We start from the raw sequence: 57,671 nt of genomic DNA on the forward strand, positions 1-57,671 counted from the left end.
GGTGGTGCTCGGGGAGGCGGTGCCCCCGGAGGTGGGCGGCGGGGAGGTGGCCGTGGACCCGGAGGTCGGGGTCGAGGTCGGGCCGGTGCCGTCACCGGACGGCACGAGGGCCAGGTAGTCGAGGTCGGCGTCGTCCACGGCGTTGGAGGAGGTCAGGCGGACCCGGACGGAGCCGTTCGAGGAGACGAACCGCGCGGCGGTACCCGGCACCGCGAACTCCAGCCGCCGCCAGGCTCCCCAGCCCGGCACCCCGGCGTTGCTGGCGACCTGCACCCAGGACCGGTCGTTCCTGTCCTCCAGGGACCAGGTCCAGCGCTGCTGCTCGGCGGCGGGGCCGCGGTACCCGACCACGAGGGTCAGCCTCGCCGAGGGATCGACGGTCCCGCTCTCGGGACGCAGGTCGAGGTACCCGTCGTAGGCGGTGCCGGCGGAGTGCCCGCCGTACTCCTGGTACCGCGCCCAGTCGTCCGCGCTGCCGGACTGGTCGAGCACCCGCAGCGCCGTGACGGAGCGCCGTGAGGACGTCCCGCTCAGGGTCACGCCGGAGACCGGCAGCAGCCGCGCGCCGGTGGTCGTGACCACGGCCGGGGCCGCGGCGCGCCCTGGTGCGGCGTCGGCGAGGGTCGAGGTCGTCCAGACGAGCGCGGCCGCGACCGCTGCCGTCGTCGCCCCGGCCGCGACCCGGGTGCGCCTGCTCCGGGACCGAGCCGGTCCCCGCTGCTGCCTGTCTGCTGTGGTGGTGTCCACCGGTCCGAGCCTCGTTCCGTCGTCGTCCGTCGCCTGGTCCAGGCCTTCCGTGGACACCCTGGCGACAGTCGCATGACGATCTGATGACGCGGGGGCTCAGCCGGTCGTGACGATCCGGAACGCCTCGGCGAGCCGGCCCGCGGGCAGTCCCGCGGCCTCGGCCGTGAAGGCCCCCCAGCTGCGGAGCATCGCCTCGAGGTCGTCGTGGTGGCTCGTCTGGCTCTTGTGCGCGTCGAGCGCCTCCAGCTTGCGGCCGAAGGTGTCGGTGATGTCGACGAAGTGGTCCGGCGACGGGTCGGCCATGAGCCAGACCTCCTTGACCGTCCACGGCTCCAGGCCCTCGTCGTCGAGGAGCTCGGGGTAGGCGAACGGGTTGCGGGCCGCCGGGTAGATGGCGCGGATCGACGCCTCGCCGGCGGCGAGGTGGTCCGGGTGGCTGGCCCCGATCCGGGCCCAGTTGCGCTCGGGGGACTGGATGAGCATCCGCTCGGGCCGGACCTGCCGGATCACCCGGACGATGTCGCGCTGCAGCTCGTGCGTCGGGTCGAGCCAGCCGTCCCGGTAGCCGTCGAGGAAGCGGACGTCCTCGACGCCGACCGCCGCGGCGGCCGCGCGCTGCTCGGCCTCGCGGATGCGCGGCATCTCCTCGCGCGGGGTGTCGTCGAACCCGCCCTGGTCGCCACGGGTGCACAGCAGGTAGGTCACGGCGAGGCCGGACGACGTCCAGCCGGCCGAGGTGCCCGCGGCACCGAAGTCGAGGTCGTCCGGGTGGGCGGCGACGCAGAGGATGCGGGAGACGTCGGAGTCGCTGAGAGGCACGAGGGCACTGTATGCGGCGACGGCCCGGGGACGCCGGTCCGGCGCCACCGCCGGGCGTGGCCGGCTACCGGGGCACTACCGGGGCACTACCGGGGCAGCTTGTCCGGGGCGAGGACGAGGTCGACCCGGGTCACCCGGCCGCCCCCGACGGTGAGCGCGGCCACGAGGAAGGTGACGCCGTCCCGGGTCGCGACGAAGCCCGGCCCGCCGTTGACGGTCGCGGGGCGCACGACGTCCCCCGCCCGGGCCTTGCGGCCGATCCCCAGCACGAACCGGGCCACGTCGTCGGCACCGCGCACCGGGCGCCGGGCCGCGCTGACGACCCCGCCGCCGTCGCTCGTGAGGACGGCGTCCGGGTCGAGGACGGCGACGAGCGCGGCGAGGTCGCCGCCGCCCGCCGCGGCGAGGAACGCCTCGGCGACCCGGCGCTGCTCCCGGCGGTCCACCTCGACCCGGGCCGCGCCCGACGCCACGTGCGCACGGGCCCGGACGGCGAGCTGGCGGACGGCGGCCGGCGTCCGCCCGACCGCCTGGGCGACGGCAGGGAAGGGCAGCCCGAACAGGTCGTGGAGCACCCACGCCGTGCGCTCGGCGGGGGTCAGCGCCTCCAGGACGACCATGAGCGCGTAGCTGACCCGCTCGTCGAGCGTGACCCGGTCGGCCGGGTCGGGCGCGGCGGCCGCCGGGTCGCCGCCGACGATCGGCTCGGGCAGCCACGGCCCGACGTAGGCCTCCCGCCGGACCCGGGCCGAGCGCAGGACGTCGAGCGCGCGCCGGGCGACGGCGACCGTGGCCCACGCCTCGACGTCCCGGACCGGGTCGCGGGCGTCGGCCGCGACGAGCGAGAGCCAGCAGTCGGCGACGACGTCCTCGGCCTCGGCGCGGCTGCCGAGGACGGCGTACGCGACCCCGGCGAGCCGGCCGCGCTGCGCGGCCCAGGCCCGGGCGAGCTCCTCGGTGCGCGGCTCGGACGTCATCGCGCCGCCCGCAGCCGCTGCGTCTCCCCGAGCGCCGCCAGGTACTCCTCGAACGTGCGCGTCCCGGCGTCGAAGGGTGCGGCCGGCACGAGCGCACCGCGGGCCGCGGCCCGCCCCGCGGCCCCCGGCAGCCGCACCGGCATGACGAGCGCGCGCCGTCCGGTCGCACGCAGGTAGCCGCGCACCATGTCGGCCAGGTGCATCGTCCGCGGGCCGGCGAACGGGGGCGCGTCGCCGCCGGGACCGGCAGCGACGAGGTCGGCGAGGCGGGCCGCGACCTCCTGCGCCGCAACGGGTCTGCTGAGCATCGACGGGACGGCGAGGACGGGTCCGCGGACGCCGCCGGCGTACTGCCCGGCGAACTCGTGGAACTGGGTGGCCCGCAGGACGGTCCACGGCACGGCGCCGGCGCGGACGACCTGCTCCTGCCGGCGCTTGCCCGCGTAGTAGCCGAGGTCGACGTCGTCGATGCCGACGATCGAGAGGACGACGAGGTGACCGGCACCGGCCCGGCGCGCCGCGGCCACGAGGTGCGTCGTCGCGGCGTCGAAGAACCCCTCCGCGACGGCGCGCCGCGTCGTCGTGACGTTCGAGACGTCGACGACCGCGGTGCACCCGTCGAGCGCGGCGCCCAGGCCGGCCCCGGTCGTCAGGTCGACGCCGGTCGAGCGGGCGAGCACGACCGGCTCGTCCCCGCGCTCGCGCAGTGCCGCCACGACGAGCCGCCCGACGAGGCCGGTGCCGCCGGCGACCGCGATCTTCCCCGGAGATGTCATGGCACCAGGACGATCCGGCGGCGTCGGGTGTGACATCGGGCCGGGCGACCGCTCAGAGCCAGTGGTTGTCGTGCCGCAGGAAGAAGTCGAGCCGCTCGTCGTCCGTCATCGCCTCGCGCCGGGCGGCGTCCGCGAGCACCTCGAAGTACTCCTCGCGCGGTGCCCCCGGCGTGAAGAGCAGGAGCATCGACGCGGGCTCGCCGGACTCGTTGCGGAACGCGTGGACGCCGCCGATCGGCACGTGCAGGAAGTCGCCCGGGACCGCGTCGAGCCAGCGCCCGCCGTCGAAGAGCCGGACCGTGCCGGCGAGCACGTAGAAGGACTCGGTGAGCGACCGGTGGAAGTGCGGGCCGGGGCCGCTGGGCCCCGGGCCCATGTCCCAGCGGTAGAGACCGAACGCGCCGCCGGTGGCGGCGGCCGTCGCGAGGTAGGCCGCGCCGCCGCCGGCGGCGTTGTCGACGTCGCGCGGCGCGTCGTGCGGGCGCAGCCACGCGGTCGTCTCGCCGCGGACGCCCTGGTAGCGCACGGGTGGGTAGGACATGCCGGCAGCCTGCGTCAGCCCTCGTCCGCCGCACCCTCGGCCGCGCCGTCGGCGCGCGCGGCGCGCAGCCGGCGCACGCCCGGGGACGACGAGAAGGCGAGAAGGTCCTGCGGCCGCCGCGGCCAGCGGATGTCGAGGTCGACCCACTCGGCGAACCGGTACGGCTTGTGGTCGAGCACGCCGCCGAGGTTTCGGCGCAGCCGGGAGAGCTCGGCGCGCACCGTGACGGTCCGCGCGGAGTCGGCGAAGAGGTCGTGCGCGAGCTCGCTCGCCGTCCGGCCCTCGGGGTGGGCCGCGAGCAGCAGGAGCAGCTCGGCGTGCCGGGGGCTCAGCGATTGCTCCCACGCGCCGCTCGGGCCGTCGATGACCAGGCGCCACTGCCGCGTGCCGCGGACGTCGAGGACCACGGTCGTCGTGGCGGGCGCGCCGGCCGGTGCGCCGTCCTCGATCCGGACCAGCCAGCCGCCCGGGACCGGCTCGAGCCGGCAGGGGCCGAACGACGGCAGCCAGGTGCGCTCGTCGTCGACCTTGTCGGGGAGCAGCACCCGGTCGACCGGGGCGACGCCCGCCGCGGCGGCGAGCCAGCCGTGCCGGTCGGTGACGAGGGCCCGGCCCTCGATCCGGGCGAGCATCGGCGCGGCGACCGCGCGCAGCCGCACCAGCTCGGCCTGGTGCTCGGTGTGCAGGCGCTGCTCGGCGAGCCGGGCCACGGCGTCGACCAGCGCGAGGGTGCTCGCGTGCACGGTGGCGGCCGGCCCGCTCACGTCGACGACGCCGAGCAGCCGTCCGGTCCGCGGGTCGTGGACAGGGGCCGCCGCGCACGTCCACGAGTGGTGGGACCGCACGTAGTGCTCCGCCGAGTAGACCTGGACCGGACGCCGCGCGACGAGCGCGGTCCCGATCGCGTTCGTGCCGACGGCGCCCTCGTCCCACGCCGCGCCCTCGACGAACCCGAGGCCGTCGGCCCGGCGGCGGACGGCGCTGCTGCCGTCCCGCCAGAGGATCCGGCCGCCCGCGTCGACGACGACCATGATGTGCAGCGCCTCGTCGGCGATGCTCACGAGCCCGCCGCGCAGGGTCTGCAGCGCAGGCAGGAACCCGCTCGCCTCGCGGCGGGCCTCGAGGTCCTCGCGGCCCAGCGGCTCCGGCGCGCTGCCGTGACCGTCCGGGTCGAGGCCGCTCGTCTGCACCCGGCGCCACGAGTCCTCGATGACCGGTCGCGGCGCGCCCGGCACCCGTCGGCCGGGGGTGCGGGCGCCCGCGACGGCGGCGTCGTGCAGGCGCGACAGCGTGCGCGCGTGCGCCCGCGGGTCGGTGCCCACGGGCACGGCGCTCTCCAGCCGCGCGGCCTGCACCGGGCGTCACCTCCACCTCGAGGGGAGCACCAGTGTGACCCGGGACACGACGCGACGTAACCCCCGGGGACCGACCAACCCCGGGCTGCCACCCCACCCTGCCGACCGGCCCGCCGGACGACGAGGGTTGCCGGAGGTTGCAGCCGCCCGTACCCCCGGTCGTCACAAGAGCGCTCCCATGACCGACACGCCGCGCTCGGCGGGCGTTCAGGTGTTCTGCGGTACGCCACAAGATCGCGGGCCGTCGGACGGTCGCGGCAGACTGCTCCCGTGACCGTCGCCTCGCTCCTGCTCCTCGCGGCCGTGTCCGCGCTGGCGCTCGGCCTGTACCGCGAGCTGCCGCCCGTGCGCCGCAAGCGGGCCCGGGCGCTCATCGCCCTCGTCGTCGCCGTCGTGCTCCTCGGAACGGCCGGCGCGCTCGCCTGGGTCGCACCGGCGGTCACCGGGTGGGTCGCGGAGGCTGCCGTCGCGCTCGCCGTCCTCGCCGGCGCGACCGCGGGCGGGCCGGTCGCCACGGCGCTGCTCCGCCTGGCGACCAACCCCGGCGCGGCCCCCGGCACCCCGAGCCCGGCCGACCCGACGCTGCTGCACGGCGGGGCGTGGATCGGCGTCCTCGAGCGGCTCGCCGTGACGTCGTCCGTGCTCCTCGGCTGGCCCGAGGGGGTCGCGGTCGTGCTCGCCGTCAAGGGCCTGGGCCGCTACCCCGAGCTGCGGGCACCGGCCGCCGCCGAGCGCTTCATCATCGGCACCTTCGGCAGCGTCCTGTGGGCGGTCGCCTGCGCGGGCGCGGGCTGGGCACTGCTGCACTGACGGCACCTGCCGGGTGCATGTCGCGGGGTCAGCCCCGGGCGGCCTCGTCGAGCAGCCGCGCGGCGGCCGGCCGGGCGGCCCGCTCCTGCGGCCACAGCCCGGCCGCGAGCCGCTGGCCGACGGCCTGCCGGGACACCTCGAGCTTGGCCGCCGCCTCGCTGACCGTGAGCCCGCCGCTCACGAGGTCGACCGCCTCCCAGGCGGGCCCGCTGCGCCGCGCGACCGCTGCGGCGAGCAGCCCGAGGACGCCGTCCGCGTCGTGTGCGACGTCCTCGCGCACCCCGCGGACGGCGACGTGGTCGGGGCTGCGCTTGGCGGCGTCGACGGCCGCCCGGGCGAGTGTGAACGCCGTTCCGTGGGCGGCCCGGGTCGAGCGCGGCAGCGGCTCGTCGACGGGGCCGGCCCCGATCCCGACATGCCAGACGCCCTGCCGGACGAGGTCGAGGACGACCGCGACGACCGACGACGCGTCGTCGAGGACGCCCTGGAACTCGTCCCCCGCCGTGCGCTCGAAAGTGAGGACGGGCGGGCGGACGCCAGGCGTCCCGGCGAGGTGCTCGAGCCGTGCCAGCGCGGCGTCGACCCGGTCGACGGTACGCCGGCTGTGTCGCTGGTCCACGGTGAGGACGAACATGCGTCAAGTCTGAACCCTTGCATCGCCCGACGCAAGCCTGATGACTTTCCACTGACCATCCCCTGCAGTTACTAGCGCGTACGACCCAGTAAGTGGGTCATACGCGCTAGTAACTTGGGGATGGGTGGGTGGTCAGAGGCTGGGCAGCAGCTCGTCGAGGACCTCGCCGACCTTGCCGACGGCGATCGACAGGTGGCCCTCGTCGGGGAGCAGGTGCGCCCGGGCGGCGGGGATCCGCTGCGCGAGCCAGGCGCCGTGCGCGGCGGGGACCATGAGGTCGACCCCGCCCTGCCAGACCGAGACCGGGCAGCGCAGGTCGTCGAGCGAGAAGCCCCAGTCGGTGCAGAAGGCGAGGTCGTCCTCCAGCCAGCCCTGGATGCCGGGGGCGAGCGCGTGCTCGATGCTCTCGACGAGCTCGCCCGCGAGCGCGGAGCCGGTGACGATCGCGACATCGACGGGCGGCAGCAGGGACGACCAGCTCTGCGCGAGCAGCTCGGGCGTGAGGTCGGCGAGCCCGGCGCGCTGCTCCTCGAGATAGGACCGCAGCGCACCCTCGCCGGTGAGCGCGGCGCCGAACTCGTCGATGTTGTCCTGGCCCATGCCGGCGAGGAAGTCGAGACCGTCCGCGCCGTACGGGCCGACGCCGGCGATCGAGGCCACCGCGGCGACCCGGTCGCCGAGCAGCGCGGCCGTCGCGAGCGCGTGCGGGCCGCCGCCGGAGGTGCCCATGACGACGACCCGGCCCACCCCGAGCGCGTCGAGGACGGCGGCGACGTCCGCGGCGACGGCGGCGACGTCCCGGCCGGGGGCGGGGGACGACGTGCTGTAGCCGGCGCGGGTCGGCGCGACGAGCCGGACGCCGCGCGCAGCTGCGGCCGCCCGCGTGGTCCCGGCCGGTCGGCCCCACGACGGCGTCCCGTGCAGGTCGACGGCGACCGGCGCGTCGTCCGGGGTCGTCGACCAGTTCACGAGGTGCACCTCGAGGACGCCGCCGTCCTCGAGCTCGACCATCCGCTGGGTCACGTCGTCCGTCATGCGGCAGACCGTATCCCTCGCCGGGGGCCCGGGGGTGCGTCTCGGGCGGGCTGTGGACGACGCGTCGACCGACCTGTGGACGATCCGAACACCTGTCCGGTCGGCGCCGTAGGGTGGAACCGGTGAGCACGCTCTTCGACGACCTGCCTCTGCCCGGCCTCGGCGACTCCGCGCCCTCGGTCCGTGGCGGCTCCGGCGCGCCCGTCGCCGCGGTGCGCGGGGCGCACCCGCTGCCGGGGCTCGTGCCGGTCGAGCCGGGGGACGACGGCGGGCCGTCCGCGCCGTCCCCGGGGGCCAAGCGCGCCGAGGAGCTGCTCGACGGGCTCAACCCGCAGCAGCGCGAGGCCGTCCTGCACGCCGGGTCGCCGCTGCTCATCGTCGCCGGTGCCGGCTCGGGCAAGACCCGCGTGCTCACCCACCGGATCGCCTACCTGCTCGCGGCGCGCGGCGTCCGGCCGGGCCAGGTGCTCGCGATCACGTTCACGAACAAGGCCGCGGCCGAGATGCGCGAGCGGGTCGCTGCGCTCGTCGGCCCGCGCGCGGCGACGATGTGGGTGTCGACGTTCCACTCGGCGTGCGTGCGGATCCTGCGCCGGGAGGCGACCCGGGTCGGCCTGCGGAGCAACTTCTCGATCTACGACGCGGCGGACAGCCAGCGGCTCATGTCCCTCGTGTGCCGCGAGCTCGACCTCGACCCCAAGCGGTTCCCGCCGCGCTCGTTCAGCCACCAGGTGAGCAACCTCAAGAACGAGCTCGTCGACGAGGAGACCTACGCGGCGACGGCGTCCGACGGGCCCGGCACCGAGAAGGTCCTCGCCCAGGCGTACACGGCGTACCAGCAGCGGCTGCGCCAGGCGAACGCCATGGACTTCGACGACCTCATCATGACGACGGTCAACATCCTCCAGGCCTTCCCGGACGTCGCCGCCTACTACCGGCGGAGGTTCCGGCACGTGCTCGTCGACGAGTACCAGGACACCAACCACGCCCAGTACGTGCTCGTCCGCGAGCTCGTCGGCGGGTCGTTGTCCCAGGTCATGCGCGAGAGCGAGCGGGCCGAGCGGTTCACCGCGGACGGCGAGCCGGTCCGGCCCGACGGCTCGAGGGCGGCGTCCGAGCTGCCCCCGGAGGACGTCCCGCCGGCCGAGCTCACGGTCGTCGGCGACGCCGACCAGTCGATCTACGCCTTCCGCGGCGCGACGATCCGCAACATCGCCGAGTTCGAGAACGACTACCCGAGCGCCCGCACGATCATGCTCGAGCAGAACTACCGCTCGACCCAGACGATCCTCACGGCCGCCAACGCCGTCATCGAGCGCAACCCGGACCGCAAGCCGAAGCGGCTGTGGACCAGCGCCGGCGCCGGGGCGAAGATCATCGGCTACGTCGCCGACCACGAGCACGACGAGGCGTCGTTCATCGCCGAGGAGATCGACCGGCTCACCGACACCGAGGGCGTCCGGCCCGGGGACGTCGCCGTCTTCTACCGGACGAACGCGCAGTCCCGCGCGCTCGAGGAGGTGTTCGTCCGGGTCGGCCTGCCGTACAAGGTCGTCGGCGGCACCCGGTTCTACGAGCGCCGCGAGGTCAAGGACGCTCTCGCCTACCTGCGGGTGCTCGCGAACCCGGACGACGCCGTCAACCTGCGGCGGATCCTCAACGTGCCCAAGCGGGGCATCGGCGACCGCGCCGAGGCCTGCGTCGCGGCGCTCGCCGACCGGGAGCGGATCTCCTTCAACGCCGCGCTCGTGCGTGCCGACGAGGCGCCGGGCATCGCGACCCGGTCGCTCACGTGCATCCAGGGCTTCAACGCCCTCGTCGAGGAGCTGCGCACCCTCGTCGAGGCCGGCTCCGGGCCGGCGACGGTGCTCGAGGCCGTGCTCGAGCAGACCGGCTACCTCGCGGAGCTGCGCGCGAGCCACGACCCGCAGGACGAGTCGCGGATCGAGAACCTCGCCGAGCTCGTCGCCGTCGCGCAGGAGTACGAGGCCGCGAACCCGCAGGGCTCGCTGACGGACTTCCTCGAGCAGGTCTCGCTCGTCGCCGACTCCGACGAGGTGCCGGACGAGGCCGTCGCGGACGGCGCGGAGCGGCAGGACGGCGCCCCCCAGGTCGACCAGGGCGTCGTCACGCTCATGACCCTGCACACCGCGAAGGGCCTGGAGTTCCCGGTCGTCTTCCTCACCGGCCTCGAGGACGGCACGTTCCCGCACATGCGTTCGCTCGGCGACCCCGCCGAGCTCGCCGAGGAGCGGCGCCTCGCGTACGTCGGGATCACCCGGGCCCGGGAGCGGCTCTACGTGTCGCGCGCCGCCGTCCGCAGCGCCTGGGGCCAGCCGAGCTACAACCCGGCGAGCCGCTTCCTCGAGGAGGTGCCGCGCGACCTGCTCGACTGGCGCCGCTCCGACTCGACGATGATGCGGCCGTCGTCCACGCCCGCGGTCGCCCGGCTCGCCGAGCGGCCCGGGGTCCGGTCGCCGGGCAACCGGGAGATCGTCCACCTCGAGCCGGGGGACCGGGTCACCCACGACACGTTCGGCATGGGGACGGTCGTCGAGGTCGAGGGCACGGGGGACAAGACCGTCGCGAAGGTCGACTTCCGCGACCAGGGCGTCAAGCGGCTGCTCCTGAGGTACGCACCCGTCGAGAAGCTCTGACTCCTACGCGGCGTGAAATGCACCCGCGATTCGTCACGCCGCGTAGTCATCCGGCCGACCCGTTGGCTCTCTGGCATGCCATCGACTTGACATTCCCTTGACGTGAGGGCGTTCCGCAGGCCGTGGATACAGCCCGATTTACCGTGACATCACGTCATCATTCATCGGCGAGATCCACCGTTCCCCGGATCCGCGACCCCCTCAATTTAGGGGTCTCTTATCCTCCGTCCGGAGGTGCCTGACCGGCACTGTCGGTGACCACCCTGGATGCAGGGGGTCGAGCGAAGGCGACTCTCCGTCGTTGTGGCAGGGGCTGCGAAGTGTCCGGCCTTCGCGTGATCCACTCGGGGAGCTACTGACATGCGCAACGCTGACCTGCGCGCGCGCCTGACGCGCGCCGTCCACGACCGGCGGCACCGCCGCCTCCTGCTGTCCGCCGTCCGGGCTCCCGGTGCGTCGCCGGCCGGCCGCCGGCGCACCACGGCTGCCCTCGCGGTGGCCGCGCTCGTCGGCTCCGGGATGGCCGCGGCCGGTGCCCTCGCGCCGCCGCCCGCGCACGACGGGGGGACGAAGGGGCTGGCGAAGGTCGGCCCGATCGACCCGGCCAACGGGTTCCCCATCTGGTACAAGGACACGAACGGCGTCCGGCTCGAGCTGTGCACGGACCCCGACGACCAGTTCTGCATCATGGGCGACCTGCCGAACCCGGGTGACCCGGTGGTCTTCCCGACGAACTTCCCCGACGAGGCGTTCTGGTCCGTCGGCGACTCGGCGATCGACCTCGGCAACGGCAACGACGCCCTGCTCGTCACGGCTGTCGAGGCCGCCTTCGGCAGCGCGGACGGCCTTCCCGCCCCGAAGCAGCAGATGAGCTTCGGCCGGGTCCGCACGCGTATCGAGGGCCTGACGGCGGGCGCCACGTACACGGTCACGCACCCGTACGGCGTGGACACCCACGTCGCCGAGGACGCCGTGCGCGGCGTCAACGTCACCGAGGATGTCGGCAACCTCGTCTGGGACGGCGTCTTCGACCAGACGCTCGCCAGCCGGCCGGCGCCGTTCCTGAAGTGGACGGACGACGCCCCGGCAGCTCCCGAGGGCTACCTCGGCGACCCGGCCGTCCCGCACAAGGTCACCGGCAGCCCGTACGGCACCAACGTCTTCCGCATCGAGGGCCCGGCCGGCTCGTTCCCGGCGTCGCCCGACCAGTGCGCCGACATCGCGCTCGGCGCCAGCGACCAGACCCGGGACGACTGCGTCGAGACCGACCTGTTCACCGTGCAGGGCAAGATCGCGACGAAGATCGGCGCCCAGATCACCAAGGCGTCGTACACCGAGTCCGGCGGCGACCTCTACCTCGACGTCTTCGCGACGTCGGAGCCCGGTCAGACCCTGACGGTCGGCGGCAGTGGCCTGGTGACGACGACGATGCGCGGCTCGTCGGGCGGCGAGTACTTCGCGCGGGTCAAGGTCGGCGCCGGCGGCGTCCCCGCCATCACCCTGACCAACGTGTCCGACACCCCGGACACGACGAGCTCGCTGAACGCCGACCAGATCGGGGACTCCGTCCACGTCTCGAGCGCGGTGTACGACGCGACGGCCCAGACCCTGACGGTGGTGGCGGCGTCCGGCGGGCCCGGGGCGAACCTCAGCCTCGTCGGGCAGCCGGGCGCGACCCTGGCCGTCGCCGGCGACAACGTCCACACGTTCACCGTCGACGCGCTGCCGGCGCCGCCGGCCGAGGTCGTCGTCCGGTCCGACAAGGGCGGTCTCGACACGGACGACGTCCTCGTCGTCGGCGGGGTCAACGTCCCGACCGCGGTCGACGCGGTGATCACCGCACTGAAGACGTCGCTGCGGCTCGGCGAGGGCGTCGTGGTCGACAGCAGCGCCTCGACCGGTGACGTCGTCACCGCGGAGTGGAAGGCCCTGAAGAACTCCGGCAACGTCGACGTCTCCGCGCTGCTCACCGGCGCCGGCCCGACCCGGACGTTCACCCCGACCGAGACCGGCACGTTCACGGTGTCCCTGACCCTCACCGGCCCGGGCAGCGGGAACTCCGACACGGCGTCGATCACCTTCCAGGTGACCGATCCGCAGGTCGTGCCGATCGCGAGGGCCGGCGCGGACCGCACGCTCGTCGAACCCCTGTCGACCGTCACGCTCGACGGTGGGGCGTCCACCCCGGCCGGCGCGACCTACCTGTGGGCGATCGACACGGTCGCCCCGCAGGGGACCCCCGTCCCGGCGCTCACCGGCGCGACGACGGCGACCCCGTCGTTCGTCCTGCCGCTCGCGCCGGACCCGGCGGCCCCGGTGACGGTCGTGCTCAGCCTCGTCGTCGCCGACAACGGGGTCGCGTCGGCACCGGACGGCGTCACGGTGACGAGCGCCCCCGACGGGCTCACGCTGGGCTCTGCGCAGTGGCGGACGAGCTCGAACGAGTGGCGGGTGCGCGGGGACTCGACGTACTGCGGCCAGAAGAACCTCGTGACCGTCTACTACAACCCGCCGAACGGTCCGCAGGTGGAGCTCGGCAGCGTCGTCCCGGTGGCGGCGGCCGGTGTCTGCGGCTGGGACTTCCGGCTCCGGAACGCCCCGGCCGGCAAGCGGGCGGTCAACGGCGGCGACGGGACGATCACCGTCCGGTCGCGGCTCGGCGGTCTGCTCGACCGGCAGGTGTTCTCGGCGCGCTGAGCCACCCGCCGGTCGGACGACGGCCCGGTGCCCCGGTCGGGGTGCCGGGCCGTCGTGCGGCGATGCCCGCCGGACCGATCGCCACGCAACGTGCCCGCGTGGCGCCGAACGCGTTAGTTCGCTCGCGCGAAATCACGCAGAGTGCGGGAATGTATCCCCCCGATGGGTCCACCGCACGATGGGCCACATGGAGTAGTCGCAGGTCCCATGCCCTATCGGAGGCCCGTTTCTCCACCGTTCGGCGGGTCCGTGACCCCGCCGGAGGTCGCAGGGTGGATCACGGCCGGGGCGACGGCCGCCGGTCGGGATGCGTTGTCCCGCCGGCCAGACCGCCACCTCGGAACGGGGACCACCTCCATGACCATGCTGCCCACCTTCTCGCTGCGGCGCGTACCCGCCGATGCCCGGCGCCGGTCGCTCGTGGCGGCCGGCGCGGTGCTCGCGCTCGCCGGCTCGGGCGTCGTCGCGGCCTACGCCGTGACCCCGCCGCCGGCCCACAACGCCAACACCGTCGGCCTCAAGGAGGTCGGCCCGATCGACGAGGACAACGGCTTCCCGCTCTGGTACAAGGACACGAACAACGTCCGGCTCGAGCTGTGCCTGGACCCGAGCGACACCAACTGCATCATGGGTGACGTCCCGGACCCGCAGTCGCCGGTGAGCTTCCCCGACAACTTCCCCGACGAGGCCTTCTGGTCCGCGGCCGAGGCCTCCCTCGACGCCGGTGGTGGCGAGAAGGCGCTGCTCGTCACGGCGGTCGAGGCCGCCTTCGGCTCCGCCGACGGCCTGCCCGCCGACAAGCAGCAGATCAGCTTCGGTCGCATCCGGGTCCGCGCCGCGGGCCTCGTCGACGACGCGACGTACACGGTCACCCACCCGTACGGCAAGGACACCGCGGTCGCCGAGGCCGGCGCCGTCAAGGGCATCAACGTCACCGAGGACGTCGGCAGCCTCGTCTGGGACGGCGTCTTCGACACCACCCTCGGCAGCCGCCCCGGTCCGTTCCTCAAGTGGGACCCGGACATCGCCCCGGCCGCGCCGGCGGGCTACCTCGGCGACGTCACCGTCGGGCACGAGGTCGTCGGCAGCCCCTTCAACACCAACGTCTTCCGGATCGAGGGGCCGCCCGGCTCCTTCACCGGCTCCGCCGACCTCTGCGCGGACGCGACGCTCGGCGCCGACAACACGGCGACCGACGACTGCATCGAGACCGACCAGTTCTTCGTGCAGGGCAAGATCGCGACCCGGGCCGGGATCCAGGTGACCCAGGCCAGCTACCGCGACACCGGGAGCTCCGGCGACAAGTACATCGACATCTTCGCGAAGTCCGAGTCGGGCCAGACGCTCGTCGTCTCCGGCAGCGGCGTCTCGCAGACGGTCATGCGTGCGACCGGCGGCAAGTACTTCGCCCGGGTCAAGGTCAGCGGCACGCCACCGACCGACCTCGCCGTGACGAACACGACCGACACGCCGGACACCGTCGACCACGTCGAGCCCGCGCAGTTCGGCGACAAGGTCCACATCGAGAGCGCGATCTACGACGTCGACGCCAAGCGCATCACGGTGAAGGCGGACAGCGGGGACGGCGGCGCGACGCTCAAGCTCTCCGCGTACCCGGACGTCGTGGCGACGATCGGTGGCTCGAACAACGCCAGGACGTTCACGGTGAACAACGTCGACGCGCCCCCGTCCGAGGTCGTCGTCACCTCCGACAAGGGTGGCTTCGACACCGACGACGTCATCATCAACGGCAACGACCTGCCGTCGGCTCAGGTGGTCGCCGACCTCACGGCGACGACGACGGACATCCCGATCAACCAGGCCCTCAACCTCGACGCCACGGCGACCCAGGGCACGGTGACCTCGTCGACCTGGACGGTCACCCGCAACGGCGACCCGGTGGCCGGGGTGCTGAGCCCGTCGGGCCTGCTGTCGCGGACGTTCACCGCATCGCAGGACGGCGTCTACGAGGTGACCCTCACCGTCGTCGGGCCCGGCAACGGCAACACGGACACCGAGACGCTGACCATCCACGTGGCCGCCGGTCAGACCCTGCCGCAGGCCAATGCGGGCGACGACCAGATCGGGATCGTGCCGACGTCGGTCGTCACGCTCAACGGGTCGCAGTCGGCGTTCGCGTCGTCGTACCTGTGGACCGTGTTCAGCGGGACGGGCATCACGTTGAACTCCCCGACGACGGCGAACGCGACGTTCACCGTGCCGGCGTCGACGACCCCGTCCACCTGGGTGCTCCGGCTCACGGTGACCAACACGGCCGGGACGTCGACGGACGACGTGACGGTGACCAGCAACCCCGACGACCTCACAGGCATCACCGCCACGTACAAGGCGGGCGGGGCCGAGTGGCGGGTCCGCGGCGGTGCCGAGCACTGCTCGGCGAACAACACCGTCACGGTGAAGTGGAACAAGCCGGGTGCCGCGCCGATCACGCTCGGCTCGGCGACCCCGGCCGCGGATCTCGGGGTGTGCAGCTGGGACTTCCGGCTGAAGAACACCCCGTCGGGGATGCGCCCGTCGGCGAACTCCCTCGGCACCGTCACGGTGACGTCGGTGCTCGGCGGCCAGGTGCTCAACCAGACGTTCCAGCTGCTGTGACCGTCTGACCACCGGTTCCACCCGGCAGGCCCGGTCCCCGCGAGGGGACCGGGCCTGCCGGCTTTTGCCGACCGCCCTCGGACTGAACATTGCCTGGTACTAGACAAAGCCAGGTACTAGGCATAATCTCAAGACATGTCCGGTCACGATGCGCAGATGCTCAAAGGGGTGCTCTCGCTGCTCCTGCTCGAGCTGTGCGCCCAGCAGGAGGACTACGGGTACGCGCTCGTCGTCCGGCTCCAGGGCCTCGGCTTCCCCGAGCTCGCGGAGGGCACGGTCTACCCGGCGCTCTCCCGGCTCGAGTCGCAGGGCCTGCTCGAGGCCCGCCTCGTCCGGTCGGCCTCGGGGCCGGCCCGCAAGTACTACACGCCGACGGCCGCGGGGGCCGCCGAGCGGGTACGGGCACGCCAGGCCTGGGACGCGCTCGTCGTCGCCGTGGCCGCCGTCCGTACCGATTCCGTGCGCACCCAGGAGGTTCCGACATGAGCACCGCTCTCAGCACTCTCGCCGCCACCGCGGCGCAGGCGGCGTCCGGCAGCGTCGAGATCGGCGGCATCTTCTCGGACGTCGTCTTCGTGGTCTTCGTCCTCACTGCCATCGCCGGCACCGTGCTGGCGATCGCCCGGCCCTGGGAGCTGCTCGGCGGCCGGTTCGTCGACAAGATCCGGGTCGGCGAGGCGGTGAGCAGCTACGACTTCTGGCTCGGCCTGCGCGGCGTCACCTCGCGGCGCCGCCGCGAGCTGCGCGCGGAGCTGCGCGCGAACCTCTGGGATGCGACCCAGCGGGTCGGTGCCAAGGAGGCGATCGCCGCCGTCGGGCCGCTGCGCACGCTCGCGTACGACAGCGTCCCCGAGCGCACGGGCCCGCGCTGGGGCTACGGCGTGGCCGCGGGGTTCGTGGCGCTCCAGTTCTTCCTCATGGGGCAGGTCCTGCTGACCACCGTCGTCGTCGACACGGCGGAGGCCGCCCATGCGTCCCGCTTGGACGTCGCCGTCACGCTCGTCCCGGGGATGACCGTGCAGTACGAGGACACTGTGGCCGGCGGGTTCTCCTTCGGCGCCAGCTTCGGGCCGGCCTGCCTCGTCGTGGGTCTCGTGACGTTCGTCCTGGTCTCGCAGCCGTGGCGGCTCCTGCACCGCCGGTCCGCCGTCCCCGCCTGAGACCAGGGGATCGCCTGGGACCAGCGGATCAGCGGCCAGCGGCGATCGGCGTGACCCCGGCGTGCAGCGTCGTCCCGTCGGGGTCGAGCTGGCCGAGCAGCGTCGAGATGCCGTGGACGACGTCCCCGTCGATGGGGATCGACATGTGGCCCCGGCCCCGGACGAGGACGTTGCGGACGGCGAGGTCCGGGTGCTCGAGGCGGCCGTTCTCGTGGGGCAGGACCATCTGGTCGAGGTCGGACCAGTAGGCGACGAAGCGGGTGCGGCAGCCGGGGGCCGGCTCGGCGAGCTCGGCGTAGAAGTCGCTGCCGGGGGAGAGCTGGCGGCACAGCTCCACCGGCACGAGGCGGGCGGGCAGGGTGCCCTCGTGCGGCGTCCCGAGGGTCACGAGGGTGTGGACCCGCTCGTCGCCGCCGAGCCGCTGCACGTAGTAGCGCGCGATGAGCCCGCCGAGGCTGTGGCCGACGACGTGGATCCGCTCGTAGCCGGTCCGTGCGACGAGCTCCTCGACGGCGCCGGAGAGGTCGCGCGCCGCGAGCCGGACGTCGTTCGTCATCGGCGAGTAGTTCAGGGAGACCACCCGGCGGAAGCCGCGGCGGCGCAGCCGGCGCCGCAGCACGGTGAAGATCGCCCGGTTGTCGACCATCCCGTGGATGAGCAGGATCGGCGTCCCGGCCGCCTCGACGTCCCCGACGACCATGCCGCGGGCCGCCGGGTCGAGACCGCCCAGGTGGTAGCGGTCGTGGTCGCGCGGCCGCTCCCGGAGCAGGCCCCACGGGTACATCGCGAGGTGGGCGGCGCCCCAGGACGCCTCCAGGGCCACGCCGCGCAGGCCGTGCGGGGTGAGCAGGGCCCCGAGGTCGCCCGCGAGGGCGCGCACGGTGTGCCGGACGGAGGCCTGCGGGCCGGACGCCGGCCGCTCGGGGCCGGTCAGGTCCGGGACGGCGGCGAGCGCGGCGGAGCCGGTGGTGCCGGGGCCACGCCCGCGTCGTGCCGCCATCGGACCTCCTCGTCCGTCGCCCGGTGCCCGCAGCGCCTGCGCGACACCGGTTTTCGCAGTGTGCGGTGTGAGGTCGGCCACGCGCCAGACCCCACGCTGGCGAACCGCCGTCCGGGCACCCGTGACGCCGGGTGACCGGGCCTCCCACCCCGGGCAGGATCACCCGGTTTGGCCGACTTCATCGGGTGAGACGACCCGATCCTGAGGTGAACGGCGCCGCGTGACCCGTTCGGGCCGCCCGGGGGACGCCGTCCGGCCCGCCGCCGGGAGCCGCACCGGGCCGTCCAGGCGGCCCCGGAGGGCGGCGGCGGGGACCGCCGTCCCGGGGGCGCCTCCGCAGGGCTGGTCTACCCTGCGACCACGCCCGCACGTCACTCAGGAGGAAGCCATGGCGCCCGTCCGGATCGTCGTCGCCAAGCCCGGCCTCGACGGGCACGACCGCGGTGCGAAGGTCGTCGCCCGGGCGCTGCGCGACGCCGGCATGGAGGTCGTCTACACCGGCCTCCACCAGACCCCCGAGCAGATCGTCGACGCGGCCGTCCAGGAGGACGCCGACGCCGTGGGCCTGTCCGTGCTCTCCGGCGCGCACCTCACGCTCTTCCAGCGGGTCGTCGAGCTGCTGCGCGAGCGCGACGCGGCCGACATCGTCGTCTTCGGCGGCGGAATCATCCCCGAGGCCGACATCCCCGAGCTCGAGCGGATCGGCGTCGCGAAGGTCTTCACCCCCGGCGCGTCGATGCGCGACATCGTCGAGTGGGTGCGGGCGAACGTCGGTCAGACCGTCTGACGGGTCCGTACCGTCCGACGCGTCCGGCCCGCCGTTCGTCCCGCCGTCCGGCGCCGATCGGCGCCACGTGATCGGGCACACGCCGACCGCGCGAAGATCGTCCCTTGTGTGGGGCTAGGGTTTCCTCGACCCTCCCGGCCCCGACGTTGAGGACGGCACGTGGACCTGTTCGAGTACCAGGCGCGCGACATGTTCGCCGCGCACGGCGTCCCGGTGCTTGACGCCGTGGTCGCCACCACCCCCGAAGAAGCGCGCGCAGGCGCCGAGGCGATCGGCGGCGGCACCGTCGTCGTCAAGGCCCAGGTGAAGACCGGCGGCCGCGGCAAGGCCGGCGGCGTCAAGCTCGCGCACAGCCCCGAGGAGGCCGCCGCCAAGGCCGGCGAGATCCTCGGCATGGACATCAAGGGCCACACGGTCCACCGCGTCATGGTGGCCCAGGGCGCGAAGATCGCCGAGGAGTACTACTTCTCGGTGCTCCTCGACCGGGCCAACCGCACGTACCTCGCCATGGCGTCCAAGGAGGGCGGCATGGAGATCGAGCAGCTCGCCGTCGAGCGCCCGGACGCCCTCGCGAAGATCCCGGTCGACGCGATCACCGGCATCGACGCGGCGAAGGCCGCAGAGATCGTCGACGCGGCGGGCTTCGCGGACGACGTCAAGGCCGCGGTCGCGGACGTGATCGTCAAGCTCTGGGGCGTCTTCCAGGCCGAGGACGCGACGCTCGTCGAGGTCAACCCGCTCGTGAAGACCGAGGACGGCGCGATCATCGCGCTCGACGGCAAGGTCACGCTCGACGGGAACGCCGGCTTCCGGCACCCCGACCACGCGGCCCTCGAGGACGTCGCGGCGGCGGACCCGCTGGAGCAGGCGGCCAAGGAGAAGGGCCTCAACTACGTCAAGCTCGACGGCGAGGTCGGCATCATCGGCAACGGCGCGGGGCTCGTCATGAGCACGCTCGACGTCGTCGCCTACGCCGGTGAGGAGTTCGGCGGCGTCAAGCCCGCGAACTTCCTCGACATCGGCGGCGGCGCGAGCGCCGAGGTCATGGCGAACGGGCTCGAGATCATCCTCGGCGACGTGCAGGTCAAGAGCGTGTTCGTCAACGTCTTCGGTGGCATCACCGCGTGCGACGCGGTGGCCAACGGCATCCTCCAGGCCTTCAAGATCCTCGAGGAGAACGGCACCCCGGTGACCAAGCCGCTCGTCGTCCGGCTCGACGGCAACAACGCCGAGCTCGGCCAGGAGATCCTCGACGACTTCGCGAAGACCCTGCCCGCGGGCGCCATCACCCGCGAGGACACCATGGACGGTGCTGCCCGCGCGGCGGCCGAGCTGGCCGCCGGCGGCCAGGGACAGGGGGCCTGAGCATGTCGATCTGGCTCAACCACGACAGCAAGGTCATCGTCCAGGGCATGACCGGCTCCGAGGGCCGCAAGCACACCCAGCGGATGATCAACTCGGGCACGAACATCGTCGCCGGCGTCACGCCCGGCAAGGGCGGCAAGGGCCAGGAGTTCAACGACCGGGTCGTCAAGCCGGTCTTCAACTCCGTGCAGGAGGCCGTGGCGCAGACCGGTGCCGACGTCTCGGTCATCTTCGTGCCGGCCAAGGGCACGAAGTCGGCCGTCTACGAGGCCGTCGACGCGGGCGTGCCGCTCGTCGTCGTCATCACCGAGGGCGTCCCGGTGCACGACACCGCGAACTTCTTCCAGTACGCCAAGAACAAGGGCACGACGCGCATCATCGGCCCGAACTGCCCCGGCCTCATCACGCCCGGCCGCTCGAACGTCGGCATCATCCCGGCGAACATCACCAAGCACGGCCCGATCGGCCTGGTGAGCAAGTCCGGCACGCTGACCTACCAGCTCATGTACGAGCTGCGGGACATCGGCTTCTCGACGAACGTCGGCATCGGCGGCGACCCGGTCATCGGGACGACGCACATCGACTGCCTCGAGGCGTTCGAGAAGGACGACGAGACCAAGGCGATCGTCATGATCGGCGAGATCGGCGGCGACGCCGAGGAGCGCGCGGCGGCGTACATCAAGGAGCACGTGACGAAGCCGGTCGTCGGCTACGTCGCGGGCTTCACGGCCCCCGAGGGCAAGACGATGGGCCACGCCGGCGCCATCGTCTCCGGCTCCTCGGGCACCGCGCAGGCGAAGAAGGAGGCCCTCGAGGCCGCGGGCGTCAAGGTCGGCAAGACGCCGTCCGAGACCGCCCGCCTCATGCGCGAGATCATGGCCCAGCTCGGCTGATCCGCACGACCCGCACCACCCCGCTCATGCTCGCGGCGGGTACCGGTCACGGCCCCTCCCGGGGCTCGGAACGGTATCCGCCGTGAGCATGACGGGTTTTGTGGCTAGCTCAGCGGGGCGCTGCCGGCGGTGCCGACCAGCTGCTCGCGGAACTCCGGGCTCGCCAGACGTGCCGCCTCCGCGCGGGCCGCCTCGACCCGGGCCGGCATGTCGAGGCGGGCCGTCGGCTCCTCGTTGCCCGGGGTGGAGACGAACTTCTCGATCGCCGCGAGACCCGCGCCCGCGCGGGCCGCGGCCGCGGCCTGCTTGGCGTCCAGCCGCTGCGCGTACCAGTCCGAGGCGAGGACCGACTCGCGGGTGAACAGGGCGCGGAACTCCGGCGACTCCAGTCCCCAGCCCTGCGCGCTGTGCCCGTCGGCCATGATCTCCAGCAGGGCGCGCAGGGGCGGGACGGCGAGGTCGACGGTGCCGTCCTTGAAGTACGACCGCGCGACCCGCTCGTGCGTCATGACGATCGTCGCGACGGACTCGGCGAAGACACCGACGTCCTGGAGTTCGGGGCGGAGCATCTCCGGGGTGAAGATGACCTCCGGGTGCAGGAAGATCCGGCCGAAGTACTTCGTGGCGAGCCGGTCGGTCATCCGGTAGCCGAGCCGGCTCGCGGCGACGTGGACGCCCTCGTGCTCGAAGTCCGTGAGCTTCTCCAGCGCGCCGTCCTCGAGGAGCCGGCGCGCGTCCCGCTCGGCCGGGGTCATCCGGGAGAACAGCTCCGGCACGAGCAGCGAGAAGTCGTGGTCGACGCGCACGTGCGGCCCGACGTACCCGGCCGCGGACACCCAGCCGTCGTGCCCGGTGAGCACGTAGGACAGCAACGACGCGTTGAGGTCGATGACGGCCGGCATCGCGTTGAACGGGCCCTTGGTGAGCGCGCCCTCGGAGCCGGCGCCCGTCGTCGACGGCGACTTGCCCGTCATCGACGAGATGAACTCCATGAAGAGCTCGGGGAGCTCCATCCAGTGCAGCGGGCCGTACGCGCACAGCGGCGGCACCCCGGCGTCCGGCGGGTTGTTCCGCCGCCCGGCCGCGACGACGTCGACCGGCTGCAGCAGCGGCGCGCCCGACGGCACCCGGCGCACGAGTCGCGCGGACAGGTCCGCGACGGCAGTGGCCCGGGCGTTCGTCCGGTCCGGGCGCTGCTGGAGGTAGCGCGGGTTCTTCGACGGCTTGCCGTCGACGATCCGCGGGTTCGCCGACGTGACGAAGAACGTCGGGCCGGTGCCCTCGGGGGCGTCGGCGAAGCCGCTGATCATCGCGGCCATCGGCTCGGTGAAGGCGCTGAACGCCACGGCGTCGTCCCGCATGACGACCGCGTCGTCCCGGGTCAGCGGCGCGAAGTTCGACAGGAACGTGCCGCCGCCGGCGATGTCGCGCTCGGCCTGCTTGTCGTAGCCGCGGTGGATCGCGTCGTCCGGGCGCTGGAAGAGCAGGTCCTCGCAGTTCTCGACGAGCTTGTACGACCGCGCCGGGTCCATGCCGAGCATGCTGCCCGGGACCACCGTCGAGGCGGTGATGTCGTCCTGGGTCTGCACCTTCACCGCGGGCGCGAAGTCGTGCCGCAGGCTGAACAGCCGCCACGACCCGTCGGTGTTGTAGCCGACCCGCAGCATGTTCACGGTGACCTTGGCGCCGTCCAGCCGCAGCGAGTTGCCCGGTCGCCCGTCGAGTGCCGCGACGCTGAAGTGGCTGCGCCAGTCGTCGCCCCACTCGGGGCGGTAGGAGCGCTTGACGACGTAGACGAGCTCCTTGACGTACGGCGGGACCCGCTCGAGCCAGGCGTTGTAGTCGGGCCGGTACTCCGACCGGGACGGCGTGAGCAGCTTGATGACGGAGCCGATCGAGCGCTCCTGCGACAGGACCGACCGGGTGTCGACGTCGTTGCGGGCCGGGTCCAGGAACCGCTTGGAGAAGTCGCGCTCGAGGATCGCCGCGACCGAGTCCATGTCCGCCTCGAAGTTCGCGACGAACGCCGAGCCGGGGATGAACGCGTCGGTGATCGCCTTGGAGATCTCCGACTTGCCGCCGCCGGAGACCGTCGCCGGCTTGTGGCAGGACGTCGCGGTCGGGACGGTGCCGGTGAGGCTCCAGACCGTGCGGTCGTGCGGCTCCTGGGAGACCTCGACGCGGTAGCCGTTCGGGCTGAGGTAGGCCTTGTCGGCACGCAGCGGGATCGACCGGCGCTCGCCGTCGGGGTGGGCGTCGGGGTCGGTCCACGTCACCGTCATCGTGCCGAGCGAGTAGTGCGCACCGCCCGGCACGAGGACGATGTGCGGCTGCTGCAGGTCGAGCGCGTGACCCTCCGGCTGCGCGACGAAGCGCTCCGGGTCGCGGGCCACCACGTCGGCGAGCAGGTAGTCCTGCCCGCACGCGGTCTCGGTGTGGTCCTGGCCGAGGTTGTAGCTGGCGAACACCAGCGCACCGCCCGCGTGCTCCTCCTCGGCGTTGCCGAACAGGTTGGCGGAGTAGGAGATCTGGGTCTTGATCTCCTTCTTGCAGTAACCGAAGTAGGTGTCGGCGATGACCGTGACGATGACGCCGCGGGCGTCCCGGGCGCAGATCTTGAAGGCCTTGCCGCCGTTGTAGAGCTCTTCGTCCTGCTCCCAGCACATGCCGTCGCGCTGCTGCCGGTCGGTCGCGTCGGCGGCGTGCGGCAGGCCGAGCTCCTTCTTCGTGACCCGGGTCAGGTGCGGGGCGAGGATGACGCAGCCGGTGTGGCCGGTCCACGTCTCGGGGGCGAGCGAGGCGTCGTTCTCGGGCAGGTACGGGTCGCCGCCGTTGCCGAAGATGCCCTCGACGAAGTCGAGGTTGGCGACGAGGCCGCCGGGCACGATGAACCGGGTCTCCATCCGCTTCTCGCGCACCGAGCCGGGGACCTCCGGCGAGACGAGCGGGCGCAGGTGCAGCGAGACGAAGCACGCCGCGGGCTCGGGCTGGTTCGCGGTGTACGGCAGGACCTTGTCGACCTCGGGCGCCTCGAACGCGCGCGCCAGGAGCCGGGCGTACGCGAGCTTGGGCACGGCGATCTTGTCGTCGGGGATGGGCAGGCCGCCCTCGGCGACGTGGAAGACGCCGGCCGTCGTCCGCCGGTCGTTGACCGGGTTGTGCAGCACGCCGTTGACGAGGCGGTAGCTGCTGAGCAGGGGCGAGATGAAGCTGTCGCCGTCGAACGGCAGGGACAGGTCGCGGGCCAGGCCCGCCTCGTCCAGGACGAGCGTGCGGCGTGGCAGCCGGGGCTGCTCCCCGGTGTCGGCGAGGTAGTCGTCGAGGAAGGCCTGGATCCGGCCGTCGGCGGCGCACAGCCGGTCGGCGAGCCGGCGGCTGAGCTCGCGCTGGCGGGCGAGGATCGGGCGGGAGAGGCGCGCGGCCTCGGTGCTCTCGAAGCCCTCGGGAAGGGGCAGGCCGAGCTGGGCCAGACGGATGTTGATGGCGGCGTTCTGACTCTGGGGCACACATCATTGTCGGCGCGGGCAGTGCCCGGGGCCGGGACCTCCGCCGGAGTTGACACGTTGTTCATATGGTCCACGTGCTCCGCGCTCCTCCGCGCATGCCGCACCCCTAGCCGCTCATGCTCGCGGTGGGTACCGTTCGAGGCCTCGTGACGGCCTGTTCCCGGTACCCGGCGCGAGCACGAGCGGAGGGGTGCCGATGAGCGGAGCGCGGGTGCCGAGGGCTCCCGCGCTGACCGGGGCGGCGCCGGCGCACGTCGAGATCGAGCGGTGGCTCGTCGCGGCGATCGGACGGCGCGAGCTCGGCGCCGGGGACCGGCTGCCGCCCGAGGCCGAGCTCGCGGCGCGGATCGGCGTGAGCCGGATGACGCTGCGCCAGGCGCTCGGCCGGCTCGAGGCACGCGGGGTCATCACCCGCCGCCCCGGCCGGCAGGGCGGCACGTTCGTCGCCGAGCCACGGATCGACGTCGAGCTCACCGGCTGGGCGGGCTTCACCGCCGAGCTGCGCAGGGCGCACGTGCGCGCCGGGGCCCGGGTCGTCGTCGCCCGCACCGTGCCCGCGCCGCCGGACGTCGCCGCGGCGCTCTCGCTGGCGCGCGGGGAGACGGTGCACGAGGTGGCCCGGGTGCGGTCGGCGCAGCGCCGCCCGGTCGCCCTCGAGCGCTCCTGGTTCCCGGCCGGGGTGCTGCCCGGGCTGCTCGACCACCGGCTCACCGGCTCGCTCTACGCTCTGCTGCACAAGGAGTTCGGCCACGCCCCGGCCACCGCGGAGGAGTTCGTCGACCCGGTCGCGGCGGACGCCGAGGCAGCTGTGCTGCTCGACGTCGCCGAGGGGCGCCCGCTCCTGCGGGTCGAGCGGACGGCCTTCACCGCCGCCGGGCTGGCCGTCGAGCACGCGCACGACCTGTTCCGGACCGACCGGGTGCGGCTCCACGTGCGCAGCGAGGTCGCCCCGGGATGAGCGACCGCGACGACCGGGTGGCCGGCGCCCTGCTCGGCGTCCACGCGGGGGACAGCCTCGGCGCCACCCTGGAGTTCATGGACTGGCAGGCGGTCCGGGAGCGCTACCCGGACGGCCTGCGCGAGATCGTCGGCGGCGGGGCCTTCGACTGGCCCGCCGGCGCGCCCACGGACGACACGGACCTGACCCGCGCCGTCCTCCTGGCGTACCTCGACACGGCGCGGGACCCGTCGGCCGTCGTCGTCCGCTGCGCCGCCGAGCACATGCTCGACTGGTTCGAGGGGCGCTGGCCCGGCCGCGTCGAGGGCACGACGCCCCGCGACGTCGGGGGCGCGACGGAGCGCGGGCTGTCGCGCTACCGCGAGTCCGGCGACCCGCTGCAGGCCGGCGCCGGCCGGGGCCAGGCCGGCAACGGCTCGCTCATGCGGTGCATCCCGACGGCCCTCTTCCAGCCGGACGTCGGCCTGCGCGCCCGGGAGGCGATGCTCGTCTCGGCGATCACGCACGACGACGCCCGCTGCACCGTCGCCTGCGCCGCCTACGTCGAGGTCGCCGCAGCGCTCGTCGACGGCGCGGCACCCGGTGCCGCGCTCGCCGCCGGGGAGGGCGTCGTCCGCGCGGTGGGCCCGACCGCGCAGGGGACGCCGCCGCAGCACGACGCGCGGGCCACCGACGAGGTGCTCGCGGCGATCGCCGCCGGGCGCGGTCTGCGGCTGCCGGACCTCGTCGCCCTCGGCCCGGACCAGGCCTTCCCCCGGTTCGGCGGGTACGTCCTCACCGCCCTGACGCTCGCCGTCGTCGCGCTGCTCGACCCGCGGCCGTTCGCCGAGGTGCTCGCGGACGTCGTCCGGCTCGGCGGGGACGCGGACACCAACGGTGCGATCGCGGGCGGTCTCCTCGGGGCCAGGGACGGCCTGGGGGCGCTGCCGGGGGCGTGGCTCGAGCGGCTCCACCTGCGGGACGAGTTCCTCGCCGCGGCCCGGACGCTGCAGGAGCCGCCCGCAGGCCCGTGACCCGACCGGGCCGGCGACCTTCGCCCCGGCCCGGCGCCCCGTGGCCGGAGCATCGTGGAGGGATGACCGACGTCCGTTTCGTCGACCTCGTCGAGCAGCCCACCGCGGTGGTGCGCGACCGGGTCCGGATGACCGAGCTCACGTCCTTCTTCGGTGCGGCGTTCGACGCCGTGGCCGGGACGCTTGCCGCCCGGGGCGCCGCCCCGGCCGGGCCGCCGTTCGCGTACTACCACGGGATGCCCACCGAGTGGGTCGACGTCGAGGCCGGGTTCCCCGTCCGGACGCCGATCGAGCCGTCGGGCACGGTGGTCCCGAGCGTCCTGCCGGCCGGGCACGCGGCCGAGGCGACCCACGTCGGCCCGTACGACACGCTCGGGGACACCTACGACGACGTCCTCGGGGCGGTCCGGGCCGGCGGTCACCAGCCCGCGTCCGGGATGTGGGAGTACTACCTCAGCGACCCCGCGGCCGAGCCCGACCCCGCGACGTGGCGCACGACGGTGGTGTGGCCGGTCTCCTGACCGCCCGGCCGTCTGCTCAGCCGTCCGCACGCACCCGGGCCGACGTCGGGTCGTGCAGCACGCCGTCCGCGACCGTGCCGCCGACCCACTCGCCGAACAGGTCCACCTCGACCCGGGTGCCGGGCACGGCGGCCGCGACCGGCAGGTACGAGTAGAGGATCGACGCGGCGACCGTCCAGCCGTAGCCGGCCGAGGTGACCCGGCCGGCGACCTCGCCGGCGTGCGGGCCGTCGACGACCCGGACCGGTTCGCTCCCGACGGCGACGGCCCGGGGGTCGTCGAGGGTCACGCAGGCGAGCGAGCGCGCCGGGCCGCCCGCGACGCGGGCGGCGCGCAGCGCGTCGGCGCCGACGAAGCCGCCGGGCTTGTCGAGCTTCACGGCGAAGGAGAGGCCCGCCTCGTCCGGCGTCGTCTCCGGGGTCAGGTCGCCGGCCCAGACCCGGTAGCCCTTCTCCAGACGCAGCGAGTCGATGGCCCGGTAGCCGGCGGCGACGAGGCCGTGCGGCCGGCCCGCCTCCCACAGGGTGCGCCACAGTGCCGCGCCGTACTCGCTCGAGGCGTAGACCTCCCAGCCGAGCTCGCCGACGAACGTCACCCGGACGAGCCGCACCGGCACGTCGCCGACCGTCGTCGCGCGCGACGACAGGAACGGGAAGTCCTTGTTGGACAACGACTGCGGGGTCAACGGGCCGAGCACGTCGCGCGCCTTCGGGCCCCAGAGGCCGTAGCAGACGTACTGCCCTGTGACGTCCTCGATCCGGGCGTCCAGCCGGCCGTCGTGACCGGTCCCGACCCCCTGCGCCGTGAGGTCGTCGGCCCGGCGGCGCAGCCACGACAGGTCGTGCAGGCCGAACGCCGTCCCGGTGACGACGACGAACGCGTCGTCCGCGGTACGCGTCACGGTGACGTCGGCCTCGATGCCGCCGCGGTGGTTGAGCCACTGGGTGTACGTCACCGACCCGACGGCCCGGTCGACCCGGCCGGCGCTGACCCGCTCGAGGAGCAGGGCGGCGTCCGGCCCGGTGACCGCGAGCTTCGCGAACGACGTCTCGTCGAAGAGCGCGGCCGCCGTCCGGGCGCCGTGGTGCTCGGCGGCGATCGCGGGGGACCACGAGCGGCCGGCCCAGGTGCGCGGCCGGACGGCGTCGACGCCGCCCGCCGCGGCGAGCAGGGCCTCGCCGGCCGCGGCGTTCGCCTCGTACCAGTCGACCCGCTCCCAGCCGGCCTTCTCGCCGAGGTGCGCGCCGTGGGCGGTGTGCCACTCGAACGCCGGCGAGGTGCGCAGCGGCCGCCCCGCGGTGCGGTCCCGGTGCGGGTAGGCGATGTCGTAGTACGTCGCGTAGGTCTCGACGGTGCGGGCCAGGGTGTACGACGGCGAGTCGTACGCCGGCCCGAAGCGGCGGATGTCCATGTGCCACACGTCGAGCGACGGTGAGCCCTCGAGCACCCACTCCGCCATGACCTGGCCGATGCCGCCGGCACCGGCGATCCCGTGCGCGCAGAACCCGGCCGCGACGAAGAACCCGCCGACCTCGCTCTCCCCGAGGCAGAACTCGTTGTCGGGCGTGAACGCCTCGGGCCCGTTGATGAGCTTGCGGACGCCGACGTCGTCCATCGCCGGCACCCGGACCCGGCTGTTCTCGGCGATCTGCTCGAAGCGGTCCCAGTCCTCCGGGAGCAGCCGGCCGTTGAAGTCGGCGGGCACGTCGTCGAAGGAGGTCGTGGACGCCGTCCACGGAGCCGGGTCGCGCTCGTAGCCGCCCATGAGCAGGCCGTCGACCTCCTGCCGCCAGTACACGAGCCAGTCCGGGTCGCGCAGCGTCGGCAGCGGCTTCTCCCGCGGGCCGAGCCGGTCGGTGAGCAGCGGCTCGGTGACGATGTACTGGTGCGCCATCGGCACGAGCGGCACCCGGACGCCGACCATCCGCGCGATCTGCGCCGCGAACATGCCGCCGCAGTCGACGACCACCTCGCACTCGACGTCCCCGCGGTCGGTGCGCACCCGGGACACCCGGCGCCGCCCGCCCGGCAGCGTCACGGTGTCGATCCCCGTCACCCGGGTCCGGGTGCGGACCTCGACCCCGCCGGCCCGCGCGCCCGCGACGAGCGACAGGCACAGGGACGACGGGTCGACCCAGCCGTCCTCGGGCAGCCAGGCGGCGCCCACGACCCCCGTGGGATCCATGAGCGGGAACAGGTCGACGGCCTCCGCGACCGAGATCTCCTCCAGGCCGAGGCCGTAGGTCTTCGCCCAGCTCACCTGCCGGCGGATCTCCTCGAGCCGTTCGGGCGACGACGCGAGCTTCAGGCCGCCGCTCGGCACCCAGCCCGGCGGGTGCTCGCCGCCCTGGAGCTCGGCGTACAGCGCTGCGGAGTGCATGTTCATCCGCGTGAGCGTCGGGTCGGCCCGGAGCACGCCGACGAGGCCGGCGGAGTGGAACGTCGAGCCGCTCGTGAGGTCGGCCCGCTCCAGGAGCAGGACGTCGCGCTCGCCGGCCTGCGCGAGGTGGTACGCGACGCTCGCACCGCCCACCCCGCCGCCGATGACGACGACGCGTGCGGACGAGGGCAGGGCGGCCGGATCGCTCATGCGCCAACGGTAGCCAGCCGCCGCGGTTCAGGTATAGACCGAATACGGGCGGGCCCACCTGTCACGAGACCGTCACCGGCCCGCAGCGCCCCCGACATCTGAGGTCTAGACCCTAAGGGGCGCCAGCCCCTAGCATCCGCCCACAGGCTCCCGGCGAGGCAGGCGTCCGGGTGCCCGGGCCCGCGCGCCGGGCCGCACCTCCAGGGAGTCCGGGTGGCATCGGCAGACCGTGACGTACGGGCGGGACGCTCTGCGAGCACGCTCGCGGACGACGCCGTCGTCGAACGCGTGCTCGACGCCGTCGAGTGCCTGCACAGCCGGACCGGCTGGGAACGGGTCTCCGGCGGCCTGACGAACGTCAACGTGCGGGTGCACCTGCCGGACGGCGACGCCATCGCACGGATCGCCACCCAGGACAGCGCGCTGCTCGCCATCGACCGCACCGCCGAGCACCTCAACAGCGTCGCCGCGGCCGCGAGCGGTGCGGCGCCGGCAGTGCTCGGCTACGAGCCGGCGGCCGGGGTGCTCGTCGTGCGCTGGGTCGTCGGCCGCACCTACTCGCCCGCGGACGTCGCGGCGAACCTCCCGCGGATCGCCGCCGCCTGCCGGCTGCTGCACTCCGGGCCGCGGTTCAGCGGCGACTTCGACATGTTCGCCGTCCAGCGCGGCTACCTCGACGTCGTGCGCGAGAAGGGGTTCCGGCTACCGCCGCGCTACCTGGACTTCCTGCCGGCCTTCGACGACATGCGCCGCGCGCTCGCCGTCCGGGCGACCGGAACAGTGCCGTGCAACAACGACCTGCTCGCGGAGAACTTCGTCGACGACGGCCGGCAGGTCTGGATCATCGACTACGAGTACGGCGGCAACAACGACGCCTGCTTCGAGCTCGGCAACATCTGGAGCGAGTCGACGCTGCCGGTCGAGGCGCTCGACGAGCTCGTCACCGCCTACTACGGCCGGGCCTCCGCGGCGCTCGTCGCCCGGGCCCGGCTGCTCGGTCTCGCCTCGAAGTACGGCTGGACGCTCTGGGCCTCGATCCAGGACGGCGCCAGCACGCTGGACTTCGACTTCTGGTCATGGGGGATGGAGAAGTACGAGCGAGCCGTCGCGGAGTTCGACGGCCCCGACTTCGCCCGACTGCTCGAGGAGGCCGCCGCACCCGACTGACGCGTCCAGCACGAACCCTGTCGTCCCCCATGGAGGAGCACTCGTGGCAGACCAGAAGAACCTGAGCGAGGACGAGCAGCTGCTCGCCCAGCTCGGCTACAAGCAGGAGCTGAGCCGGACCTGGTCCGGCTTCTCGAACTTCGCGATCTCGTTCTCGATCATCTCGATCCTCGCCGGCTGCTTCACGACGTACGGCGTCGCCTGGAACAACGGCGGCCCGATCGCCATCTCGTGGGGCTGGCCGCTCATCTCGGCCTTCATCCTCGTCATCGGGTTCTGCATGTCCGAGCTCGTCTCGGCGTACCCGACGTCGGGCGGGATCTACTGGTGGGCCGCCAAGCTCGGCGGTGCCAAGGCCGGCTACTACACCGGCTGGCTCAACCTCATCGGCCTCATCGCGGTCATCGCGTCGGTGGCCTACGGCTGCGCGACGTTCATCGACCTCGCGCTCGGCACGGTGAGCTCGTCGTGGGCCGAGGGCTACTCGCTGGCCCGGGTGTTCTGGATGTTCCTCGTGGTGCTCGTCGCGGTGGCCGCGGTGAACATCTTCTCCAGCCACCTGCTCGCGGTGCTCAACAACATCTCCGTGTGGTGGCACGTCGCCGGCGCGGCCGTCGTCATCCTCATCCTCATCTTCCTGCCCGACTCGCACCTGTCGATCGGCGAGGTGTTCACGACCCGGGTCAACAACACCGGCGGCCTCAACGGCGGCGACACGAACGGCCTCGGGTTCTGGTTCCACGTGCTGCCGCTCGGCTTCCTGCTGACGCAGTACACGATCACCGGGTTCGACGCCTCCGCGCACCTGTCGGAGGAGACCCAGGGCGCGGCCAACGCGGCGGCCAAGGGCATCTGGCAGTCGATCTTCTACTCGGCGGTCGGCGGCTACGTCCTGCTGCTCGCGTTCACGTTCGCCGTGCAGGACATCGACGGCGTGACGGCCGGCGGCGGCGGCGTCGCGGTGATCTTCAGCCAGGCGCTCAGCACCGGCTGGGCGGGCACGGTCCTGTTCATCGCGGCGATCGGCCAGTTCTTCTGCTCGATGGCCTGCATGACGTCCTGCTCGCGGATGCTCTTCGCGTTCAGCCGTGACGGTGCCGTGCCCGGGGCGCAGTACTGGTCGAAGCTGTCCGCGACCAAGGTGCCGGTCAACGCCGTCATCATCTCCTCGGTCGTCGCGGTCCTCATCACGATCCCCGCGCTTATCGAGGTGAACATCGGGACGGCCGAGGCGCCGATCATCGTGCCGACCGCCTTCTACGCCGTCGTCTCGGTCGCCGTCATCGGCCTGTACGTGGCCTTCGCGATCCCGATCTGGCTGCGGCTGCGGGCCGGGGACCGGTTCGTCCCCGGGTCGTGGACGCTCGGGTCGAAGTACAAGTGGATGTGCTGGACCGCGGTCGTCGAGATCGTCGTCATCTCGGTGTACTTCATCCTGCCGGTGACGCCGGCCGGTACCCCGGGCAACGCGGACTTCGCCTGGAAGTTCGTCAACTACGCGCCGATCCTCCTGGGTGCCTCGCTGCTCGCGCTGTGGGCGGGCTGGCACCTCTCGGCGAAGAAGTGGTTCACCGGTCCGAAGACGACCATCGACCTCCCGGCGGGCGTCACCTCCGCCGACGAGATCAAGCTCGAGCACGAGCACAAGGGCTACCTCACCGGCGAGCACGACGCCTGAGGTCGTCCGGCAGGTCCCGGCACCACGCGGACGGCGCCGCTCCCCGGCAGGGGAGCGGCGCCGTCCGTCGTTCTCCGGGCGTCGCCGGGAGTGCGTGCCGTCAGGGCGTGAACTGCTCGGCCACGTAGTAGACCGGGCCGTCCGGCGCCTGCGTGTGCCGCAGCCACAGCAGCAGGCTGTCGCCGGTCGAGACGATGCCGACCGCCTTCTCGTAGAACTGGTCCGCGGTGATCGGCTGGGTCTTCACCCCGTCACCGTCGCCGAGCGCGAACTGGGCGTAGATCACGGCGTCCTTCGTCAGCGTGAAGGTCCGCAGCTTGGGGTTGGTGTTGACGACCGCGTAGTCGAGCGGCTCCTCGTCGGGGTGCTGCGCGTAGTACTCCTGCGCCTTGGCGCCGGTGACGAACGACGCGCGGTCCACCGTGACCGTGTAGCCGTCCGCGGTCTGCTCGACCTCCTTGAGGAGGCCGAAGTCCATCCCCGCGGTCGTCGTCGGGTCGTCGACGTAGGCGGTCTCCCGGGGCGTCGGGGTGGCCGTCTTCGTCGGCGCCTTCGTGGTCTTCGTGGCCTTCGGGGTGGCGGCCGGGTCCGCGGACGTCGCCGGGGCGGCCGACGACGAACCGGAGGCCGTCGGCGTCGTCGTCACCGTCTTCGACGGGCGCAGCAGCCCGTAGACACCGCCCGCGAGGACGGCGAGCAGCACGGTGACGACCATCGTCGTGACGACGACCTTGCGGCTCGGACCGCCGCCGCCGCGGGGCGGCTCGGGGGCGCCGCCACGGCCGCCGAGGTCCCATGCCGGCTCGCCCGGCGGCCGCCCGAGCAGGCCGCGCCCGGGGTCGGGGAAGCCGCCCTGGTCCGGGTAGCCGCCCTGCTGGGGGTAGCCGCCCTGCTGGGGGTAGCCGCCCTGCTGGGGGTAGCCCTGGTCCGGGTAGCCGCCCTGCTGGGGGTACGCCTGCGTCGGGAACCCACCCGGCTGCTGAGGCCCGGGGTAGCCGCCCTGCGGGGGGTAGCCCGGGGCCTGGCCGCCGAAACGGTCGTCGTCCATCGTCCGCCTCTCATGGTCGACTCGCGGTCGACGTGCGGCGCACATCGTCCACCGTCGGTGGGGGAGGGCGTCAACTCGGCCTGCGTGCCTCCCGGCGCGTCTGCGGCCCGCCCCGGGCCGGGTGGCTGACGATGGGCGGGATGACGATCCTCGACCGCGCCGCGGGGGCGCTGCGGCCGCCCCCCTCAGACGTCCGCCCCGCCACCCCGACGGCCGCCGCGCTCGCAGCCGTGCAGGCCGCGGGCGGCTCCCTGCTGGTCGTGCTCGTGCCCGTGGTCCTCACCTGGCTGTCGGCCACCGCCGACCGGGTGCCGTGGACCGCGGTGCTGCGGCTCGGCGCCGACCTCTGGCTGCTCGGGCAGCACGTCCCGCTCGTCGTCCCCGGCGGGCAGGTGTCCTTCGCCCCGCTCGGGCTGCTCGCCGTCACCTGCGCGGCCCTCGTCAGCGCGTCCCGCCGGATGGCCCGCGTCCTCGACCCGCTCGCCGACCGGATCGCCGCCGGCGCGACCCGGTCGGGGCCGGCCCGGCCCCCGCTGCTCGCCGGGGCGATGTTCGTCGCCGTGTACGCCGCGCTCTCGGCCCTGGTCGCCGTCGCGGCGGGGCAGCCGGCCGCCCGGCCCGACCCGGCCCGGGCCGCACTCACCGGTGCGGTGCTCGCTGCCGTCTGCGGGCTCGTCGGCAGCGCCGCCTACGTCGCCGGCGGGCTCCGCGCCGTCCCGGCGCTCCTCGCCGCCCGGGTGCCCGAGCCGCTGCGCGGTGCGCTGCGCCCGGCGGCGGCCGCGCTCGCCGTCCAGGTCGGGGCCGGGGCCCTGCTCGTCGTCGCGGCGCTCGTCGCGCAGCGCGGCGGCGTGGCCTCGCTCTACGGCGTGCTCGAGACCGGCGTCGTCGGCGGTGCCGTCCTCACGCTGGCCCAGCTCACCGCCCTGCCCAACCTCGCGGTCTGGGGCGGCGCCTTCCTCACCGGGACCGGCTTCTCCGTCGGTCGCGGTACGTCGGTCGCGCCGGCCGCGGTCTCCCTCGGCGACCTGCCCGCCGTCCCCGTGCTCGGTGCGCTCCCGTCCCCCGGGCCGATGCCGGGCGCCGCGCTCCTGTTCCTCCTCGTGCCGCTGCTCGCCGGCGGGGCCGCCGGGCTGCTCGTCGTCCGGCGGCGGGGCGGCGACTCCGGCCGCTGGACGGCGGTCCTCGACACCGTGCTCACCGGGCTGCTCGCCGGCGCCGGGTTCGGGGTGCTCGCGTGGCTCTCGGGCGGCGGGATCGGGCCGGGCCGGCTCGGGGTCGCCGGGCCGGCGCCGCTGGTGACCGGTCTCGTGCTCGCCGTCGAGGTGACCGTCGGTGCGCTGCTCGTCGTCGGCGCCCGGGCCGCGATGCCGGGCTCCGGCGCCCGCCCGGCCCGGGACTGACGGGACCGAAGCACCGACGGATCGGCAGGACCGGTCGTCAGCCGACGGTCGACGCCGCCGGGCCGAGCCGCGGGCGCAGCTCGTCGGCGCAACGCTCCCGCGCGGAGATCGTCGACGCCGTGGACAGGCACCGCTGGTAGTCGCTGAAGGCCGGGTAGAGCGCGGCCTGCAGGAGGGTGACGACGACGAGCACCGCGGCGACCCCGAGCCCGACGCTCACCCCGAGGAACCCCCGGGCCTCGCCGCCCGCCCGGCGCGACGCCGCGAGCGCGAAGATCACCTGGAACCCGACGACGACGCACGCGATCCCGAACGCGAGCGTGCTGAGCTTCCACGGCAGCGGCAGGAAGGCCGTGAGGACGGACGCGACGAGCAGGACCCCGAACAGCCGGGTCCGGGCGCGGAGCCGTTCCTCGAGCTCCTCGCGGTTGCGCGGCCAGGTCGTCGTCACCTTGCCATTGTCACCTGCCGGGGCCGCCGGTTCGCGCCGACTACTGTGGCGCCGTGCCGACGAGCCTGCCGACGACCCCGCCGACGACCGACCGGCCGCGGGTCGTCGTCCTCGTGTCCGGTTCGGGCACCCTGCTCCAGGCGCTGCTCGACGCCGCCGCCGCACCTGACGCGCCGTTCCGGGTCGCGGGGGTCGTCAGCGACCGGGACGGTGTCGCGGCCCTCGACCGGGCGCGCGCCGCCGGGGTACCGACCGCCGTCGTCGCGCTGCGCGACTTCCCCGACCGGGCCGGCTTCGACGCCGGGGTGACGCGGGCCGTCGAGGTGTTCTCGCCCGACCTCGTCGTCCTCGCCGGCTTCATGAAGATCCTCGGGACGGCGTACCTCGTCCGCTTCGGGGCCCGCACCGTGAACACGCACCCGGCGCTGCTGCCGGCCTTCCCGGGCGCGCACGGCGTCCGGGACGCCCTCGCGCACGGCGTCAAGGTCACCGGGAGCACGGTGATCCTCGTCGACGACGGGGTGGACTCCGGGCCGATCGTCGCCCAGCGCGCCGTCGACGTCCTCGACGGGGACGACGAGGCGACGCTCCACGAGCGGATCAAGGGCGTCGAGCGCGAGCTCCTCGTCGACGTCGTGACCCGGATGGTCACCGCGGGCTGGACGACACAGGGCCGGCACGTGCGCCTGCGCTGACCCGCTCCGGCGCTCCCCGCGGGCCGGTGCCCGCCCCGGGGCCGATATCGTCGGCCGTCGTGACGCACGCGCCGCAGCAGACCGCCCTGACCCCGACGACCGGCGAGGAGCGGGTCCCGGTCCGCCGGGCCCTCGTGTCGGTCTACGACAAGACGGGCCTGGAGGACCTCGCGCGCGGGCTGGCCGGCGCCGGCGTCGAGCTCGTCTCGACCGGCTCGACGGCCGGCCGGATCGCCGCGCTGGGCCTGCCGGTGACCCCGGTCGAGGAGCTCACGGGCTTCCCCGAGTGCCTCGACGGCCGGGTCAAGACCCTGCACCCGCGGGTGCACGCCGGGATCCTCGCGGACCGGCGCCTCGAGGACCACGTCCGCCAGCTCGACGAGCTCGGGGTCGCGCCGTTCGACCTCGTCGTCGTCAACCTCTACCCGTTCCTCGAGACCGTCGCCTCCGGTGCGACGCCCGACGAGTGCGTCGAGCAGATCGACATCGGCGGCCCGTCGATGGTCCGGGCGGCTGCGAAGAACCACCCGAGCGTCGCGGTCGTCACCGACCCCTCGCGCTACGCCGACGTGCTCACGGCCGTCGGCGAGGGCGGATTCACCCTGGCGGCCCGCCGCCGGCTCGCCGCCGAGGCGTTCGTGCACACCGCGTCGTACGACGTCGCCGTCGCCTCGTGGATGGGCTCGGTGCTCGCCCCGACGGACGACGGCACCGGCTTCCCCGCGTGGACCGGCGCCACCTGGGAGCGCGCCGCGGTCCTGCGCTACGGCGAGAACCCGCACCAGCGGGCCGCGCTCTACCGCAGCCACCGCCCCGGCCTCGCGCACGCCGAGCAGCTGCACGGCAAGGAGATGTCGTACAACAACTACGTCGACACCGACGCCGCCTGGCGGGCCGCGCACGACCACGGCGACGCGCCGACCGTCGCGATCATCAAGCACGCCAACCCGTGTGGCATCGCCGTCGGCGCCGACGTCGCCGACGCCTACGCCAAGGCCTTCGCCTGCGACCCGGTGTCGGCCTACGGCGGCGTCGTCGCCGTGAACGGCACCGTGACGGCCGCGATGGCCGAGCAGATCGGCGACGTCTTCACCGAGGTCGTCGCGGCGCCGGGGTACGAGCCGGCCGCGCTCGAGGTGCTCACGCGCAAGAAGAACGTCCGCCTCCTCACGGTGCCCGCGACGGCGCGGCGCGGCGGGGTCGAGCTGCGCCCGGTGAGCGGCGGCCTGCTCCTGCAGACCGTCGACCTGATCGACGCCCCCGGCGACGACCCGGCCGGCTGGACGCTCGCGACCGGCACCCCTGCGGACGGCGCGACCCTGGCCGACCTCGCGTTCGCCTGGCGTGCGGTCCGGGCCGTGAAGTCGAACGCGATCCTGCTCGCCAAGGGCGGCGCGAGCGTCGGCGTCGGGATGGGCCAGGTCAACCGGGTCGACTCCTGCCGGCTCGCCGTCGAGCGGGCCGGCGCCGAGCGCGCGACCGGCGCCGTCGCGGCGTCCGACGCCTTCTTCCCCTTCGCCGACGGGCTCCAGGTGCTCCTCGACGCCGGCGTGCGGGCCGTCGTCCAGCCGGGCGGCTCGGTCCGGGACGCCGAGGTCGTCGAGGCCGCCGCGGCGGCCGGCGTGACGATGTACCTCACCGGCGCGCGGCACTTCGCGCACTGACGCCGGGCCCCGGCCGGGGCCAGTAGGCTCGCGCCGTGGTGCGTTGGGAGGTCCCGCCGACGCGGCGGCTCGCCTTCGTCGCCGTGCTCGTACTGACGGCCGCCGTCGTGCCGGTGACCTTGCTGATCGGGTTCCGCGAGGGCGGCTACCTGCTCGCCGTCGCCCTCGGCCTGGCGGCCGCGCTGCGCGCCGTCCTGCCCGACAAGTACTGCCTCGGGCTGCTCGTGCGGACCCGGCTCGTCGACGTCCTCACGGCCGGGTCGCTCGCCGTCGCGGTCGGCGTCGTCACCGGGCTCGTGCCGACGTCCGCCTGAGCACCGGCCGGCCCGCGCAGCGGCAGTGGTGGTACCCGGAGTGCGACCACGCAGGGTGACCCGGCAGGCTGGGACGAGGCCGGCGGGCCGGGGGTGATCACCGAACGCCGGGAGGTCCGTCGGCGCGGGGTGGGAACCGTCTAGATTGGGCCGACATCGAAAGCGCGCCGGACGACACACGCGAGAAGGGCACCCAGTGACCGAGCCGATGCCGTTGACGCCGCCCGCCGAGGCCATGCTGACGCTGACCGCACCCGAGCCGGCCAAGCCCGTCGTGGCGACGCAGGCCCCGAAGATCGCGCCCGCCGTGGACCCCGCGGTGGCACCCCAGCTCGACCAGAAGGTCGAGGGCTACCTGTCCTCGCTCATGACGGTCGCCCCGCACAGCCCGGAGTTCTCCGCCCGCGCGGAGGACGTCCGCACCATGGGCGACCAGGACATCCGCAAGGCCGCCGAGACGAGCAACAGGCTGCTCAAGACGCCGGTCAAGGCGCTCAACGAGGGCAGCCTCGCGCAGGGCTCCAAGGTCTCCGGCACGCTGCTCGAGCTGCGCCGTACCGTCGAGTCCCTCGACCCCAAGGGCGCCCAGGGCTCCAAGAAGGTCCTCGGGTTCCTGCCGTTCGGGGACAAGCTCACCGACTACTTCCGCAAGTACCAGAGCTCCGAGAACCACCTCAACGCGATCCTCAAGGCGCTCTACGACGGCCAGGACGAGCTCCGCCGGGACAACGCCGCGCTCAACCTCGAGAAGCAGAACCTCTGGGAGGCGATGGGCCGGCTCAACCAGTACGTCTACGTCGCCGAGCGGCTCGACGCCAAGCTCGCGGCGTCGATCGCGGAGCTCGAGGCGACCGACCCGGAGCGGGCGAAGTCGCTGCGCGAGGACGTCCTGTTCTACGTCCGGCAGAAGCACCAGGACCTGCTGACCCAGCTCGCGGTGTCGATCCAGAACTACCTCGCGATCGACATCGTCATCAAGAACAACATCGAGCTCGTCAAGGGCGTCGACCGGGCGACGACGACGACGGTCTCGGCCCTGCGGACGGCGGTCATCGTCGCCCAGGCGCTGAACAACCAGAAGCTCGTCCTCGACCAGATCACGGCGCTCAACACGACGACGTCGAACATGATCCAGTCGACGTCGGAGATGCTGCGGGACAACTCGATCCAGATCCAGCAGCAGGCCGCGAGCGCGACGATCGGGCTGCCCCAGCTGCAGTCCGCGTTCCAGAACATCTACGCGACGATGGACGCCATCGACCAGTTCAAGGTGCAGGCCCTGGACAACATGGCGTCGACGATCGGTGTGCTGGAGAACGAGGTCACCAAGTCCCGCGAGTACCTCGACCGGGTCAACCGCCACGACGACCGGGTCGCCGGCGGGTCGCTCGACCTCGGCCGCGGCTGAGGCGCCGTCCGGCAGGGACGGCAGACGGCCAGGCGCACCAACGGAACAGGGGAGCTCGAGCGGTGTCGTGGTGGCAGGACCTCGTGGGTGCTCTCACGGGCCGGGGCACGGAGCGGGAGCCCGCGATCGTGCTCCCGGCCGCGCCCACGAGCGCGGACATCGTCGCGGCGGTCGACGGCATCGGCCCGCGGATCGCGGGCCGGGTGCCGGACATCATCGTCGCCCGGGTCGACCGGATCGCGCAGACCGTCAAGGAGACCGTGCCCCGGCTCGGTGACCTCGGGGCGGGCAGCCGGGACGCGCACTCGGTCATGGCGACCGCGACGAGCTACCTGCCCGAGGCGCTCGAGGCCTACCTGCGGCTGCCGCGCTCGTTCGCCGACCGCCGCCCGGTCGACGGCAACAAGACCTCGCTCATGGTGCTCGTCGACCAGCTCGACCTGCTCGCGGTGACGATGGAGAAGATCCGGGACGCCGTCTACCGGGCCGACGCCGAGGCGCTCGTCGCCCACGGCCGCTTCCTCGCGGAGAAGTTCGGGCACAGCGCGGACGGCGGCAGCCTCAACGTCGGAGGGACCCCGTGACGACACCGCCGGGCGGCACCCGGCCCGCCCTGTCGCTCTCGGCGGCGCTCACGGCCCTCGAGTCCGTGGCCCGCGGCGCCGGTCTCGCGGACGGCGCCGCGCGGGTCGAGGGGGCCGCGCTCGCCGCCGCGCTCTGCGAGTCCGCGCCCCGGGCCCCGCAGGCCTGGGCGGAGGAGCTCGGTCGCCCGGTCGGCGAGTTCTTCGACGCCGCGTCGTCCGCCCGGCGCTGGCGGCAGGCCCCGACGGCGCTGCTGTCGGGTCTCGTCGAGACCGGCTCCCCGCACGCCGCGGACTACGCGCAGGCCCTCGTCGACGTGACGACCGCCGCGTGCGGCCTCGGCGAGCCGAGCCTGCGCGTCGTCGCGAACGCGGGCGTCACGGCCGCGGCCCAGCTCGGCGCGGTCGGGCGCAGCGCGCCGGGCGCGTTCCCGGGGATGCCGGCGCCGGGCACGACCGCGCCGGACGTCGGGCAGTGGCGGCCGGGGCAGGTCACGTTCCCGACGCCGGTGCTCACCGGCTTCGACTCCGTCCCCGACGTGTCCCAGGTGCTCGACGCGCTCCGCGGGGGCGGTCAGCAGCCAGGCTCGCAGCCCGGTCCGCAGCCCGGCGCCGTCCCGCCGTCCGACCCGCAGGCGACCGCGACGGCCGGCGAGCAGGAGAAGGCCGTCGCCACCGCGGCGGCCGCCGAGGCCGTGCCGGAGAAGACCCTCGAGGAGTGGCTCGCCGAGCTCGACGCGCTGACCGGCCTGACGACCGTCAAGGCCGAGATCCACCGGCAGTCGGCGGTGCTGCGGATCGAGCAGCTGCGCACGAAGCAGGGCCTGCGGAGCGCGACGATCACCCGGCACCTCGTCTTCAACGGCAACCCGGGCACCGGCAAGACGACGGTCGCCCGGCTCGTCGGCGGGATCTACAAGGCGATCGGGCTGCTCTCGACGGGCCAGCTCGTCGAGGTCGACCGCTCCGAGCTCGTCGCCGGCTACCTCGGGCAGACGGCGGTCAAGACGAGCGAGGTCGTCGCCTCCGCGATCGGCGGCGTCCTGTTCATCGACGAGGCCTACTCGCTCACCGGGGACCAGTACGGCGAGGAGGCGATCGACACCCTCGTCAAGGAGATGGAGGACCACCGCGACGACCTCGTCGTCATCGTCGCCGGCTACCCCGGCCCGATGGCGGAGTTCGTCGCGGCGAACCCCGGCCTCGCGAGCCGGTTCCGCACGACGATCACGTTCCCCGACTACACCGACGACGAGCTGGTCCAGATCTTCACCCGGCTGTCGTCCTCGCAGGACTACGACGCGACCCCGGAGTGCCTCGCGCGCTTCCGCGAGATCCTCGCCGCGACGCCCCGCGGGGAGGGCTTCGGGAACGGACGGTTCGCGCGCAACGTCCTGGAGTCAGCGATCGGTCGTCACGCGTGGCGGCTGCGCGACGTCGCGGACCCGACGGCGGACCAGCTCCGGCTGCTCCTGCCGGAGGACCTCGCGGACGACGAGCAGCCCGCCGCGGCGGCCGGCGCGGCGGCCGGCGCGGAGGACGGAACGAGCACCGGCAGCACGAGCACGAGCAGCACGAGCAGCACGAGCGACGGCACGACCGACCGCACGCACGACGGTCCGGACGGCGACGACGACGGGCCCGGCCCGTTCGACGTCCTCGGACCGGTGAGCAAGGGGGACATCGTGGGAGGCAGCACGTGAGCCAGACGAAGGCCCGGGGCAAGGGCAAGGGGCAGTCCCGCGGGCGGACGCCGTCCGGCCGGCCGGCCGCGGCGGGCGCGTCGGCCGTCCAGGTGCTGCCCGCGCCGGGCGGCCCGCAGAGCGCGACGCTCGCCGTCCCCGACATCTCGACCGTGGGCAGCCGGCTCGCCGGGCTCCTCTCCGGCTCGCCCGGCCGGCTGCGGATCGCCGCGGCGGTCTCCGCGCTCGCCTGCCTGCTGCTCGCCGTTGTCGGTGCGGCGGCCATGCAGTACCGGGCCAACGCCCTCGAGGAGGCCCGGTCGCACATCGCGCAGGTCGTCCGGGTGCAGAAGGCGCAGGCCGACCTGGTCCGTGCGGACGCCGCGGTCACCAACGGCTTCCTCGCCGGCGGGCTCGAGCCGGCCGCGCTGACCGCCGACTACGACGGCGCGGTTGCCGAGGCGGCGCGCCTGCTCGTCGACGCCTCGGCCGCGCAGCCCGACGACGCCGCCAAGCTCGCGCAGGCCAACCAGCTCCTCGCCGACTACACCCGCCAGATCGCCCAGGCCCGCGACAACAACCGGCTCGGCGTGCCGCTCGGCTCGGGCTACCTCGTGCTCGGCTCGCAGACGGTGCTCCGCGACCAGCTCCTCCCGCTGCTCGGCGGCGTCGTCACCGACAACGGCACGAAGATCGACGACGCGTACTCGGCGTCGTCCGCGGCCACGTGGTGGTTCACCCTCGGCGTCCTCGTGAGCGGCGGGGTGCTCGTCGGCACCCAGGTCTGGCTCGCCCGGCGCTCGCACCGGGTGCTCAACGTCGGCCTCGTCGCCGCCTCCGCCGCGGCGCTGCTCGCGATCGGCTCCGGCGCCGTGGTCCTCAGCTCGACCGGCCGCACCGCCCAGGACGTCCGGGTGACCTCGTACGCGGCGACGAGCGCGCTCACCACCGCGCGTGCGGCCGCCTACTCCGCCAAGGGCCTGGAGAGCCTCACGCTCGTCAAGCAGGGCGGCGGCGCCGCCTACGAGACGCAGTGGAAGGCGCAGGCGAAGGTCATCGGCGAGGCGCTCGACACGGCCCGGCTCTCCGGGGCGGACGTCGGGGCGGCACCGGCGGCGCTGGAGGCGTGGACCGCGACCCACCAGACGATCCGGAGCTTCGACGACGGCGGCGACTGGCCGTCGGCGGTCAAGGTCGCGACCTGGGTGGAGGGCGAGCCGGCACTCCCGGCGACGGCGAAGGGCCAGGCCTCGAACGTCCAGTTCGCCGCCCTCGTCGCCGCGCTCGACCCGGTGCTCGACGCCCAGGCGGCGAAGGCCTCGACGGACCTGGCGACCCCGTGGGGCGCGCTCCAGTTCGTCGGCTGGGGCACCCTCGTGCTCGGCATCCTCGCGGCGATCGCCGCGGTGGGCGGCATCTCGCAGCGGCTGGGGGAGTACCGATGACGACGACCCGGACGACGACCCGGACGGCCCGGCGACGGGCCGCGGTGCTCACGGCGCTCGCCGCGGCGGGAGCCCTGGCACTCGCCGCCTGCGGAGCGCCGTCCATCCCGGCGGACACCCCGGCGTTCACCGCGAGCCCGGCGGCGGCACCGACCGCGCTCGCGAAGCCGACGTGCACCGATGCGACGACGTCGTACGACCCGCTGCCGGCGACGTCCGGGAACGCGGCCTTCCCGGGCGGCAGCCTCCAGACAGCCATCAGGGACCGTGGACGGCTCGTGGTCGGTGTCTCGGGCGACTCGTTCCTCCTCGGCTCCCGCGACCCCAGGCGGCCGACGGTCTTCAACGGGTTCGACATCGACCTCGCGAGGGCCGTGGCCAAGGCGCTGTCCACCCCGGGCAGCGACGTCAAGGTCCAGTTCCGGGTCATCACCGCCGCCCAGCGGATCCCGCTCGTCAACGCGGGCGTCGACGGTGGCGGCGTCGACCTGGTCGCCCGGAACATGACGATGAACTGCGACCGCTGGGACCAGGTGGGCTTCTCGGCGGTGTACTTCGTCGCGAAGCAGCGCTTCCTCGTCCGGACCGACTCGCCGTCGAAGAGCCTCCCGGACCTCGTCGCCGCGCAGGCCCGGGTCTGTGCGCCGGCGGGCTCGACGAGCATCCAGCGGATGGTCGACCCGCAGTACGCCGGGATCGTCCCCGTCCAGGTCGACCAGCACACGACGTGCCTCGCGCTGCTCCAGCAGGGCCGGGTCGACGCGATCACCGGTGACTCGACGGTGCTCGCCGGGCTCAACGCCCAGGACCCGGACTACACCAAGGTCCTGGACGACGAGATCGGTGAGGAGCCGTACGGCCTCGCGGTCGACAAGGACCACCCGGAGTTCGCGCAGTACGTCAACGCGGTGCTCAAGCAGTACATCGCCAGCGGGCAGTGGCAGGCCTCGTACGACAAGTACTTCGCCAAGGCCCTCGGCGCGGAGCAGCCCCCGACCCCGCAGTACGGGCGGGAGATCCCGGCCTCGTGACCGTCCCGGCGACGAACCGCCCGGCTCCCGGCGCGCGCGCCGGGGCCGGCGGCGTCGCCGTGGCCCCGGCCGCCCCGGGGCGGCTCGGCGTCGCCGTCGCGGCCTCGGAGCTCAGCGCCTACCTCACGGCGCTCGGCGACTGGCGGGCCGACCGCAGAGGCGAGCTCGACCGGCTCGACGAGGCCGCGCTGCGGGCGACCGACCCGGACTCCTACACCGGCGACGTCCTGCTCTCCATGACGCTCTGGCAGGCGGTGAGCGACCGGTACGACCAGCTCGTCGCGACGTTCGACTCCGGCCGCGCGGACGCCGCGACCCGGGAGCGGATGTCGGCGCTGCTCCACGGCCGGCTCGACGCGGGCGCCCTGAGCGGGGCCGGGCTCGCGGTGAGCATCGTCGACGCCTGCCGGCTCTCCGACGCGCTCGCCGCCCAGCTGCGGGCGCGGCTGTCGTTCGACCCGCGGGCCGCGGACGCCGCCGCCCGGGTCGCCGCGCTGCGCGCCGGGATGGAGCGGCTGCGTGAGCTCGCGAAGGCCGAGCCCGGCGAGCTCGGCGTCGTCCAGCGCCTCACCGCCCGGGTCGACGACCTCGGCGAGGCCGCCCAGCGTGGCGCCGACGTCTCCGTGCAGCTCGACACCCTCGAGGCGGACGCCGCCCGCACCGAGCGGGACCTCATCGTCACCACCGCGAACCGCGGCCACCGGGCCCGCGAGCGTCAGGAGGCCGCCGCACAGGCCGCGGCCCGGGCCGCCGCGACCGCTGCCTCCCGCGCGCAGGCCGAGCGGCTCGCCGCCGAGCGGGCCGCCGCCGAGCTCGCCGCCGACCGGGTCCGCGCCATGAACGAGGTGGCCACCCTCGAGCACCGCGAGGACACGCTGCACGCGATCGTCGACCGGTGCGTCCGGGAGATCGCCCGGCCGCCGCGGTTCGCCGTCCCCGACCCGATGTCACTCGGCCCCGTCCCCGAGGACGCCGAGGGGGTCGCGGCGTTCCTCGCCCGGCTCGCGAACGTCGTCCGGGCCATGGACGTCGTCGAGGCTGCCTACGGCGGGCCCCTCGCCGAGCGCGACGAGCTCACCGCCCGGCTCGGCGGCTACGTGACGATGGCCCGCCGCCGTGGCGTCGACCGGGTGCCCGCCGTCGCCGCCGCGGGGACGGCGGCCCTGACGGCGCTGCGCGCCGTCCCGTGCGACGTCCCCGCCGCGCGGGAGCGGGTCGCGCTCTACCAGCGTCTCGTCCGTGAGACCTCACCACCGGCGCCACCACCGGCGCCACCACCGGCACCGGCACCGGCACCACCCGCACCGTCAGAACCGCCCGCAGCAGACCAGCCGGCCACCCCGCCGGCCGACGCCACAGGAGCGACGTCATGAGCGCCCAGCGCTGCACCCAGCCCGGTTGCACCGGCACGATCCTCGACGGCTACTGCGACGTGTGCGGGATGCCCGCGCCGGTCGGTGCCGGCGGGGCGAGCGCGGTCGGCGGCGCCGTCCCCGGTGCCGCGGCGCCGGCCCGCGGTGCGTCCTCGCTCCCGTCGTCCGTCCCGCTGCCGCCGACGTCGCTGCCCGCGTCGTCCGCACCGGTCGGCCCGACGTCCTCGACGCGGTCGTCGGTGACGTCGTCCTCGAACCGGCTCGCGAGCGCGCCGATCGGCTCGGTGCGCGCCAAGGGCACCCGGGCCACCCGCAAGGTCGGCACGAGCTCGACCCGGCTGCGCGGCGCCCGGCTCGGCGCCGGGCTCACGACCATCCCGCCGATCCCCGAGATCGACCCGAACGCCGCGATCATGAAGAACCCGCAGGTCCCCGAGGACCGGCGCTACTGCCCGTCGTGCGGCAAGCCGGTCGGCCGCACCCGCGAGGGCCGGCCCGGCCGCACCGAGGGGTTCTGCCCGAACTGCCGCACGCCGTTCGACTTCGCGCCCAAGCTCAAGCCCGGCGACCTCGTCGCCGGCCAGTACGAGGTCGCCGGCTGCCTCGCGCACGGCGGGCTCGGCTGGATCTACATGGCGCGCGACAAGAACGTCTCCGACCGCTGGGTCGTCCTCAAGGGCCTGCTGAACTCCGGTGACCCGGACGCGTACGCCGCCGCCGTCGCCGAGCGCCAGTTCCTCGCCCAGGTGACGCACCCGCTCATCGTCGAGATCTACAACTTCGTGCTCCACGAGGGCGCCGGCTACATCGTCATGGAGTACGTCGGCGGCACGAGCCTCAAGTCGATCCTCAAGGACCGGATGCGGGCCGCGGGCGGGCGCTACGACGCCATCCCGGTCGACCAGGCGATCGCCTACCTCGTCGAGATCCTGCCCGCGTTCCAGTACCTGCACGACCTCGGTCTGATCTACTGCGACTTCAAGCCCGACAACATGATCCAGGTCGGCGACGCCGTGAAGCTCATCGACATGGGCGGCGTCCGGCGGATCGGCGACATGGACTCGGCGATCTACGGGACGGTCGGCTACCAGGCGCCCGAGGTGCCGGACATCGGCCCGTCGATCGCCTCCGACATCTACACGATCGGCCGCACGCTCACCGTCCTCGTCATGGAGTTCCGCGGCTACCAGTCGACGTACGTCGCCTCGCTGCCGCCGGTCGCCGACGTCCCCGTCTTCGCCGCCCACGACAGCCTGTACCGGTTGCTGGCCAAGGCCTGCGCGCCCGACCCGGCCGACCGGTTCCAGTCCGCCGACGAGCTGCGCGTGCAGCTGCTCGGCGTCCTGCGCGAGATCGTCGCGGCGGCCGGTGACGCCTCGGTCGCGCTGCACTCGGCGCCGTCCGTGCTCTTCGAGGCGCCCGTCGTCTCCGGCGACGACCTGACGTGGGAGGAGCTGCCCGCGCTGCGCGTCGACACCGGCGACCGGATGGCGTCCTGGCTCGCGGCGCTGTCCGTCGCGGACCCCGCGGAGCGGGTCAAGGCGCTCCACCGGGCGCCCGAGGAGACCGTCGAGATCCATCTCGCGACGGCGCGTGCCGCCGTCGAGGCAGGCCGCTACGACATCGCCGACGGGGCGATCGCCAAGGTCCTCGCCGACGACCCCTGGGAGTGGCGCGCGGTCTGGCTCCAGGGCCTCGCCGCGCTCGCGAAGAACGACGCCGTCGCGGCCCGCGCGTCCTTCAACGCCGTCTACGGCCAGGTCCCCGGCGAGCTCGCGCCCAAGCTCGCGCTCGGCCTGGCGTGCGAGACGTCGGGGGAGTCGGACGTCGCGCAGTCCCTCTACGCGACGTGCGCGCGGACCGACGCGAACTACACCGCGCCCGCCGCGTTCGGGCTGTGCCGGCTGCGCCGCGCCCGCGGCGACCTCGACGGCGCGCTCGCCGCGCTCGACCTCGTGCCGTCGACGAGCCGGGCGTTCGTCGAGGCCCGCCGCCAGCGCGCGGGGCTGCTCGCGGCGTCCGGGCGCGGGCTCAACAGCCTCGCGGCCGCGATGGACAGCATCAGCGCCGTGACGATCGACCCGCTCGACCGGGCCCGGCTCACCGCGAACGTCCTCGACGTCGCGCTCGCGAAGGTGCTCTCGGACGGCGCGGACGAGAAGATCCGCATCGACGGACACGCCGCGACCGAGCCCCACCTGCGCGACGGCCTCGAGTCGGCCTACCGTCAGCTGGCGCAGATGTCCGACGACGGGGAGGAACGGGTGCGGCTCGTGGACCAGGCGAACAGGGTGCGACGGTGGACGCTGCGATGAGCGACGCACCCCAGGCAGCGGCGGAGGCAACCCCCGACGCAGCGGCACCGCAGGCCGATCCCCAGCCCGCACCCCAGGCCGCTTCCCAGGCCGCACCGCCGTCCGACGGGCAGCTCGAGTCGCCCGTCGAGCTCGACGCCCCGCCGCCGCCCGTCGCGGCGGTCGTCGACTGCCCGGTCTGCGGCACACCGACCTCGGCCGGCGAGGCGTTCTGCGAGAGCTGCGGCGCCGACCTCGGGCGCGGCACCCCGCTCGCCGAGGACACGCCCGACCCGGAGGCGGCCCCGATCGAGATCACCTCACGGAGCGTGCCCGCCGGCCCGGCCCGGGCGGCCGGGGTCGTCGTCGTCCTCCCGGACCTCGACGCGCGCGCCACCACGTGCCTCGCCTGCGGCGGGTCGGTCGCCGAGGACGGCTACTGCGAGCAGTGCGGCACGCCTGCGCGCCGTCCCCGCGACCACTTCGTCGAGCTGCCGGTGCCGTGGGTCGGCGGCGTCTGCGACAAGGGCATCCGGCACGCCCGCAACGAGGACGCGATGGCTCTCGCCGGGCGCCCGGAGCCCGCGTCCTGGGCGGCCGTCGTCGTCTGCGACGGGGTCTCCTCGGCCCCGCAGTCGGACGTCGCGGCGCTCGCTGCGTCCCGCGCCGCGCGCGACGTCCTCTCGGCGCCGGAGTCGGAGCCGCCGCTGACCGCCGACGAGCTGCTCACCCGGGCCGCTGCCGCGGCCAACGACGCCGCGACCAAGGTCGCCGTCGGCGTCAAGGGCCCGAACCCGCCGTCGTGCACGTTCGTCGCCGCCCTCGTCGAGTCCGGCCGCGCCGTCGTCGCCTGGATCGGCGACAGCCGGGCCTACTGGTTCCCGGACGGCGGCACCGCCGTCCAGATCAGCACGGACGACTCCTGGGCGGCCGAGGCGATGGCGCACGGCCTCTCCCGCGAGGAGGCCGAGAAGCTGCCGCAGGCGCACGCGATCACCCGCTGGCTCGGCGCGGACTCCCCGGAGGGCCCGCCCCGCACCGTGACCGTCGACGTGAGCGCCCCGGGCTGGCTGCTCGTGTGCTCCGACGGCCTCTGGAACTACTGCTCGGCCCCCGAGGACCTCGGCGCGCTGCTCACGGCGACCCAGGCCCGGGTCGGCGCGGAACCGGTCGCGCTCGCCGAGGCTCTGACCATGTGGGCGAACGAGCAGGGCGGCCACGACAACATCACCACTGCGCTGGTGCGCTGCGGCTGACCCGGCTGCGCGGGGCTCGGCACGGACACGACGCAACTCACGAGAGAGGCACTGACGATGGCGGACTTCGCCGCGGAGATCTACCAGAACGAGTTCCTGCCGGACGGCGGCACCGACGTCCACGCGATCGTCTCGGTCACGTGCACCGGGGCGGGCGCCGCGGGCGCGGCCGAGGGCGACGAGGCCGCGGAGATCATCATCGTCGACACGTCCGGCTCGATGGCCGGCGACAAGATCGTCGCCGCGCAGCGCGCCGCCGCCGTCGCCGTGGACCAGATCCTCGACGGCACGTGGTTCGCGGTCGTCGCGGGCACGGACGGCGCCGACCGAGCCTTCCCGTACCCGAACGCCGTCTCCCCGATGGTCCGGATGGAGCCCGGCGCCCGGGCCGCGGCCCGGCAGGCCGTGAGCCGGCTCGTCGCGGGCGGTGGGACGGCGATCGGCTCGTGGCTGCGGCTGGCCACCCAGCTGTTCTCCACGGTGCCCCAGGCCACGCAGCGGCACGCGATCCTGCTCACCGACGGCAAGAACCAGAGCGAGACCGACGAGGCGCTGCAGGCCGGCATCCGGCAGGCGAAGGGCGTCTTCCAGTGCGACTGCCGGGGCGTCGGCGCCGACTGGGACGTCTCCGAGCTGCGCGGGGTCGCCACGGCTCTGCTCGGCACGGTCGACCTCATCCCGGACACCGCCTCGATGGAGCAGGCGTTCGCCGACCTCATGCAGCAGGCGATGGGCCGGGGCGTCTCCGACGCCCAGCTGCGGGTCTGGGCGCCGCAGGGCGCGCAGGTGCTCTTCGTCCGGCAGGTCTCGCCGCAGGTCGAGGACCTCACCGCGCGCCGCACCGACCTCAACCCGCTCACCGGCGCCTACCCGACCGGCGCCTGGGGCGACGAGACCCGCGACTACCACGTCGCCGTCCGGCTCGCCTCCAAGCCGCTCGGCTCCGAGCAGCTCGCCGCGCGGGTCATGGTCGCCGTCCGGGACGAGGTGAAGAGCCAGGCGCTCGTCAAGGCGCTCTGGTCGGCCGACGACACCCTGACGACGCGGATCAACCCCGCGGTGGCGCACTACACCGGTCAGGCCGAGCTCGCCGAGGTGATCCAGGAGGGCCTCGCGGCGAAGGCCGCGGGCGACGAGGCGACCGCCACGACCAAGCTCGGGCGGGCCGTCCAGCTCGCCGAGGCGACCGGGAACGACGAGGCGACGAGCCGACTTCGCAAGGTCGTGGACATCGACGACCCCGCCACGGGTACGGTCAGGCTCAAGCGCGGCGTCGACAAGCTCGACGAGATGGCGCTCGACACGAGCTCGACGAAGACGACGCGGGTCAAGAAGTAGGGGCGATGGCGACGTACACCTGTCCCGAGGGGCACACCTCCTCGGCGGACGACTACTGCGACGTCTGCGGCGCGCCCATCGGAGGCGCCGCGGCCGGGGCGGCCGCGGGGGCGACCCCGCCGCCGCTCGCCCCGCCCTCGGGCACCGCACCGTCCGCGGCCCCGGCCGCGGGCGGGTCGTCGCTCGACCTCGACGCGCCGGCGTCCGGGGCTGCCGGATCCACGTCCGGCAAGCCGTGCCCGAACTGCCAGGCGGCGAACCTCACGGACGCGCTGTTCTGCGAGGACTGCGGCTACGACTTCACGACGGGGCAGATGCCGCGGGCGGTCCCGACGACGCCCGAGCTCGCACCGCTCGACCCGCCGGCCGGTGCGCCGGGCGGGCCGGCCGACGGCCCGGTCGAGTGGGTCGTCGAGGTCTGGGTGGACCCGGACTGGCACGCCGCCCAGGACGCCGCCGACCCGTGCCCCTCGCCGGGCATGCCGGTCGTCGTCCCGCTCGTCGGGTCGAGCCTGCTCGTCGGCCGGACGTCCGCGAGCCGGAACATCCACCCGCAGGTCGACCTCGGCACCGACACCGGCGTCTCCCGGCGGCACGCCCAGCTGACGACGGACGGCATGCGCTGGTTCGTCGAGGACCTCCAGTCGGCGAACGGCACGTACGTCGGGGCGTCCGGCGCCCCGCTGCCGACGACGCCCGTCACGCCCGGCCAGCGCACCGAGCTCGCCGACGACGACCGGGTGTACATCGGCGCGTGGACCCGCCTCGTCATCCGCAAGGCGACCCCGCAGGAGCAGGGCCCGACTCCCTGACGACCTGACGACCGTGCCCGGCCCGGCGCCGGGCACGGTCTGCGCGGGACGTCACACGCCCCGTGGCGAGAAGGGCTCTCCGGAGTCGCTAGCCTTGCCGACGGACGAATGCGGCGTCGCGCCGTCCAGGTACGGCTTGCCAGGCGCCGCCACCCGACGTGAAGGGGAGTGGCGCACCGATGGCGCGCAACGGCATCGTGACCGTGGTGGGAGCCGGGTTCTACGGCTCGACGACGGCCCAGCGACTGGCTGAGTACGACATCTTCGACAAGGTCGTGCTCACGGACATCCGTGACGGCTGGGCCGAGGGCCTGGCGCTCGACCTCAACCAGTCCCGGCCGATCGAGGGCTTCGAGACCCAGGTGGTCGGCAAGACGACCGGCACCGACGGCACCGGCTACGAGGCAATCCAGGGCTCGGACATCGTCGTCATCACCGCGGGCCTGCCCCGCAAGCCCGGCATGAGCCGGATGGACCTGCTCGGCGTCAACGGCGGCATCGTCCGCGGCGTCGCCGAGAACGTCGCGAAGCACGCGCCCGACGCGGTCATCATCATCGTGTCGAACCCGCTCGACGAGATGACGACGCTCGCCCAGATCGCGAGCAAGTTCCCGCACGAGCGGGTCATCGGCCAGGCCGGCATGCTCGACACCGCGCGGTTCTCCTACTTCGTCGCCGAGAAGCTCGCGGTGCCGGTCGGCGCCGTGAAGACCCTCACCCTCGGCTCGCACGGCGACACGATGGTCCCGGTCCCGAGCGCCTGCACCGTCAACGGCAAGCCGCTCGCCGACCTGCTGCCCGCCGACACGATCGAGGAGCTCGTCGTCCGCACCCGCAACGGCGGTGCCGAGGTCGTGGCGCTGCTCAAGTCCGGCTCGGCGTACTACGCGCCGTCGGCCGCCGCCGCCCGGATGGCCAAGGCCGTCGCCGAGGACAGCGGCGCCGTCATGCCCGTCTGTGCCTGGCTCACGGGCCAGTTCGGCATCAGCGACGTGTACCTCGGCGTCGAGGCCGAGCTCGGCAAGGGCGGCGTCCGCTCGATCGTCGAGCGCGACCTCACCGAGACCGAGGTCGCCGGGCTCAAGGAGGCCGCCGCCGCGGTCAAGGCCAAGGCCGCGGACGTCGCGTCCCTCTGACCTCGTCAGCACCCGGAGGACCTGTCCGCTGTCTGCGGGCAGGTCCTCCGCGTCGTCCGGGTCAGACCGTCGTCAGGCTGCGGGTGTACGCGGCGGGCGTCGTGCCGAGGTGGGACCGGAAGTCGCGGACGAGGTGGGCCTGGTCGGCGTAGCCGAGGTCGGCGGCGAGCGCGGCCCACACGACGTCGTCCCCGCCCGCGGCCCGGTCGGCCGCCTCGACGATCCGCCAGCGCCGGATCACCCACGCCGGGCTGACCCCGAGCGCCTGGGAGAACATCCGCTGCAGGGTGCGGACGCCGACCCCCGCGTGCGCGGCGAGCTGCTCCACCCGGACGACGGACCGGTCGTGCTCGGCGACCGCGGCGACCGCCGTCACCTCGCGGGCCAGGGCGAGCGCCGCCGCCGGCCGGCGGCCGACGACCTCCTCGAGGACGGCGCGCAGCGCCGCGACCCGGGCCGGCTCGTCGCCCGCGCGCTCGACGGTCGCGGCGACTCCGGGGACGCCGATCGCGTCGTCCATCGGCACCTCGGCGTCGGTGAGGGTGTGCGCCGGGCGGTCGGTGAGCGCACCGAGCCCGCCGGACGTCTTCGCCGCGACGGTCCAGCCGTCGCCGACGAGCCGGCGCTCGTCGAGCCGGCGGTGCACGCCGTAGACCCGCGCACCGGCCGGCTTCATGACCCGGCCCGCCCGGTCGACCGTGCCGACCGACAGGTGCGACCCGGGGTGGGTGAGCACCTTCTGGACGTGCTCCATGCCCTCCGGCAGGTCGTAGGCGACGGCCCAGAACCAGTCGACGAGGCCGTCGAGCGCCTCACCCGGCGGGTACCGCTCGAGCGAGACGATCGTCCGCATGAACGCGGGGTCGACGATGCCCCGGGTGTCGTCGGGGCCGGGGACGGAGGACCGCATCGCTCCACGGTAACCGCGCCGTCCGACATCGCCCGCGGCGATCGTCGCGGCACGTCCGGGCGGCGTCGCGCCGCTCCCGTCGCGCAGGTGCTTGCTCTGCCATCACCAGCGAGCCGGCATCGCGCACCCGCCTGCTCCGCCCTCACGGCCGAGCCGGGACGTCGTCGCGGCAGTCGGTGCAGCCCGCTGCACGTCCTGGCGTGCATCGGTCTGCAGCCATCGGTGCAACGAGGCTGGCCGCGAGCTCGGGTCGGTGATCGGGTCCGTCTCATCGCGATCACGACACTGAGGACCCGAGCACGGACCCGAGCACGGACCCGAGCACGGAACCGAGCACGCACACGAAGGGCGATCCGGCCGCTTGGGGACGACGGCCCCGGCGCTCCTGCTCCGCTGTGTCGCGAACTTTCAATCCGCGCGCGGACGGCGTCCCTAGGCTCGCTGCATGACCGCTGACACGAACGCACAGACCGACGGCACACAGACTGAGAGCACGCAGACCGACATTCCCTTCTTCCCCGCGCCGGCCCCAGCGGCCCTGGCCGACCCGGGCACCGCGCGGGAGCTGCTCCTGCCCGTCCTCGACAGCCTCGCGGCCGTCGTCGCCGCGATCGGGGACGACGACCTGGCCCGCCCGACGCCCTGCCGCGACTACGACGTCGCCGGGCTGCGCGACCACGTCCTCGGCTGGCTCGACCTCTTCGGCGCGGCCTTCGCCGACCCGGCGCGGGCGACGACCCGGCCCGACCCGGAGCAGTTCCACGCCGCCGACCTGCCGACCGCTGCCTTCCCGGCCCCGCAGGACGTCGTCCGCACCGCCGCCGGCCGCTTCGAGCAGGCGCTCGCCGGCGGCGTCCTCGGCGGCGAGGTCGTCATGTCGCAGTCCCGGATGACCGGCCCGGCGGCGCTCGGCATGGTCCTCGGCGAGTACGTCGTCCACGGCTGGGACCTCGCGACCGCGACCGGGCAGGCGTGGACGCCCCCGCAGCAGGCCGTCACCGTCGCGCACGAGTTCTTCGGCGGTGTCGTCGCGCCCGAGTACCGCGGCCCCGACGGCGGCTTCTTCGACGCCGAGGTCGAGGTGGGGGACGACGCACCCGCCCTCGACCGGTTGCTCGGCTTCGCGGGCCGCGACCCGCAGTGGACGCCGACCGGCTGAGCCGTTCAGCGCCTCAGAGGTAGATCCGCCTGCATATGCACGCCGATCTACCTCTGAGGCGCATGACGGGCCGCCGTCAGGAGGCGGCGGCGCGGGTCTCGCCCTCGAGCTGAGCGGTGACCCGCTCGCCGGTGATGAGCGCGTACGTCGCACCGGCGATCGCGGCCCCGACGAGCGGCGCGAGCCAGAACAGCCACAGCTGCCCGAGCGCCCACGAGTCGGTGAAGAGCGCGACGCCGGTCGAGCGGGCCGGGTTCACCGACGTGTTCGTCACCGGGATCGACACGAGGTGGATGAGCGTCAGGGCGAGGCCGATCGGGATCGGGGCGAACCCGACGGGGGCCCGGCCGTCCGTCGCGCCGAGGATCACGTAGAGGAACACCGCCGTGAGCACGATCTCGACGACGAGCGCCGCGGTGAGCGAGTAGCCGCCGGGGGAGTGGTCGCGGTAGCCGTTCGCGGCGAAGCCCGACGCGCCCGCGTCGAAGCCGTCCTGGCCCGACGCGACGACGAGCAGGACGCCGCCGGCGACGATCCCGGCGACGACCTGGGTGACGACGTACGCGGCGACGTCCTTCCACGGGAAGCGCTTCGCGACCGCGAGCCCCAGGGTCACCGCCGGGTTGAAGTGGCCGCCGGAGACGTGCCCCACCGCGTAGGCCATCGTCAGCACCGAGAGGCCGAACGCGAGCGCGACGCCGAGCAGGCCGACGCCGACGTCCGGGAAGCCGGCGGCGAGGACGGCCGTCCCGCAGCCGCCGAAGACGAGCCAGAACGTGCCGAGGAACTCCGCGCCGAGGCGGGAGGAGAGGGCGGGGGTGGCAGCCATGGAGGACCTCCGGGGCGAGAGCGGCTGTCTCTGGGTGATCCAATGTGTCGCTGATCCCATGGTTTGACCAGGCTTCACGCGGTGACACCGGCGTGTCGCTGTCGGTGCAGGTCGTGTCGTCCGGGTGCCAGGCCGGAATCGACCGCAAACGGAGGTGATCGGGTGCATCCGGGCGCCGTGGCAGGCCCGAAGTAGGGGCACGAGGAGCCGGCGACGGCGCCGGACCCGCTCCCCGACGAAGGGACCCCCATGAACCTCCGACGACGTCTCGCCGCAGCGGCCGCCTCCGGTGTCGCATTCGCCCTCGGAGCGACCGTCCTGGCCGCCGCACCGGCCTCCGCGACGACCACGGCACCGGGCACCCGCTCGCTCGCCGCCGTCCTGCTCTCGGACGGCAACCAGTTCGACCGCAACTGGAACGACTACGACATCGTCACCGAGGCCGTGCTCGCGGTGCTCGCCGCCAAGCCGAGCTCGCCGGTCAAGGTCGTCACCGACGGCAACGTCGCGCTCACCGCCTTCCTCCCGCGGGACGACGCCTTCCGCCGGCTCGTCAAGGACCTCACGGGCACCCGACCCAAGACCGAGAAGGCGACGTTCGAGGCCGTCGCGGGCCTCGGCATCGACACTGTCGAGACCGTCCTGCTCTACCACGTCGTCCCGGGGGCGACGATCACGCGGGCGCAGGCGCTCAAGGCCGACGGCGCGAAGCTCACGACGGCGCTCGGCAGCACCGTGAAGGTCGACGTCACGAAGCGGCACGGCAAGCGCGTCATCAAGCTCGTCGACGCGGACCGCACGGACCGCAACCCGCGGGTCGTCAAGGCCGACATCAACAAGCGGAACCAGCAGATCGCGCACGGCGTCGACCGCGTCCTGCGCCCGCTCGACCTGCCCTGACCGGACGGCGGGCCGCCGGCCGCCGGGGACACCCCGGTCGGCGGCCCGCACCTGCCGTCCGTCGACGTCACACCGCCCGCGGACGGCGCCGTGCGCGGGCGTCGATAGGCTGCGCGTCGGAATCAGTGCCGCGGCACGGCCCCACCCGGCCGGTGCCGGCGCGGACAGCGTCGAAGGAGTCGTGTCAGTGTCGAAGATCAAGGTTGCCGGGCCCGTCGTCGAGCTCGACGGCGACGAGATGACCCGCATCATCTGGCAGTTCATCAAGGACCGGCTGGTCCACCCGTACCTCGACGTCGACCTGCGCTACTACGACCTCGGCATCGAGCACCGGGACGCCACCGACGACCAGGTGACGATCGACGCCGCGAACGCCATCAAGGAGCACGGGGTCGGCGTCAAGTGCGCGACGATCACCCCCGACGAGGCCCGCGTCGAGGAGTTCGGCCTCAAGAAGATGTGGGTCTCGCCGAACGGCACGATCCGCAACATCCTCGGCGGCGTCGTCTTCCGCGAGCCGATCATCATCAGCAACATCCCGCGGCTCGTCCCGGGCTGGACCAAGCCGATCGTCATCGGCCGCCACGCCCACGGCGACCAGTACAAGGCGACGAACTTCAAGGTCCCCGGCGCCGGGCAGCTGACGATCACGTTCACGCCCGAGGACGGCTCCGAGCCGATCCAGCACGTCGTCGCGAACTACGGCCCCGACGGCGGTGTCGCGATGGGCATGTACAACTTCAACAAGTCCATCGAGGACTTCGCACGCGCCTCGTTCGCCTACGGCCTGCAGCGGGGCTACCCGGTCTACCTGTCGACGAAGAACACGATCCTCAAGGCCTACGACGGCGCCTTCAAGGACATCTTCGCCGAGATCTTCGAGACCGAGTACAAGGCCGACTTCGAGGCCGCCGGCATCACGTACGAGCACCGCCTCATCGACGACATGGTCGCCGCCGCGATGAAGTGGGAGGGCGGCTACGTCTGGGCGTGCAAGAACTACGACGGCGACGTCCAGTCCGACACCGTCGCGCAGGGCTTCGGCTCGCTCGGCCTCATGACGAGCGTGCTCATGACCCCGGACGGCAAGACGGTCGAGGCCGAGGCCGCCCACGGCACGGTGACCCGGCACTTCCGCCAGCACCAGCAGGGCAAGCCGACGTCGACGAACCCGATCGCGTCGATCTACGCCTGGACCGGCGGCCTCAAGCACCGCGGCAAGCTCGACGGCACCCCCGAGGTGACGGCGTTCGCGGAGACCCTCGAGCGGGTCTGCGTGCAGACCGTCGAGCAGGGCAAGATGACGAAGGACCTCGCCCTCCTCGTCGGCCCGGAGCAGGGCTGGCTCACGACCGAGGACTTCCTCGCCGCGCTCGACGAGGGTCTGCAGGCCGCCACGAAGTGACGGCGCGTCGCCCGGCCTGACGCACCGCGCACGAAGGGTCCGGTCCCCGGCGGGGACCGGACCCTTCGCCGTCCGGAAGGGCCGTTCGAGGTGCTGTGCTGCACCGGCCGCGGCGCATATGCTGCGCTCGATCGTCGTCCGGCCGCCCCCGTGACGAGCAGGTGCACCGGCCGTCGTGGCCGGTCCTCACGGTGCGAGGCGGCATGAGCGACGGAACCGTCCCTGGATCGCGCGCTGC

Annotated in this window: 48 protein-coding genes (1 of these 48 running past the window's edge); 33 read left to right on the plus strand and 15 right to left on the minus strand. The window is 74.0% G+C overall.

The window, feature by feature from the left end; genetic code table 11:
- The 6 genes from EDJALFJO_RS18495 to EDJALFJO_RS18520 form a co-directional block, all read right to left on the minus strand.
- Positions 1-747, minus strand: a 747-nt coding sequence (locus EDJALFJO_RS18495; protein ID WP_158220480.1) for a hypothetical protein, incomplete at its 3' end; no start/stop codon positions are given.
- A gap of 96 nt (positions 748-843) precedes the next feature.
- A complete protein-coding gene (locus tag EDJALFJO_RS18500) occupies positions 844-1,566 on the minus strand; it encodes a PIG-L deacetylase family protein (protein ID WP_198950429.1) in 723 nt (240 codons plus the stop codon).
- A gap of 86 nt (positions 1,567-1,652) precedes the next feature.
- Positions 1,653-2,543, minus strand: coding sequence for an RNA polymerase sigma factor SigJ (sigJ, locus tag EDJALFJO_RS18505; RefSeq protein WP_088287796.1), 891 nt, complete (start codon positions 2,541-2,543; stop codon positions 1,653-1,655).
- Entirely contained in the window at positions 2,540-3,319 is a 780-nt protein-coding gene (locus tag EDJALFJO_RS18510) for an SDR family oxidoreductase (protein ID WP_088287797.1), read from the minus strand. Before EDJALFJO_RS18510 ends, sigJ begins: the two co-directional genes overlap by 4 nt.
- 52 nt (positions 3,320-3,371) lie before the next feature.
- On the minus strand, positions 3,372-3,860 hold the full coding sequence (locus tag EDJALFJO_RS18515; protein ID WP_088287798.1) for a cupin domain-containing protein: 489 nt from the start codon (positions 3,858-3,860) through the stop codon (positions 3,372-3,374).
- A gap of 14 nt (positions 3,861-3,874) precedes the next feature.
- Positions 3,875-5,215: a GAF domain-containing protein gene (locus tag EDJALFJO_RS18520; RefSeq protein ID WP_198950430.1), complete on the minus strand. Its 1,341-nt coding sequence runs from the start codon at positions 5,213-5,215 to the stop codon at positions 3,875-3,877.
- A 270-nt stretch (positions 5,216-5,485) separates the two neighbouring features.
- Here EDJALFJO_RS18520 and EDJALFJO_RS18525 point away from each other — a divergent pair, with 270 nt between their 5' ends.
- Entirely contained in the window at positions 5,486-6,025 is a 540-nt protein-coding gene (locus EDJALFJO_RS18525; RefSeq protein ID WP_088287799.1) for a hypothetical protein, read from the plus strand.
- Positions 6,026-6,053: 28 nt separating this feature from the next.
- Here EDJALFJO_RS18525 and EDJALFJO_RS18530 read toward each other — a convergent pair whose 3' ends face one another.
- Positions 6,054-6,659 (minus strand): hypothetical protein, encoded by a 606-nt coding sequence (locus EDJALFJO_RS18530; protein WP_088287800.1) that lies wholly within the window; start codon positions 6,657-6,659, stop codon positions 6,054-6,056.
- Positions 6,660-6,791: 132 nt separating this feature from the next.
- Complete coding sequence (locus EDJALFJO_RS18535; RefSeq protein WP_198950431.1) at positions 6,792-7,694, minus strand: alpha/beta fold hydrolase; 903 nt, start codon at positions 7,692-7,694, stop codon at positions 6,792-6,794.
- A 122-nt stretch (positions 7,695-7,816) separates the two neighbouring features.
- Between EDJALFJO_RS18535 and pcrA the strand changes: the two genes are divergently transcribed.
- From pcrA to EDJALFJO_RS18560, 5 genes are all read left to right on the plus strand, one after another.
- Positions 7,817-10,351 (plus strand): DNA helicase PcrA, encoded by a 2,535-nt coding sequence (pcrA, locus tag EDJALFJO_RS18540; protein ID WP_088287844.1) that lies wholly within the window; start codon positions 7,817-7,819, stop codon positions 10,349-10,351.
- A 360-nt stretch (positions 10,352-10,711) separates the two neighbouring features.
- On the plus strand, positions 10,712-13,048 hold the full coding sequence (locus EDJALFJO_RS18545; RefSeq protein ID WP_088287801.1) for a hypothetical protein: 2,337 nt from the start codon (positions 10,712-10,714) through the stop codon (positions 13,046-13,048).
- 357 nt (positions 13,049-13,405) lie between these two features.
- Positions 13,406-15,664 (plus strand): hypothetical protein, encoded by a 2,259-nt coding sequence (locus EDJALFJO_RS18550; protein ID WP_088287802.1) that lies wholly within the window; start codon positions 13,406-13,408, stop codon positions 15,662-15,664.
- Between the two features lie 135 nt (positions 15,665-15,799).
- A complete protein-coding gene (locus EDJALFJO_RS18555) occupies positions 15,800-16,150 on the plus strand; it encodes a PadR family transcriptional regulator (RefSeq protein ID WP_088287803.1) in 351 nt (116 codons plus the stop codon).
- Positions 16,147-16,824 (plus strand): hypothetical protein, encoded by a 678-nt coding sequence (locus EDJALFJO_RS18560; RefSeq protein ID WP_088287804.1) that lies wholly within the window; start codon positions 16,147-16,149, stop codon positions 16,822-16,824. The genes EDJALFJO_RS18555 and EDJALFJO_RS18560 overlap by 4 nt, the downstream gene beginning before the upstream one ends.
- Before the next feature lie 28 nt (positions 16,825-16,852).
- Here the strand turns inward: EDJALFJO_RS18560 and EDJALFJO_RS18565 are convergent, their stop codons facing one another.
- Positions 16,853-17,824, minus strand: coding sequence for an alpha/beta fold hydrolase (locus EDJALFJO_RS18565; RefSeq protein ID WP_088287805.1), 972 nt, complete (start codon positions 17,822-17,824; stop codon positions 16,853-16,855).
- Between the two features lie 388 nt (positions 17,825-18,212).
- Here EDJALFJO_RS18565 and EDJALFJO_RS18570 point away from each other — a divergent pair, with 388 nt between their 5' ends.
- The 3 genes from EDJALFJO_RS18570 (at position 18,213) to sucD (ending at position 20,869) form a co-directional block, all read left to right on the plus strand.
- Complete coding sequence (locus EDJALFJO_RS18570) at positions 18,213-18,611, plus strand: cobalamin B12-binding domain-containing protein (RefSeq protein WP_088287806.1); 399 nt, start codon at positions 18,213-18,215, stop codon at positions 18,609-18,611.
- A 159-nt stretch (positions 18,612-18,770) separates the two neighbouring features.
- The gene (gene sucC, locus EDJALFJO_RS18575; RefSeq protein WP_088287807.1) at positions 18,771-19,976 is read left to right on the plus strand and encodes an ADP-forming succinate--CoA ligase subunit beta; all 1,206 of its coding nucleotides are present in this window, start codon (positions 18,771-18,773) and stop codon (positions 19,974-19,976) included.
- A gap of 2 nt (positions 19,977-19,978) precedes the next feature.
- Positions 19,979-20,869, plus strand: coding sequence for a succinate--CoA ligase subunit alpha (gene sucD / locus EDJALFJO_RS18580; protein ID WP_088287808.1), 891 nt, complete (start codon positions 19,979-19,981; stop codon positions 20,867-20,869).
- Positions 20,870-20,973: 104 nt separating this feature from the next.
- Here the strand turns inward: sucD and EDJALFJO_RS18585 are convergent, their stop codons facing one another.
- Positions 20,974-24,375 (minus strand): hypothetical protein, encoded by a 3,402-nt coding sequence (locus tag EDJALFJO_RS18585; protein WP_088287809.1) that lies wholly within the window; start codon positions 24,373-24,375, stop codon positions 20,974-20,976.
- 196 nt (positions 24,376-24,571) lie between these two features.
- Between EDJALFJO_RS18585 and EDJALFJO_RS18590 the strand changes: the two genes are divergently transcribed.
- From EDJALFJO_RS18590 to EDJALFJO_RS18600, 3 genes are all read left to right on the plus strand, one after another.
- A complete protein-coding gene (locus EDJALFJO_RS18590) occupies positions 24,572-25,333 on the plus strand; it encodes a GntR family transcriptional regulator (RefSeq protein WP_143448651.1) in 762 nt (253 codons plus the stop codon).
- Positions 25,330-26,346: an ADP-ribosylglycohydrolase family protein gene (locus EDJALFJO_RS18595; RefSeq protein ID WP_088287811.1), complete on the plus strand. Its 1,017-nt coding sequence runs from the start codon at positions 25,330-25,332 to the stop codon at positions 26,344-26,346. Before EDJALFJO_RS18590 ends, EDJALFJO_RS18595 begins: the two co-directional genes overlap by 4 nt.
- 62 nt (positions 26,347-26,408) lie before the next feature.
- Positions 26,409-26,867: a GyrI-like domain-containing protein gene (locus tag EDJALFJO_RS18600; protein ID WP_088287812.1), complete on the plus strand. Its 459-nt coding sequence runs from the start codon at positions 26,409-26,411 to the stop codon at positions 26,865-26,867.
- A 16-nt stretch (positions 26,868-26,883) separates the two neighbouring features.
- On the opposite strand, the gene EDJALFJO_RS18605 is transcribed toward EDJALFJO_RS18600, so the two are convergent.
- A complete protein-coding gene (locus EDJALFJO_RS18605; RefSeq protein WP_198950432.1) occupies positions 26,884-29,457 on the minus strand; it encodes an FAD-dependent oxidoreductase in 2,574 nt (857 codons plus the stop codon).
- Positions 29,458-29,670: 213 nt separating this feature from the next.
- Here EDJALFJO_RS18605 and EDJALFJO_RS18610 point away from each other — a divergent pair, with 213 nt between their 5' ends.
- Together EDJALFJO_RS18610 and EDJALFJO_RS18615 are read left to right on the plus strand one after the other, a co-directional pair.
- Positions 29,671-30,624, plus strand: coding sequence for a choline/ethanolamine kinase family protein (locus tag EDJALFJO_RS18610; RefSeq protein ID WP_198950433.1), 954 nt, complete (start codon positions 29,671-29,673; stop codon positions 30,622-30,624).
- Positions 30,625-30,667: 43 nt separating this feature from the next.
- Positions 30,668-32,302: an amino acid permease gene (locus EDJALFJO_RS18615; protein ID WP_088287814.1), complete on the plus strand. Its 1,635-nt coding sequence runs from the start codon at positions 30,668-30,670 to the stop codon at positions 32,300-32,302.
- A gap of 100 nt (positions 32,303-32,402) precedes the next feature.
- Here the strand turns inward: EDJALFJO_RS18615 and EDJALFJO_RS36115 are convergent, their stop codons facing one another.
- The gene (locus tag EDJALFJO_RS36115; protein WP_088287815.1) at positions 32,403-33,350 is read right to left on the minus strand and encodes a hypothetical protein; all 948 of its coding nucleotides are present in this window, start codon (positions 33,348-33,350) and stop codon (positions 32,403-32,405) included.
- Between the two features lie 140 nt (positions 33,351-33,490).
- On the opposite strand from EDJALFJO_RS36115, the gene EDJALFJO_RS34435 reads away from it, so the two are divergent.
- Entirely contained in the window at positions 33,491-34,750 is a 1,260-nt protein-coding gene (locus tag EDJALFJO_RS34435; protein ID WP_088287816.1) for a DUF6350 family protein, read from the plus strand.
- Between the two features lie 37 nt (positions 34,751-34,787).
- On the opposite strand, the gene EDJALFJO_RS18630 is transcribed toward EDJALFJO_RS34435, so the two are convergent.
- A complete protein-coding gene (locus tag EDJALFJO_RS18630; RefSeq protein ID WP_088287817.1) occupies positions 34,788-35,201 on the minus strand; it encodes a hypothetical protein in 414 nt (137 codons plus the stop codon).
- 53 nt (positions 35,202-35,254) lie between these two features.
- Here EDJALFJO_RS18630 and purN point away from each other — a divergent pair, with 53 nt between their 5' ends.
- The 14 genes from purN (at position 35,255) to EDJALFJO_RS18700 (ending at position 52,230) form a co-directional block, all read left to right on the plus strand.
- Complete coding sequence (gene purN, locus EDJALFJO_RS18635) at positions 35,255-35,896, plus strand: phosphoribosylglycinamide formyltransferase (protein WP_233149937.1); 642 nt, start codon at positions 35,255-35,257, stop codon at positions 35,894-35,896.
- Between the two features lie 86 nt (positions 35,897-35,982).
- On the plus strand, positions 35,983-37,560 hold the full coding sequence (gene purH / locus EDJALFJO_RS18640; protein WP_088287846.1) for a bifunctional phosphoribosylaminoimidazolecarboxamide formyltransferase/IMP cyclohydrolase: 1,578 nt from the start codon (positions 35,983-35,985) through the stop codon (positions 37,558-37,560).
- A gap of 35 nt (positions 37,561-37,595) precedes the next feature.
- Positions 37,596-37,874 (plus strand): DUF3017 domain-containing protein, encoded by a 279-nt coding sequence (locus tag EDJALFJO_RS18645; RefSeq protein WP_088287819.1) that lies wholly within the window; start codon positions 37,596-37,598, stop codon positions 37,872-37,874.
- A gap of 196 nt (positions 37,875-38,070) precedes the next feature.
- On the plus strand, positions 38,071-39,282 hold the full coding sequence (locus EDJALFJO_RS18650) for a toxic anion resistance protein (RefSeq protein WP_198950435.1): 1,212 nt from the start codon (positions 38,071-38,073) through the stop codon (positions 39,280-39,282).
- Positions 39,283-39,344: 62 nt separating this feature from the next.
- Complete coding sequence (locus EDJALFJO_RS18655; protein ID WP_088287820.1) at positions 39,345-39,866, plus strand: hypothetical protein; 522 nt, start codon at positions 39,345-39,347, stop codon at positions 39,864-39,866.
- A complete protein-coding gene (locus tag EDJALFJO_RS18660) occupies positions 39,863-41,566 on the plus strand; it encodes an AAA family ATPase (protein WP_198950436.1) in 1,704 nt (567 codons plus the stop codon). Before EDJALFJO_RS18655 ends, EDJALFJO_RS18660 begins: the two co-directional genes overlap by 4 nt.
- On the plus strand, positions 41,563-42,990 hold the full coding sequence (locus tag EDJALFJO_RS18665) for a hypothetical protein (RefSeq protein WP_088287821.1): 1,428 nt from the start codon (positions 41,563-41,565) through the stop codon (positions 42,988-42,990). The genes EDJALFJO_RS18660 and EDJALFJO_RS18665 overlap by 4 nt, the downstream gene beginning before the upstream one ends.
- Positions 42,987-44,021 (plus strand): glutamate ABC transporter substrate-binding protein, encoded by a 1,035-nt coding sequence (locus tag EDJALFJO_RS18670; protein ID WP_088287822.1) that lies wholly within the window; start codon positions 42,987-42,989, stop codon positions 44,019-44,021. Before EDJALFJO_RS18665 ends, EDJALFJO_RS18670 begins: the two co-directional genes overlap by 4 nt.
- Positions 44,018-45,394, plus strand: coding sequence for a hypothetical protein (locus EDJALFJO_RS18675; RefSeq protein ID WP_198950437.1), 1,377 nt, complete (start codon positions 44,018-44,020; stop codon positions 45,392-45,394). The genes EDJALFJO_RS18670 and EDJALFJO_RS18675 overlap by 4 nt, the downstream gene beginning before the upstream one ends.
- On the plus strand, positions 45,391-47,709 hold the full coding sequence (locus tag EDJALFJO_RS18680) for a serine/threonine-protein kinase (RefSeq protein WP_088287823.1): 2,319 nt from the start codon (positions 45,391-45,393) through the stop codon (positions 47,707-47,709). The genes EDJALFJO_RS18675 and EDJALFJO_RS18680 overlap by 4 nt, the downstream gene beginning before the upstream one ends.
- Entirely contained in the window at positions 47,706-48,944 is a 1,239-nt protein-coding gene (locus tag EDJALFJO_RS18685) for a PP2C family serine/threonine-protein phosphatase (protein WP_088287849.1), read from the plus strand. The genes EDJALFJO_RS18680 and EDJALFJO_RS18685 overlap by 4 nt, the downstream gene beginning before the upstream one ends.
- 57 nt (positions 48,945-49,001) lie before the next feature.
- The gene (locus tag EDJALFJO_RS18690; RefSeq protein WP_088287824.1) at positions 49,002-50,282 is read left to right on the plus strand and encodes a VWA domain-containing protein; all 1,281 of its coding nucleotides are present in this window, start codon (positions 49,002-49,004) and stop codon (positions 50,280-50,282) included.
- Between the two features lie 5 nt (positions 50,283-50,287).
- Entirely contained in the window at positions 50,288-51,094 is an 807-nt protein-coding gene (locus tag EDJALFJO_RS18695; RefSeq protein ID WP_088287825.1) for an FHA domain-containing protein, read from the plus strand.
- Positions 51,095-51,273: 179 nt separating this feature from the next.
- Positions 51,274-52,230, plus strand: a complete 957-nt coding sequence (locus tag EDJALFJO_RS18700) for a malate dehydrogenase (protein ID WP_088287826.1) — start codon at positions 51,274-51,276, stop codon at positions 52,228-52,230.
- 61 nt (positions 52,231-52,291) lie between these two features.
- Here EDJALFJO_RS18700 and EDJALFJO_RS18705 read toward each other — a convergent pair whose 3' ends face one another.
- A complete protein-coding gene (locus EDJALFJO_RS18705; RefSeq protein ID WP_088287827.1) occupies positions 52,292-53,140 on the minus strand; it encodes a helix-turn-helix transcriptional regulator in 849 nt (282 codons plus the stop codon).
- A gap of 445 nt (positions 53,141-53,585) precedes the next feature.
- On the opposite strand from EDJALFJO_RS18705, the gene EDJALFJO_RS18710 reads away from it, so the two are divergent.
- Entirely contained in the window at positions 53,586-54,299 is a 714-nt protein-coding gene (locus EDJALFJO_RS18710; protein ID WP_088287828.1) for a TIGR03086 family metal-binding protein, read from the plus strand.
- A 76-nt stretch (positions 54,300-54,375) separates the two neighbouring features.
- Here EDJALFJO_RS18710 and aqpZ read toward each other — a convergent pair whose 3' ends face one another.
- Positions 54,376-55,128, minus strand: a complete 753-nt coding sequence (gene aqpZ / locus EDJALFJO_RS18715) for an aquaporin Z (RefSeq protein ID WP_088287829.1) — start codon at positions 55,126-55,128, stop codon at positions 54,376-54,378.
- A gap of 249 nt (positions 55,129-55,377) precedes the next feature.
- On the opposite strand from aqpZ, the gene EDJALFJO_RS18720 reads away from it, so the two are divergent.
- The 3 genes from EDJALFJO_RS18720 to EDJALFJO_RS18730 all read left to right on the plus strand — a co-directional run.
- Complete coding sequence (locus tag EDJALFJO_RS18720; RefSeq protein ID WP_088287830.1) at positions 55,378-56,028, plus strand: fasciclin domain-containing protein; 651 nt, start codon at positions 55,378-55,380, stop codon at positions 56,026-56,028.
- A gap of 187 nt (positions 56,029-56,215) precedes the next feature.
- A complete protein-coding gene (locus EDJALFJO_RS18725; RefSeq protein ID WP_088287831.1) occupies positions 56,216-57,433 on the plus strand; it encodes an NADP-dependent isocitrate dehydrogenase in 1,218 nt (405 codons plus the stop codon).
- Between the two features lie 203 nt (positions 57,434-57,636).
- Positions 57,637-57,671, plus strand: partial view of a hypothetical protein gene (locus EDJALFJO_RS18730; protein WP_143448652.1) — the beginning only. 673 nt of this gene lie beyond the right edge of the window; only the first 35 of its 708 coding nucleotides appear in the window; it begins with the start codon at positions 57,637-57,639; its stop codon lies beyond the right edge, outside the window.

Origin of the sequence: Kineosporia sp. A_224 (genome assembly GCF_002198655.1) — a bacterium.
Classification (GTDB): domain Bacteria; phylum Actinomycetota; class Actinomycetes; order Actinomycetales; family Kineosporiaceae; genus R-H-3.

Coding starts and splice junctions, on each gene's coding strand:
- EDJALFJO_RS36115 (WP_088287815.1), bottom strand. CDS start 33,350: ATGGACGACGACCGTTTCGGCGGCCAGGCCCCGGGCTACCCCCCGCAG.
- EDJALFJO_RS18535 (WP_198950431.1), bottom strand. CDS start 7,694: ATGACGGACGACGTGACCCAGCGGATGGTCGAGCTCGAGGACGGCGGC.
- EDJALFJO_RS18515 (WP_088287798.1), bottom strand. CDS start 3,860: ATGTCCTACCCACCCGTGCGCTACCAGGGCGTCCGCGGCGAGACGACC.
- EDJALFJO_RS18530 (WP_088287800.1), bottom strand. CDS start 6,659: ATGTTCGTCCTCACCGTGGACCAGCGACACAGCCGGCGTACCGTCGAC.
- EDJALFJO_RS18545 (WP_088287801.1), top strand. CDS start 10,712: ATGCGCAACGCTGACCTGCGCGCGCGCCTGACGCGCGCCGTCCACGAC.
- EDJALFJO_RS18600 (WP_088287812.1), top strand. CDS start 26,409: ATGACCGACGTCCGTTTCGTCGACCTCGTCGAGCAGCCCACCGCGGTG.
- EDJALFJO_RS18570 (WP_088287806.1), top strand. CDS start 18,213: ATGGCGCCCGTCCGGATCGTCGTCGCCAAGCCCGGCCTCGACGGGCAC.
- EDJALFJO_RS18695 (WP_088287825.1), top strand. CDS start 50,288: ATGGCGACGTACACCTGTCCCGAGGGGCACACCTCCTCGGCGGACGAC.
- EDJALFJO_RS18690 (WP_088287824.1), top strand. CDS start 49,002: ATGGCGGACTTCGCCGCGGAGATCTACCAGAACGAGTTCCTGCCGGAC.
- EDJALFJO_RS18555 (WP_088287803.1), top strand. CDS start 15,800: ATGTCCGGTCACGATGCGCAGATGCTCAAAGGGGTGCTCTCGCTGCTC.
- EDJALFJO_RS18705 (WP_088287827.1), bottom strand. CDS start 53,140: ATGCGGTCCTCCGTCCCCGGCCCCGACGACACCCGGGGCATCGTCGAC.
- aqpZ (WP_088287829.1), bottom strand. CDS start 55,128: ATGGCTGCCACCCCCGCCCTCTCCTCCCGCCTCGGCGCGGAGTTCCTC.
- sucD (WP_088287808.1), top strand. CDS start 19,979: ATGTCGATCTGGCTCAACCACGACAGCAAGGTCATCGTCCAGGGCATG.
- EDJALFJO_RS18595 (WP_088287811.1), top strand. CDS start 25,330: ATGAGCGACCGCGACGACCGGGTGGCCGGCGCCCTGCTCGGCGTCCAC.
- EDJALFJO_RS18510 (WP_088287797.1), bottom strand. CDS start 3,319: ATGACATCTCCGGGGAAGATCGCGGTCGCCGGCGGCACCGGCCTCGTC.
- EDJALFJO_RS34435 (WP_088287816.1), top strand. CDS start 33,491: ATGACGATCCTCGACCGCGCCGCGGGGGCGCTGCGGCCGCCCCCCTCA.
- EDJALFJO_RS18590 (WP_143448651.1), top strand. CDS start 24,572: ATGAGCGGAGCGCGGGTGCCGAGGGCTCCCGCGCTGACCGGGGCGGCG.
- EDJALFJO_RS18700 (WP_088287826.1), top strand. CDS start 51,274: ATGGCGCGCAACGGCATCGTGACCGTGGTGGGAGCCGGGTTCTACGGC.
- EDJALFJO_RS18685 (WP_088287849.1), top strand. CDS start 47,706: ATGAGCGACGCACCCCAGGCAGCGGCGGAGGCAACCCCCGACGCAGCG.
- sigJ (WP_088287796.1), bottom strand. CDS start 2,543: ATGACGTCCGAGCCGCGCACCGAGGAGCTCGCCCGGGCCTGGGCCGCG.
- EDJALFJO_RS18710 (WP_088287828.1), top strand. CDS start 53,586: ATGACCGCTGACACGAACGCACAGACCGACGGCACACAGACTGAGAGC.
- EDJALFJO_RS18670 (WP_088287822.1), top strand. CDS start 42,987: ATGACGACGACCCGGACGACGACCCGGACGGCCCGGCGACGGGCCGCG.
- EDJALFJO_RS18680 (WP_088287823.1), top strand. CDS start 45,391: ATGAGCGCCCAGCGCTGCACCCAGCCCGGTTGCACCGGCACGATCCTC.
- EDJALFJO_RS18550 (WP_088287802.1), top strand. CDS start 13,406: ATGACCATGCTGCCCACCTTCTCGCTGCGGCGCGTACCCGCCGATGCC.
- EDJALFJO_RS18560 (WP_088287804.1), top strand. CDS start 16,147: ATGAGCACCGCTCTCAGCACTCTCGCCGCCACCGCGGCGCAGGCGGCG.
- EDJALFJO_RS18605 (WP_198950432.1), bottom strand. CDS start 29,457: ATGAGCGATCCGGCCGCCCTGCCCTCGTCCGCACGCGTCGTCGTCATC.
- EDJALFJO_RS18565 (WP_088287805.1), bottom strand. CDS start 17,824: ATGGCGGCACGACGCGGGCGTGGCCCCGGCACCACCGGCTCCGCCGCG.
- EDJALFJO_RS18720 (WP_088287830.1), top strand. CDS start 55,378: ATGAACCTCCGACGACGTCTCGCCGCAGCGGCCGCCTCCGGTGTCGCA.